Source organism: Novosphingobium sp. Sphag1I, assembly GCF_056279125.1.
The window spans coordinates 115,344-172,493 of sequence record NZ_JBWBQS010000011.1; the positions used below are offsets into that span (position 1 = coordinate 115,344).

Consider the following 57,150-nt stretch of genomic DNA (forward strand, 5'->3'; position numbering starts at 1 on the left):
GGTCGGTGGCCATCACTTCGGCCCCGGTCAGCTTGGGCACGCCATGAACAATGGCCACGCGGCCCTTGGTTTCGATCCGCGCGCCCATGCGGGTCAGTTCCGGCACGTGCATATAACGGTTTTCAAAGATCGTTTCGGTCAACACGCTGGTGCCCTCGGCGCGGGTCAGCATGGCCATCAACTGGGCCTGCATATCCGTGGCAAAGCCGGGATAGGGTGCAGTTTCAACCGTAACGGGCCGAATTGGACCATTGGCCGCAACGAAAATGCTGTCCTTGCGCGGTTCGACAAACACGCCCGCTTCACGCAAAGCCGCAAGAGTCGCGTCCATTTCGTCCGCGCGCGCCCCCAGCAATTCGACCTCGCCACCCGTGATCGCGGCGGCGCAGGCATAGGAACCGGCCTCGATACGATCGGGCATGACCTGATAGGTCGCGCCATGCAGACGCTTGACCCCGTGGATGGTCAATTCCGATGTGCCAATGCCCTCGATCTGGGCGCCCATGGCCACCAGCAGGTTGCACAGATCGACGATTTCCGGTTCGCGCGCGGCATTGTGCAAACGGCACGTGCCATTGGCCATACTGGCCGCCATCAGCGCGTTTTCGGTGGCCCCGACCGACACCACCGGGAAAGCATAGCGCCCACCGGGCAGGCCGCCATCGGGCGCAACCGCGCGGACATAACCGGACGTCAATTCAATCGTCGCGCCGAATGCTTCAAGCGCCTTGAGATGGAGGTCGATGGGACGGTTGCCGATGGCACAGCCGCCTGGCAGCGAGACGGTCGCTTCGCCCGCGCGCGCCAGCAACGGCCCCAGCACCAGAATCGAGGCGCGCATCTTGCGCACCAGTTCATACGGCGCCGTCGTGCTGGTCAGGCGCGTGGCCTGAAGGGTCATAACTCGACCAAAATCCTCTGGCCTTGTCCCGGCGATGGACGTAGAAACGCCGAATTGATTGAGCAAATGTTGAAATCCATCCACGTCGGCCAGACGCGGAAGGTTGCGCAACGTAAGGGGTTCCTCGGTCAGCAGCGCGCAGGGCAGCAAGGTGAGGGCCGAATTTTTGGCTCCCGACACCGGAATGCTTCCGGAAAGTCGCTTGCCACCGCGAATGATGATCTTGTCCATCGCTTCCGTTTAGGGGGCATTTTCGCGCTCGGCAATGGGCGGATTATGAAAGGCTGGCCGAGAAATATTAACCAAGTTGTAGAACTTGCAATTTAGGTAGATTTACGTCTAGCTCTTGTGAGCAGTCGGGAATGGAAGCGAGGTATGATGACTAATTCGCAAGAAATTAAGCCCGTCCGCAAGGCGGTATTTCCCGTAGCAGGCCTTGGCACGCGCTTTCTGCCTGCGACAAAGGCTATGCCCAAAGAAATGCTGACCATTGTTGACCGCCCGCTTATTCAATATGCCGTTGATGAAGCGCGCGAGGCCGGCATCGAGCAGCTTATTTTCATTACCGGCCGCGGCAAGACGGCAATCGTTGAACATTTCGACACGGCCTATGAACTCGAAGCGACGATGACCGCGCGCGGCAAATCGCTCGACGTGCTGGACGACACACGGATCAAGCCGGGCAATCTGGTCACCGTGCGCCAACAGGTGCCGATGGGCCTTGGCCATGCGGTGTGGTGCGCGCGCGAAATCGTGGGCGATGAACCTTTCGCCATCATCCTTCCCGACGAACTGATGGTCGGTAAAAAGGGCTGTCTCAAGCAGATGGTCGAAGCCTATAACCAGACCGGCGGCAATCTGATCTCGGTGCTCGAAGTGCCGCGTGAGGAAGTGTCGTCCTATGGCGTGATCGCGCCGGGCAAGGCCGAGGGTAATCTGACCGAAGTGACGGGCCTGGTGGAAAAGCCCAAGGTCGAGGCAGCGCCGTCGAACCTGATCATTTCGGGCCGCTACATCCTTCAGCCCGAAGTGATGAAGGTTCTGGAAACGCAGGACAAGGGCGCGGGCGGTGAAATTCAGTTGACCGACGCCATGGCCCAGATGATCGGCCAGCAGCCGTTCCACGCCGTGACCTTCGAAGGCAAGCGCTATGACTGCGGCTCGAAGGTCGGCTTCGTCGAGGCGACGCTGGCCCTGTCGCTGGCGCGCGAAGATATGGGCGCCGAAGTGCGCGAAATGGCGCGCAAGCTGCTGGGCGAACCGGTTCTGGCCTGATCGACCCGATTTCATAACAACGGCGCGTGGGGAGCGATCCTCACGCGCCTTTTGTTTTGCCCGCCCATATTCAAGACAAAGAGAAAGGCGCGAAGAGCCGGGCCCTTCGCGCCTTTTCCCTGCGTTAAAGCGGTATCAGGCCGCTTCTTTATCCACCCACTCGGGATAGAAGGCCGGTTCACGCGTGGACCAGCCCGGCGCGGTGGCCGCGGCCTCGCTGATCGATTGCAGCAACTTCTTGCGACGCTCGGGCCGGATCTGGGGCAGAGCCGCCGCCGCACAGAAGGCCGAAGGCAACCAGGGCCGCACATCCGCGCCCAACAGGCGTTCGTAAAGGAAACGGTACGAGGAAAAGCCCGTCAACTTTTCCTGCGCCAGATCGAAAGCGGTCAGGCGCACCAGCTTGCCCAGAAAGCTTTCCAGCGCGTCAAGGCAATCCTCGCTGGGCTTTTCCCCGCGCAGAGCCTTTAACTCCTGATAGATGACATATTGGCTGCGGATGCTGGCATTTTCCGCCGCATCACGCGCCCACAGCTTGAAAGCGTCCTGACGCCCCAACCCAACATCGAGGCTGCGCTTGATATAACGCTGTTCGCAAGACGTAAAACCGGCGAATTCGCGCAGTTCGGCGATTGCAAGCGTGGCAGTTCCTGTCTGTGCCATCTTCGTGATCCCTCGGCCCGGATGATTCCCGGCCTCGGTCACAAATTGCCTTCAAGGTCTTGAAAACCCGTTAACCATCTTAAAGAAAGTCATAGGGGACGCCCTTTAGCGTCCCCGTCCGATTTGTTTAGATGATGCCAAATCCGATCAGATCATCCCGGCCAGCGGGCTGGACGGATCGGCATATTTGCGCGTGGCCATACGGCCCGAAAGATAGGCATCGCGCCCCGCCTGAACCGCCAGTTTCATCGCGCGGGCCATGCGGATCGGGTCCTTGGCTTCGGCAATGGCGGTGTTCATCAATACACCGTCCACGCCCAGTTCCATGGCCACCGCCGCATCCGAGGCCGTACCCACGCCCGCATCGACCAGAACCGGCACCTTGGCGCCTTCCACGATCAGGCGGATCGTCACCTTGTTCTGAATGCCAAGGCCCGAACCGATCGGCGCGCCCAGCGGCATCACGGCCACGGCGCCCGCTTCTTCCAACTGCTTGGCCGCAATCGGATCATCGACGCAATAAACCATCGGCAGGAAGCCTTCCTTGGCCAGCACCTCGGTCGCGCGCAGGGTTTCGCGCATGTCGGGATAAAGCGTGCGCGCCTCGCCCAGCACTTCGAGCTTGACCAGATCCCAACCGCCCGCCTCACGCGCAAGGCGCAACGTGCGGATCGCGTCCTCGGCGGTAAAGCAGCCGGCGGTGTTGGGCAGATAGGTGATCTTTTTCGGATCAATGAAATCGGTCAGCATCGGCGCCTTGGGGTCCGACACATTGACGCGGCGCACGGCCACCGTCACGATTTCCGCGCCCGACGCCTCCAGCGCGGCGGCATTTTGGGCGAAATCCTTATACTTGCCGGTGCCGACGATCAGGCGCGAACGGAAAGTGCGACCCGCAACGGTCCATGTGTCATCTGCGTTCACGTCACCACCCCCTACAAAATGCACGATCTCCAGCACATCGCCATCGGCCAATGCCACATCGGCCAGCGTGCTGCGCGGCACGATGATCGCATTGCGCTCCACCGCGACTTTCGCCGGATTAAGGCCGATGTCGGCCACAAGGTCGGCCACGCTGGCGCCATGGGCAATCCGGCGCGGTTCGCCATTCACAGTCAGGGAGATCGTTTCGCTCATGCTTGGCGCTATTGGCGCGTCATGCAGCGTGGCGCAAGTTCCGGATGTGGGCAATCGCGAGAAGAATGACGCCCGGGACCGTCAGCGCGATCTCTGGCAAGCCATGCGGGACCACAAGCCCCGCCGCCATCAGCACCAGCCCGGCGCAGCCCAGCACCAAAGGTTCACGCCGCCCATGCCGCGCCAGACCAAAGCCCAGCCCCAGCGCGCCAATGGCAATGGCCGCCATCAGCCCGATTTCATGCACATGCGGATCCAGCAGCACGCCGCCGCCCACGCCCATCAATCCCACCAGCACCACGCCCGACACGCAATGCACAAGGCAAAGCGCCGAAAGCGCAACGCCGAGTCGATCGAGTTTGGCGCGAATCAAGGCAAGTGCGGGGGTGAACATAAGCGCTCCGATATGTGATAATGTATCATGTGGCAAGAGGTTACATTTTTTCAACCCCGATCCCGGCCCTTCCGTGGAATTAAACTTGCGATATGATTGCATTCATTGGATCAAGGCGATGTCGGATCTCTCCCCTTAAGAGGCTGGACCAAGAACACAGGACATGAAGATGGGTTTCTCTTCCAGCGCCCGCCCGTTGCAGATCGCACGTTGGCTGTGGGTTGTGGCCGCCATGGTGGTGGGCATTGTCGTGGTGGGGGGCATCACGCGCCTGACCGAATCGGGCGTGTCGATCACCGAATGGAAACCCGTCAGCGGCGCCCTGCCCCCCCTGACCCAGGCCGCGTGGGAGGCCGAATTCGCCAAATATCGCGCCACGCCGCAATATATTCTGATTAACGGCCCCGCAGGCATGACCTTGGCCACATACAAGGCCATCTTTTTCTGGGAATGGGTCCACCGCTTGCTGGCCCGCACGATCGGACTGGTCTTTGCGTTGCCGTTCATCATCTTTTGGGTCCGGCGACAGATTCCGGCTGGCTATCACCTGCGCCTGTTCGCGCTGCTGGCGCTGGGCGCTTTGCAGGGGGCCGTGGGATGGTGGATGGTCAAATCGGGCATCGCCCATGATGTAAAGGTCAGCCATCTGCGGCTGGCCACGCATCTGGGGGTGGCGCTCTTTACGCTGGCAGGTCTGGCATGGACCGCGCTGGATCTTCAAGCCCTGGCGCGGGGGCAGAAGCGCAGTCGCATGACACCGCTGGGCCTGATGGCCGGGGGTGTGCTGGCGCTGCAATTGATCTGGGGCGCGTTCACGGCGGGGTTGCGCGCGGGGCATGTCACCGATGAATGGCCTTTGATGAACGGCCATATCTGGCCCGGCCCGACCCAAATGGGGCAAAGTTTTATTCAGACCGTCACCGGCGATCCGGCCATTGTCCATTTCATCCACCGCTGGTGGGCATGGGTGGTGGTGGGCGTGCTGATCGTGCTGGCCCGCGCGCTTAAACAGCGGGGGCTGCGTGAACCCTCGATCGCCATTCATTCGGCCTTTGGCACGCAAATCCTGCTGGGCATCGCCACGGTGATGAGCGGGGTGTCGATCCCGCTGGCCGTGGCGCATCAATTGGTGGGGGCGCTGCTGCTGCTGGCCACGGTCTGGGGCATGCATGCTTTGGGCAGCGAACGCTGGTCATGAACGATCTGCCCGCGCCCATGTTGATCTGGTGCCCGTTTCCCGATGTGGAAAGCGCGCAAAAGGCGGCAAGAGTGCTGGTCGAGGAATCTCTGGCGGCTTGCGCCAATATTATGCCCGTGATGCAATCCATCTATTCGTGGCAAGATGAAATTCATGAGGCACAAGAAGTCGGCGTTTTGTTCAAGAGCAATGTTCAAGCTCATTCCAGATGTATGACGCGCCTCCTTGCGCTGCATCCTTATAGTGAACCGGCAATTTTGGCGTGGGAATGTCCCGCCTCTTTGCCGCAAACCATTGGGTGGCTCGCCAAACTGGTGGGATAAAAAATGGGTAAGAAGATCGAATACGATGCGCTGCTCCACGCATTGAAGGGGCCTGCGCTGATGACGGGGGCAATCGCGGTATCTTTCAGCCCCGCCGCCTCGGCCCAAAGCTCGTGCAAAGGCGAATTTCATGCGCCCGCCGACCCGATGGTCCTGTCGCGCCAGGTCCACCGTTCGCTGGCCGACGGCAAGGAATTGGTGGTCACGCGCCATTATCGCGTCAATTTCAGGCCCAATACAAAAGGCTATCTGATCGAAGGGGAATGGCTGTCGACCGATGTTGATGCCCCGCCACGTCTTGCCAATCTGGCCGCTTTAGAAAAAGCCAGGGCGACTACCAGTATTTTTCCGATCCAACTGGATCATGCCGGCATGATCATGTCTCGCGAAAATCACCGATCGCCCGCGCTGAACGAAAGTGAAGCCCAAGCCGCCAGACAGTTGATCGACGGAGCCGCCTTAAAACCGGACGCCCAACACCAGGCCATCGAATTTCTGGACCAAGTGGCCAAACAAACCGGCCCGGTAATCAGCCATTGGCCCGCCTCGCTATTCCGACCGGGGCCTTTCAATTCCGAGATTCAGCGTGAACTCCCGCCAACGAACAGCGAAAGCGGAATGGCCATCATCAGCATTTCCGCCCAATCCACCAAGCCGTGCAGCCTGATGAAGAAGTTGGAGCGCAAGGTTAAGACCGTGATCGGCGGCCAGATGCGCGAAACACGCGAAATCTGGACGCTGGACCCGGCGAAAGACTGACTACGCAACGTCACGGTATTATTTTACCGCCCCAGAAAGCCGCAGAATGCTTGACTCTTGGGGCCGTTTGCAACATTAGGCCCGCCACACCCCCCGCCGCGACCGCGTGGCGGGGTCGTCATTTATACGGGAACCAAAGCCATGAAGGCTCTCACCAAGGTCACCCGGTCGGTCAAGCCGGCTGAGGTGGAAAAGAAGTGGCATCTGATCGATGCCGAAGGTCTGGTGGTCGGCCGTCTTGCCGTCATCATCGCCAACATCCTGCGCGGCAAGCACAAGCCCACCTTCACGCCCCACGTTGACACCGGCGACCATGTCGTCGTCATCAACGCCGACAAGGTGCGTCTGACCGGCAACAAGCTGAAGAACAAGGTGTACTACAAGCACACCGGTTACGCCGGCGGCATCAAGGCCGTGACGGCGGCCAAGGTTCTGGAAGGTCGTTTTCCGGAACGCGTGATCGAAAAGGCTGTGGAACGCATGATTCCGCGCGGCCCGCTCGGCCGTCAGCAGTTGCGCGCCCTGCACCTCTATGCTGGTGCTGAGCACCCGCATGCCGGCACCCAGCCTCAGCCGCTGGACGTCGCCGCCCTCAACCGCAAGAACAAGGTTGGTGCGTAATGTCTGAAGAATTCTCCGCTCTGGCCGAAATCGGCACCGCCGCTCCGGCTGCTGCTGCCCCCGCCGCCCCGCTGCGCGCTCGCGAAGTCGACGCACAGGGCCGTTCGTATGCCACCGGCCGTCGTAAGGACGCCGTGGCCCGCGTGTGGATCAAGCCCGGCACCGGCAAGATCACCGTCAACGGTCGCGATCAGGAAACCTACTTCGCTCGCCCGACCCTGCGCCTCGTGATCAACCAGCCCTTCGGCGTGGCTGATCGTTCGGGTCAGTATGACGTTGTCTGCACCGTCAAGGGTGGTGGCCTTTCGGGTCAGGCCGGCGCTGTAAAGCACGGTATCGCCCAGGCTCTGGCCAAGTTCGAGCCCGCCCTGCGCGGCGCCGTCAAGGCCGCTGGCTTCCTGACCCGCGACCCGCGCGTCGTTGAACGTAAGAAGTACGGTCGCGCCAAGGCTCGTCGTAGCTTCCAGTTCTCGAAGCGTTAATCGCTTTCAGGCTGTTGGCCCTTTGGGGCCGAACAAAGGGGCGGTCCGGCGACGGGCCGCCTTTTTTGTGGCCGCCAAGATTACGCCAGGCGCGCGGCCCGTTCGGCCAGACGCGCGATCAGATCGGCATGGATGGCGGGCGCCGAAACGGCCACGCCAAAGACGCGGGGATCGGGCTTGTTGTAATTGAGCTTGCCGCCCAAGGCGTCGCTGATTGCCGCCCCCGCCTCACGCGCGATCAGGGCCGCGGCGGCCAGATCCCATTCGTAGCCCCAGCGCAAAGTCGCCACCAGATCGGCCTGATCGGCCGCCACCATGGCAATGCGCAGGGCGATGGAATTGGGCTGCTCCACCATCTCCATATCCGCATCTTCGGCGGGCAGGGCGCGGGTCGGCACGCGGGCACCGGCCAGAACATCCCGGCGCGATGCAACCAATTTCTCTCCGTTGCGAAAGGCGCCATGGCCGGCCTCGGCCTGCCAATATTCGTCCCGCGCGGGCGCGTGCAGCACCGATATCAAGGGGCGATGGTTGCTGACCAAGGCCACGGAAATGGCCCAACCCGTGCGTCCGCGAATGAAATCGCGCGTCCCATCAATGGGATCAACCAGCCAGACAAGTTCTCCGGCCCGCTGATTCGGCGCATCTATCGTTTCCTCAGACAGCCATCCGGCGCAAGGCAGGAGACGGGTTAACTCGCCGCGAAGAAAGGCATCGACCGCCAAATCGGCCGCCGATACCGGCGTTCCGTCCATTTTCCCAAAAACTTCCAACGCTTTATTATCGACCGGCCATTGCGACATGGCGATCTCTCCGGCGCGGCGAATGATGGCCTCAAGGCGGGCACGGTCGAGCATGGTCAACGCGCCCTTTGGGAAAATTTGCAATTAAGAATGATTAGCACATCTTTCCCTTCCCATCGCCCGAAACCTGTGCTTAGCCCGCCGCCAACCAAAGGGCCATTAGGCTTGCAATAGCGAGAAGCACCGATGAACGTCCATGAGTATCAGGCCAAGGAACTGCTGGCCAAGTTCGGCGTCGCCATTCCTGCGGGCTATGCGGCCCTGACCGTTGAAGAAGCCGTCGCCGGCGCCAAGCAGCTCCCCGGGCCGCTCTATGTCGTCAAGTCGCAGATCCACGCCGGTGGCCGCGGCAAAGGCAAGTTCAAGGAACTGCCCGCTGATGCCAAGGGCGGTGTGCGTCTGGCCTTCAACCTTGACGAAGTCGAATCGCACGCCAAGGAAATGCTGGGCAACACGCTGGTGACCGTGCAGACCGGCGAAGCGGGCAAGCAGGTCAACCGCCTGTATGTCACCGACGGCGTCGACATCGCCAAGGAATACTACCTCTCGCTGCTGGTTGACCGCGCTACCGGCCGCGTCGCCTTCATCGTGTCGACCGAAGGCGGCATGGACATCGAAGCCGTTGCCCATGACACCCCGGAAAAAATCACCACGGTCACCGTCGACCCGGCCACCGGTTTCCAGCCGCACCACGGCCGCACCATCGCTTTCGCGCTCAAGCTCAAGGGCGACACCAACAAGCAGGCTCAGGTTCTGGCCAAGCAGTTGTATGACGCATTCCTCGCGCTCGACTGCTCGATGCTCGAAATCAACCCGCTGGTCGAAGACGTGAACGGCAACCTGCTGGTTCTCGACACCAAGATGAGCTTCGATTCGAACGCGCTGTTCCGTCACCCCGACGTGTTCGCCCTGCGCGACGAAACCGAAGAAGATCCGGCCGAAATCGAAGCTTCGAAGTATGACCTGGCCTACATCAAGCTCGATGGCAACATCGGCTGCATGGTGAACGGCGCTGGCCTGGCCATGGCCACCATGGACATCATCAAGCTGAACGGCGCGTTCCCCGCCAACTTCCTCGACGTGGGCGGCGGCGCCACCACCGAAAAGGTGACGGCGGCGTTCAAGATCATTCTGTCGGACCCGGCTGTCGAAGGCATTCTGGTCAACATCTTTGGCGGCATCATGAAGTGCGACGTCATTGCCGCCGGCATCATTGCGGCTGCCAAGGACGTGAACCTGTCGGTTCCGCTGGTGGTTCGCCTCGAAGGCACCAACGTTGAACTGGGCAAGGACCTGCTCAACAATTCGGGCCTGCCCATCGTGGCGGCCAACGATCTGGGCGACGCTGCCAAGAAGATCGTGGCGGAAGTCAACAAGGCCAAATAAGCCTTGGGCGAAAGCCTTTGAGCAAAGACCCCGTGGCGCCCCGCGCGCCACGGGGTCTTTCTCGTTTTGGGGGCCGAACGCAAGGGTGTTGCCGCAAAGAAAGCTTTGGCGCAGCGATGCTTTGTTAAACATTGCATGGCAGCGTGCCACCATGAATGCCCGAGTCCGCGCCCTGGTTTCCATGCATTTGAGGCAGAGCCTGCTGCTTTGTCTGCTCTATTTCGCCACGGCGCTGGTCGCTCTCCAGATGACGCGCTTCAACGGCGGGGTGGCCATTGTTTGGCCCGCGGGCGCCGTCCTGTTTGCCGCGTTGGCCATCATGCCGCGCCGGCGATGGAAAGTGGCGTTGCTCTTCTGCTTTCCAGCGGGCGCTTTGGCGATTGCGCTGCGCGGGTTTGGCGGAATTTACACAATACCCCTGACGCTGGCGGGCCTGTTCGAAGCATGGCTGGCGGCCAGCCTGATGCGCCGGTTTGCGCCGCGTTTTACCCGTTTCGAATCGATCCGCGATGTGGGGATCTTCCTTCTGGTTGCGGGGATTATCGCACCTGCGGCCTCGGCGTTTATCGGGGCGTGGTCGGGCCACGCGGCCACCGGCATTGATTTTGGCCGGGCATGGGGCAATTGGTTCGGCGCCCATGCGCTCAGCCTCGTTACCTTTGCACCGCCGATCTTTCTCATCCTGCGCAGGCGCTGGCTCGACACGTCCAAGTTCAGCCGTCAACGTCTGCTCGAATGGCTCGGCCTGCTGGGCGCGGTCGCATTGGCCACGCTGATCACTTTTGGGCAAAGCAAGGTGCCTTTGGTCATCGTGCCATTGGTGCCGATGGTGGCGGCCACTTTCCGGCTGGGACGGCTGGGGGCGGTTGCCTCGCTGTTGATCCTGATTTGCGGCGGAATGGGCGGGACCATGGCGGGCTATGGGCCGACCGTGCTGTTGCCGGTGGACATGGCCACCAAATTGCTGGTGCTGCAAATCTATTTCGCCTGCGTCGTGCTGATCCTCCTGCCCGTGGCGGCCGAACTTGAGGCGCGGCGGCGGTTGTTGCAGACCCTGCGCGATGCCGAGGCGCTGCACCGGCTGGTGGTGGAACGCACCGGCGACATCATCATGCGGGTCAATATTGACGGCACATTGCGCTCTATTTCCGATTCCGCCGTTCGGCTTTGGGGTTATCAACCGCATGAGATCATTGGCCGCTCGGTCTATGATCTGTTGCATCCCGATGACGAACAGGCCGTGTTCGACGCGCGATTTCAGGCCCTGTCCGATCCGCAATCCAATGTCGCGGTCGAATGTCGGCTGATGTCAAAGGAGGGATTGCCGGTCTGGGTTGAAAGCCATCTTTGCGCGACACTGGACAGACAGGGCGTGCCCAATGGCACTGTTTCCTTTATCCGCGACAATTCGGTGCGCCACCGGATGATGGAAAATCTGGCGCGTGAAGCCAATACCGATCCTTTGACCGGGCTTGGCAATCGGCGCGCCTTTGACAAAGCCCTGGCTCGCGATGCGACGGGGGGCGGGAAAAGCTGTCTGGCGCTGTTCGATCTGGATCATTTCAAACGGATCAACGATGTGCACGGTCATGCCACGGGCGACCGCATCCTGACGCTGTTTGCCGCGGTGCTGCGCGGCACGGTGCGCGCGGGCGATGTGGTGGCGCGCCTTGGCGGCGAGGAATTTGCCGTTCTGCTGCGCGATGTGGACATCGATCAGGCCGAGGTGATTTGCGAACGCGTACGCCAAAGATTGGCCGACAGCGAGGGGCGGTCAACCGTGGGCGAAATCGTGCGCGCCACGGTCAGCGTCGGCCTGACGCCCTTGACCGAAGGGTTGCCGATTGATGAGGCTTTTCGTTTGGCCGATGCCGCGCTCTACCGGGCCAAGCATAATGGCCGCAATCAGCTCTCCATCGCCGCCTGATTGCCCATGCGCCGGTCATAGGCCTGCTGTGCCTGTGCCACGGCGCCCATCCGCGTTTCGGCCCAATCGATCAGCATTTGCAGCGCCGACAGCAATTCCCGCCCCAAGGGCGCAATCGCATAGGTCACGCTGACCGGCACGGTGGGTTCGACATGGCGCGTGACCAATCCGTCGCGTTCCAGATTGCGCAAGGTCTGGGCAAGCATCTTTTGCGAAATGCCATCGACACGCCTTTTCAGCGCGCTGAACCGCAATTCCCCCTCGCCCAGCATGCCGAGCAGGAGGATGCTCCATTTGTCACCCACCCGGTCGAGCAACTGGCGCGTCGGACAATTACGGGCAAACACATCGCCCCGCCGCGGATCGCCATCCCGCAAATCATCCAGGGTGGTTACGTCGGGGTAAGCAGGTGAAAGAAAAGTGCTCTCTTGCATGATGCGTTTCCATAGCACACTTGGTTACCAACAGAAACCCATCAAGCAGGAGCGTTGAAATGAAAGTTGCAGTGTTGGGCGCCAGCGGCCGCGCCGGATCGGAAATCACCAAGGAATTGAGCGCTCGCGGCCATCAGGTTGTGGCCGTGGCCCGCAAGCCCGAAGCCATTCCCGCCGCCGATGGCGTGACCGCGGTTGCGGGCGATGCGTCGAACCCCGCCGCGCTGGCCGACGTGATCAAGGGCGTGGATGCGGTGATCAGCGCGCTGCATTTCGACGTGTCGGCTGACACTTTGCTTTCCGCGCTGCGCCAGGCGGGCGTGGGGCGTTTGCTGGTGACGGGCGGCGCGGCCAGCCTCAAGCTGCCCACCGGCGAGCGTTTGATCGACGGGCCGGATTTCCCCGAAGCGTGGAAGGGCGCGGCCATGGGCGGCATCACCTTCCTTGAAGACCTGCGCGCCGTGACCGACATTGACTGGACCTTCTTCTCGCCCGCCGCCTTTATTTTCGAAGGGCCGCGCCTTGGCACCTATCGCGGCGGCAAGGATGATCTGGTCGTGGATGATACGGGCGAGAGCAAGATCAGCTTTGCCGACTATGCCATCGCCATGGTCGATGAGCTGGAGGCCCATAAGTACCCGCGTGCGCGTTTTACCGCCGCCTATTAATCCAAAATGCGATAGGGGATGAAGCCGCGCTGGTTGGTGGTGATGTCGATGGCTTTGTCATTGGGCGGATAGGCGCGTTGATGACAATCGTGGCGCGAACAAATGCGGCAGGAAATGCCGATCCGCGCCACCGCCTCCTCGCATTCCAGATTGAGCGTATCGGCATAGATGAACTCGCTGGCCAGCGTGACTTCACACCCCAGCACCACCGCATAGCGGCGCGGCGGGCGGAAATAGGCGTCCGAGGGTTTGACCAGCCCCTTGGCAAGAAAGACAAAGCGCCGCCCCTCGGGCATCTCGGCCACTTGCAGATGGATGCGGTCGGGGATGGCGACCGCCTCATGGGCGATCCACAGCGGACAGGCCCCGCCGAAGCGGGCGAATTGCAACCCGTTGGCCGCGTGGCGCTTGGTGATATTGCCCGCCATGTCGATGCGGCAAAAGGCGATCGGCACGCCGCGCTGGTGCGGGCGTTGCAGGTTGGACAGGCGGTGGCAGGTCTGTTCGAAACTGGTGCCGAAGATCTGGCGCAAACCGTCGATGTCATGGCGCAGCCGCCGCGCCGCATCGCGAAACGGGCGATAGGGCATCAGCAAAGCCCCCGCCGCATAGTTAGTAAGGCCCACCGAGAGCAGATTCTGCGCGGTCTGGGTACGCATCCCCGCTTTTGCCACCGTCTCGGCAATTTCATGCGCCAGAGCGATGGCGCATAGCTGATAGGCCAGTTGAAAGCGCAGGCTTTCATGGGGTTGGCCGACATCCAGCGTCAGTTCGCGGCGCGCCTCGTCATAATGGCGGATCGGCGCGCCGGGCAGGTGGCGCAGGGTTATCCCCTGACGATCAAACCATGCGGTCAATTGGGCAGTGTCGGGCGTGGGCAAATGGCGCGAGAGGGCGCCCGCCATGGCCTCGGCGCTGGAATCGATCAAATGGACGTAATTGTCGGCCAGATGGAACCAGTCGCGCACCTCCTCCCACGGCAGGCGACCGCCCGAAACGCTGTCGGCGCCCAGCGCCTCGTCCATCGCGGCCAGACGCGCGGAATCGCGTTTGTGCAGACGGTAAAGGTGGGCGAATTGTTCGGCAAATTGCGGGAATTGATCGGCCACGCGCTCAATCTGATCGGCGGGCAGGTCACGCAGCAAGGGATCGGCGGAGGCCTCCAGCAATTCGGTGACGACCGGCTCGACCGGGGTTTCGGCCATATCGGCCCAATCCACCGGGAACAATTCACGCACCCTTTCGGCCAGCGCCAAAGTCATGGGCCGCGTGTCATTTTCCAATTGCGAGAGATAGGGCGTGCTGATCCCCAGCCTCTGCGCCAGCGCGCCCTGTTTCAGCCCGTGATCCTCACGCAGGGCCTTGAGGAAACGCCCCGCATAGAGCCGCCTTTTCATGCCGTCCTCTCGCTAATTTTTGCAAATTCTATCTTTGCAAATTTGCAACATTACTGTGGACGGGTCAAGCGCAATGCCCCATCGCGAACCCAAGTGGTTTTGTGAGAGGTTAACCGATGAGCGCGAATGTGGCGGAGATGGAGCGGCGGCGGGCGGCGGCCCGGATGGGCGGCGGCCAAAAGCGGATCGATGCCCAGCATGCCAAGGGCAAGCTGACCGCGCGCGAACGGCTCAAGGTTCTGCTCGACGAAGGCAGCTTTGAAGAAGTCGACATGTATGTCGAACATAATTGCGTCGATTTCGGCATGCCCGACAACACCATCCCCGGCGATGGCGTGGTCACGGGGTCCGGCACGATCAATGGCCGCCTTGTTTTCGTGTTTTCACAGGATTTCACCGTGTTTGGCGGGGCTGTTTCCGAACGCCACGCAATGAAGATCTGCAAGATCATGGACATGGCCATGAAGGTCGGCGCCCCGGTCATCGGTTTGAACGACAGCGGCGGCGCGCGTATTCAGGAAGGCGTGGCCAGCCTTGGCGGCTATGCCGAGATTTTCCAGCGCAATGTGCTGGCCAGCGGGGTGGTGCCTCAGCTCAGCCTCATCATGGGGCCTTGCGCGGGCGGCGCGGTGTATAGCCCCGCCATGACCGACTTCATCTTCATGGTGAAGGACAGTTCGTACATGTTCGTCACCGGCCCCGATGTGGTCAAGACTGTGACGAATGAGGTCGTCACGCAGGAAGAACTGGGCGGCGCGATCACGCATAGCACCAAGACCAGCGTGGCCGATCTGGCGCTGGAAAATGACATCGAAGCGCTGTTGACGGCGCGCGAATTCTTCGACTTCCTGCCGCTGTCGAACAAGGAAGAAGCGCCCGAACGCCCCAATTCGGACCCGTGGGACCGCATCGAGGACAGCCTGGACACGGTAATCCCGGCCAGCGCGACCCAGCCTTATGATATGAAGGAAGTGATCCGCAAGACGCTGGACGAGGGCGATTTCTTTGAAATCCAGCCGGGCCATGCGGGCAATATCCTGTGCGGCTTTGGCCGGATCGAGGGCAAGACCGTCGGCGTCGTCGCCAATCAGCCTCTGGTGCTGGCGGGCGTGCTGGACATCAATTCGTCGAAGAAGGCGGCGCGTTTCGTGCGTTTTTGCGATGCCTTTAATATCCCGATCCTGACCTTTGTCGACGTTCCCGGCTTCCTGCCCGGCACGAGCCAAGAGCATAACGGCATCATCAAGCATGGCGCCAAGCTGCTGTTTGCCTATGCCGAGGCGACCGTGCCCAAGATCACCATCATCACCCGCAAGGCCTATGGCGGCGCCTATGACGTGATGGCCTCCAAGCATTTGCGCGGCGATTTGAACTATGCCTGGCCCACGGCGGAAATCGCGGTGATGGGGGCCAAGGGCGCGGTGGAAATCATCTTCCGTGGCTTGCCCGCCGAGGCGCAGGCCGAAAAGGTCAAGGAATATGAAGACCGCTTTGCCAACCCGTTTGTCGCGGCGTCCAAGGGTTTCATCGACGAGGTGATCCACCCGCATTCGACCCGCCGCCGGATCGCGCTGGGCCTGCGCAAATTGCGCAACAAGGCGTTGGAGAACCCGTGGAAGAAGCACGACAACATTCCGCTCTAAGCGGGGAGGATGCCATGAAACTCGGACGTCTCAATCACGTCGGCGTGGCCGTGCCTTCGATGGCCGATGCCATTGCCTATTACCGCGATGTGATGGGGGCCAGCCTCATCACCGCGCCTTTCGACATGCCCGAACAGGGCGTGAAGGTGGCCTTTGTCAACACGCCCGGCGAGAGCGGCACGGCGGGCACGCAGATCGAGTTGATCGAACCGCTTGGCCCCGAAAGCCCCATCGCCGGTTTCATCGCCAAGAACCCCGCAGGCGGCCAGCACCACCTCTGCTATGAGGTCGAGGATATCGAGGCTGCCCGCGAATGGTTCACTGCATTGGGCAAGCGCATCCTTGGCCCCACGCGGATCGGCGCGCATGGCACGCCCATCTTCTTCCTGCACCCCAAGGATATGCTGGGGCAGCTCACCGAAATCATGGAGACGCCCCGTGGCCAACATTGATAACTGGCAGGCGCTGGCCGCCAAAGAGGTCAAGGGCAAGGACCTGAACTGGCAGACGCCCGAGGGGATCACGGTCAAGCCGCTCTATACGGCGGAAGACGTGAGCGTTGATCCCGGCCTGCCCGGCTTTGCGCCCTTTACGCGCGGCGTGCGCGCGTCGATGTATGCGGGGCGGCCCTGGACCATCCGCCAATATGCGGGCTTTTCCACCGCCGAGGAATCGAACGCCTTCTATCGCCGCAATCTGGCGGCGGGGCAAAAGGGCCTCTCGGTCGCTTTCGACCTTGCCACCCATCGCGGCTATGACAGCGATCACCCCCGCGTGGTGGGCGATGTCGGCAAGGCGGGCGTGGCCATCGACAGCGTCGAGGACATGAAAATCCTGTTCGACGGCATCCCCTTGGGCGAAATGTCGGTGTCGATGACGATGAACGGGGCGGTGATCCCGATCCTGGCCTTCTTCATCGTCGCGGGCGAGGAACAGGGCGTTCCCACCGAAAAGCTGGACGGGACCATTCAGAATGACATTCTGAAGGAGTTCATGGTCCGCAACACCTATATCTATCCGCCCGAACCCAGCATGCGGATCATTTCGGACATCTTTGGCTATACATCCGCCAATATGCCGAAATTCAACAGCATTTCGATCTCCGGCTATCACATGCAGGAGGCCGGGGCGACGCAGGTGCAGGAACTGGCCTTCACCATCGCGGACGGGATCGAATATGTGAAATATGGCGTGGCCAGCGGCCTCGACATCGACAAATTCGCCGGGCGCCTGTCGTTCTTTTTCGCCATCGGCATGAATTTCTTCATGGAAGTGGCCAAGCTGCGCGCCGCGCGCGTCTTGTGGCACCGGGCGATGACGAAACTGGGCGCGAAGGACGAACGCAGCAAGATGCTGCGCACCCATTGCCAGACCAGCGGTGTGTCCTTGCAGGAGCAAGACCCCTATAACAACGTCATCCGCACCACGATCGAGGCGATGGCCGCGATGCTGGGCGGCACGCAATCGCTCCACACCAATGCGCTTGACGAAGCCATCGCCCTGCCCACCGATTTTTCCGCCCGCATCGCGCGCAACACGCAGATCGTGATTCAGGAAGAAACGGGCATGTGCAATGTGGTCGATCCGCTGGGCGGGTCGTATTACATTGAATCGCTGACCCAGCAGTTGGTCGACGCCGCGCAGGCGATCATTGATCGCGTGGAAGGCGAGGGCGGCATGGCCAAGGCGGTTTCCGCCGGTTGGCCCAAGGCGATGATCGAGGAAGCCGCCGCCGCCCGTCAGGCCCGTGTTGACCGGGGCGAGGATGTCATCGTCGGCGTCAACAAATATCGCCTCGCCACCGAGGATCGGATCGAAACGCTCGACATTGACAACCATGTCGTGCGCGAGGCCCAGATCGCCCGGATCAAGGCGGTGAAGGCCGCCCGCGACGAGGCCGCCTGTCAGGCCGCCCTGCGCGCCATTACGCAGGGCGCGCGCGAAGGCGGCAACCTGCTGGCGCTGGCCGTCGAGGCCGCCCGCCACCGCGCCACGCTGGGCGAAATCAGCAGCGCGATGGAGGAGGTCTTTGGCCGCCACGGCACTGTGCCCACCCCGGTCAAGGGCGTCTATGGCGCGGCCTATGCGGGCGATGACCGCTATCAACAGATCCTCGATGGCGTCGAGGCCGTTTCCCGCCGTCTGGAGCGCAAGCCCCGCATGCTGGTGGCCAAGATGGGGCAGGATGGGCACGATCGCGGGGCCAATGTCATCGCCAGCGCCTTTACCGACATGGGCTTTGACGTGACCAGCGGCCCGCTGTTTCAGACGCCGGAGGAAGCCTGCGCGCTGGCGCTGGAAAAGGGCGTCGATGCGGTGGGGGCCTCCAGCCTTGCTGCGGGCCACAAGACGCTGATCCCGCAACTCATCAACCTGCTGCGCGAGGCGGGTCGGCCCGACATCAAGGTCGTGGCGGGCGGCGTCATCCCGCCGCAGGACTATGAATTCCTGCGTGAGGCGGGGGTGCAGGGCATCTATGGCCCGGGGTCCAACGTGCTCGATTGCGCGGCCGATATGCTGCGCCTGCTGGGTCATAATATGCCGCCGCTGGGCAGCGAACTGGAAGAGGCAAAGTAAAGCCGATGTTCAAGAAAATCCTCATCGCCAATCGTGGCGAAATCGCTTGCCGCGTCATCAAGACCGCGCGCCGGATGGGCATTGCCACGGTCGCCGTCTATTCCGACGCCGATGCGCGCGCGCCCTTTGTCCAGATGGCCGACGAGGCGGTGCATATCGGCCCCTCGCCCGCCGCGCAGTCTTATCTGATCGCGGAAAAGATCATCGAGGCCGCCAAGCAGACCGGCGCCGAAGCGGTCCATCCCGGCTATGGCTTCCTTTCCGAACGCACCTCTTTCGCCGAGGCTTTGGCGCGCGAAAACATCGCCTTCATCGGCCCGCCCGTCGGCGCGATCGCCGCGATGGGCGACAAGATCGAATCGAAGAAACTGGCCAAGGCGGCGGGCGTCAATGTCGTCCCCGGTTTCGTAGGCGAGATTGAGGACACCAACCATGCCGTGCGGATTTCGGAGGAAATCGGCTATCCGGTGATGATGAAAGCCAGCGCGGGCGGCGGCGGCAAGGGCATGCGTCTGGCCTATAACGAACAGGACGTGCGCGAGGGTTTCCCGGCGGTCAAGCGCGAGGGGCTGAACTCCTTTGGCGATGACCGCGTTTTCATCGAAAAGTTCATCCTGAATCCGCGCCATATCGAAATCCAGATTCTGGGCGATCAGCACGGCAATATTCTTTACCTGAATGAGCGCGAATGCTCGATCCAGCGCCGCCATCAGAAGGTGGTCGAGGAAGCCCCCTCGCCCTTCGTGTCGCCCGCCATGCGCAAGGCGATGGGCGAGCAATGCGTCGCTCTGGCCCGCGCGGTGGGTTATTACAGCGCGGGCACGGTCGAACTGATCGTATCGGGCGCGGACAAGAGTGGCGAGAGCTTCTACTTCCTCGAAATGAACACCCGCCTGCAGGTCGAACATCCCGTTACCGAGGCGATCACCGGCATCGATCTGGTCGAACAGATGATCCGCGTGGCCTATGGCGAGAAATTGGCCATGACGCAGGATGATGTGAAGATCGACGGCTGGGCCATCGAAAACCGCGTCTATGCCGAAGACCCCTATCGCGGATTTTTGCCCAGCACCGGGCGCCTCTCGCGCTATCGCCCGCCTGTTGAGGGCTGGACCGACGATGGCGCGGAAAATGGCCGCCGGGGCGTGGATGGCATCCGCGTCGACGATGGCGTCTATGAAGGCGGCGAAGTCTCGATGTTCTATGATCCCATGATCGCCAAGCTGATCACCTGGGGTGAAACCCGCGACGAGGCCGCCGACAAGCAGATCGCCGCGCTCGACCAGTTCGAGATTGAGGGGCTGGGCCACAATATCGACTTCGTGTCGGCCATCATGCAGCACCCCCGTTTCCGCAGCGGCGAACTGACCACTGGCTTCATCGCCGAGGAATATCCTGAAGGGTTCCACGGCGCGGCCACCGATGCGCAAACACTGGTCCATATTGCCGCGGTCTCCGGCTTTATCGCCACGGCGCGCGCCGATCGTGCGCGTCAGGTCGATGGGCAACTGGCCGCCAATCTGGCTCCGCCGTCCGAATGGGTGGTGACATTGGCCGGTGAAAAATTCGCCGTCAGCATCAAGACCAACAGCATCACCGTCAATGGTGCCGATGTCGATCTGGACATGGAATATACGCCGGGCGACCATCTGATCGTGGCCGAAATCGGTGATGAAGTGCTGGGCCTGAAGATCGAGCCGACGCGCACCGGGTTGAAAGTGACGACGCGCGGTGCGATCCACAAGGTCGACATCCTGCCCGCGCATATTGCGTCTCTGGCCGATCACATGATCGAAAAGGTGGCGCCGGATATGTCGAAGTACCTGATCTGTCCGATGCCGGGCCTGCTGGTGTCTCTCAACGTCAAGGAAGGCGACAAGGTCGAAGCGGGGCAACCGTTGGCCGTGGTCGAGGCGATGAAGATGGAAAACATCCTGCGCGCCGAAAAATCGGCCACCATCGGCAAAATCAACGCCAAGCCGGGTGAAAGCCTGCCGGTGGATTACATCATTCTGGAAATGGAATAGGATTAAGGCGAGGCGGCGGAGAGTCCTTTACCGGGCTTTCCGCCGTTTATTTTGCGGCCAGTTCGGCGTCCAGTTCGATCAGGCGGCGACAGGCCGCCAGCGCGCCGGGCGCATCGCCCGCGGCCAGATGCGTCGCATAGGCCGCGCACTCGCGCTGTCCCTCACGCGTCTTCTGAAATCCGGCCACCATGGCCAATGGGCGCAGCAATTCAATCCGCGCGCCCCAATCTTCATCCTCACGACTAAGAAGATCGAGCGTTTTTGAATAAAGACATTGAACAGCATCGGCGCGTTTACACGATCCCATACAATCACAGTTGATTGCATGGGCTGTCGCCTGAACATCTGTTAAGTCTATATTAATCATGTTGTCTATATTCCCGCCGATACGCGCGCGACTGACAACGCTGCAAACGCAATTAGGTTCCTACAATATCTTTTCTATAGCGTGAAGCAGCAAACCAACAATTCCCCCTACCAATGTCCCATTGATACGGATGAATTGCAGATCGCGCCCGACCGCGCCTTCGATCCGTTCCGAAACGGTACGCGCATCCCACCGGCGCACGGTGTCGGACACCAGTTTCACGATCCCCGCCCCATGCCGCACCGCCAATCCGGCCAGCGAGCGGCGCGCGAATCGGTTAACCTGATGGCGCAACCGCGCGTCGGTCTGCAAAGCCGCGCCAAATCCGGCCAGCCCCGCCCCCATGCGCCCTTCGAGCAAACCGCCCGGATGGCTGAGCGCATCGATCGCGGCGGCGCGGGCGCGTTCCCACAGGCCATCGATCCACGCGCCCATCGCCTGATTGGCCAGAATCTCGGCCTTCATCCGCGCGACCTTTTCCTGCGTCACCGGATCATGGCGCAGATCATGGGCCAATCCGGCCAGCAGATCCTCAAGTTTCGTCCGCAACGGATGCTGGGGATCGACGATGCATTCAGCGAGCAGCTTGTACAGCCCATCCAGAATCGTGTTGGCCAGCGTTTCATCCAGCCCCGTCCAGCGCAACAGCGCATGGGCGCGTTCATGGATCATCTTGCGCAGGATATCCTCATTGGCCTCCAGCGTGATCCCGGTCCAGCGCAGCATCGCCTCGATCACGCCGCGATGACGCCCGTCCGCCATCGCCCCTTCCAGCAATTGCCCCAGCAAGGGCGCCAGTTCGAGCCGTTCCAATTGCCCGCGCACCGTGGATTTGAGCATCGTGCCCAATTGTTCACCCGGCAGGGATTGCAGCATGTCGCCCAACAGCCCCGCCGCGCCTTTGCGCAGACGCGGCTCTCCGCCTTCACGCGGATCGGCCAGAAACCCGCCCAGCGCGCCCGCCACATCCAGCCCCGCCAGACGACGCGCCACGACCTGCGGCGTCAGGAAATTGGCGCGCAGAAAGCCCGCCATGCTGTCGGCAATCTGGTCCTTCTTTTCCGGGATGATCGCGGTGTGCGGAATGGGCAGGCCCATCGGGTGACGGAACAGCGCCGTCACCGCGAACCAGTCGGCCAGCGCGCCCACCATCGCCGCTTCGGAAAAGGCAAGCGCCCATTCCCAGCCCGCCTGTACCGGCGCGAAATGGCGGGACAGCAGATAGAGCGCCGCCATCCCCACCAGCAATCCATGCGCCAGCCAGCGGACGCGGGCGGCCTGCCTGCTGCGCAGGTCGCTCTCGACGCCCAGCCAGCGCCACAGGCTTCTTTCTTGTCTCACTCGGCAGGGGTTACTCCAGCGCGGCCCTCAGGTCCATGGCCAGATTGCCGGGCATGTTCCGGTTCATAGGTCAAAAGCCCACGCCGCAATTTCGGGCCGATGCGTTTTTCAAACCCGTCGGCAAGGCTGAAGGCGGCCGGTACGATGAGCAGCGTCAGCACCGTCGAAAGCGTCAACCCCCCGATCACCACCACGCCCATCGGCGCACGAAACGCCGCATCACCCGACAGCGACATGGCCGCCGGGATCATCCCCGCCGTCATCGCCACCGTGGTCATCACGATGGGCTGGGCGCGCTTGTGGCCCGCCTCGATGATTGCGTCGAATTTATTGGCGCCGCGCTGCATTTCCTCGATGGCAAAGTCGATCAGCAGGATCGAGTTTTTCGCCACAATGCCAAACAGCATCAGGATGCCGATATAGACCGGCATGGAAATCGGCATGTTCAGCATGGCCAGCAGCAACAGCCCGCCCAAAGGCGCGAGGAACAGCGAGGCCATATTCACCAGCGGCGACACCACCCGGTGATAGAGCAGCACCAGCACCGCAAAGACCAACCCAATCCCCGCCGGCACGGCCAGCGCCAGATTGAACACCATCTCCTGCTGCCACTTGGCCTCGCCATAGGCGGTGTTCGACACGCCTGCGGGCAGGTTCTTCATAATGGGCAGGGCTTTGACCTTCTTTTCCGCTTCTCCCTTGACGATGCCGGGCGCCAGATCCGCGCCGATGAAGATGCGGCGTTCCTGATTATAGCGCTGGATCGTCGATGGGCCGGAGCCAAAGGTGATATCGGCCACGCGGCTCAAAGGCACCGATCCGCCCGCCGAAGTCGGCACCGGCAGATTGGCGATATTCGAAAGATCGCGCCGCGCTTCTTCGGGCAGGCGCACGCGGATCGGCACCTGACGGTCGGAAAGCGAGAATTTGGCGGCGTTCTGGTCGATCTCGCCAATCGTGGCGATGCGGATCGCCTGGCTGAGCGAGGAGGTCGAGATGCCAAGGCTGGCGGCCAAATCCATATGCGGCACGATCACCACTTCGGGACGGCGCATGTCGCCGCTGATCCGCGGGGCCACCAGTTCGGGCATATGTTTCATCTGCTCGACCAGTTCAGCCGCCGTCCTGTCCAGCAGTTCCGGGTCCGAGCTGGACAACATGATTTCCAGCCCGCGCCCGGTGGACGAACCGCCATTGTTGCTGGCCTGAAATGTGATGCGCGCGTCGGCAATACCCTGCACGGTGGGGGTGACTTCGCGTTCGAACTGCTTGGTGTGGATCTTGCGATCCTTTTTCAGCATGATCATCACGCGGGCCGTGCCCTCGTTCACGCGTTCCAGAACCTGATCGACTTCAGGCCGCTGGCGCACGATACCGGCCACCTGATCGGCCACCGCCTCGGTCTGGGCCAGCGTCGTGCCGGGGACCATTTCGATGCGGATCTGGGTGAAATCGCTGTTCTCATCGGGGAACATCACGGTCGGCATCGCCATGAACAGCACGATGGTCAGCGCAAAGCAACCCAGCGCCACGCCGATCATCCAGATGCGATGATCGCGCATGCGGGCGCGCAGATGATCGCGCCAAGACAAATGCCCTTTTTCGGCCAGCAAACGCGCCCGCAGCGCCCGCGCGCCCGACACGTCCAACGACCAGTGCAGCACGCGCAGATAGAAGTCCATCATCCGCCCGCCGCCATGTTCGGCGGTCCCATGACTTTTCAGGAAATAGGCCGCCACCATTGGCGTAATCATCCGCGCCACGGCCAGCGACATCAGCACCGAGACAACGACCGTCAGGCCGAAATTCTTGAAAAACGCCCCCGACACGCCCGGCATCAACCCGACCGGCAAGAACACCGCCGCAATCGAGCAGGTCGTGGCCACCACCGCCAGACCGATTTCATCGGCGGCATCAATCGCGGCCTGATAGGCGGTTTTGCCCATGCGCATATGCCGGACGATATTCTCGATCTCCACAATCGCGTCGTCGACCAGCACGCCCGCAACCAAGCCCAGCGCCAGCAGGCTCATCGTGTTGAGCGTGAAGCCGAACCAGACCTTCATGAACCAGAAGGTGGGAATGGCCGACAGCGGAATGGCGATGGCCGAAACCACCGTCGCGCGCCAGTCGCGCAGGAAGAAGAACACCACGATCACCGCCAGAACGGCGCCTTCGACCATGGATTCCATCGAGGATTCGTACTGTTTCTTGGTATAGGAAACCTGATTGAACAATTCGGTGAAATGGACGCCGGGACGCTCCTTGGCGATCTTGGCCAGCTCGACCATCGATTTGTCATAGACCGACACGTCCGAGGCACCGCGCGCGCGGGCGATGGAGAAGGTCACGACCTGCTTGCCATTGACCTTGCCCAAGGATGTGATTTCACCCCATGCGTCGCGCACCGTGGCAATATCGGCAAGTTTCACCACGCGCCCGGCCACCGGAATATCGGCCTGGCTCAGCGCAAAGGCGTCCTGCGCATTGCCCAGTACGCGCACCGATTGGCGGGTGCCGCCGATCTCGGCCTTGCCCCCCGCCGCATTCAGGTTCAGCACGCGCAGGGCCGCATTGACCTGCGGCGCGGTGACGCCAAAAGCCTGCATCCGCGCCGGGTCGAGCGTCACGAGAATCTCGCGGTTGACGCCCCCGTTGCGCTTGATTTCGGCCACGCCCTCCACGCCCAGCAGGCGCCGCGCCACCGTGTCGTCAATGAACCATGAAAGCTGCTCGATGGTCATGTCATCGGCGGCCACCGCGAAATAGGCGATGGGGTTGGTCGAGGTGTTCACCTTGAACACCTGCGGCTCCAGAATACCGTCGGGCAGATTGCCGCGCGCCTGATCGACCGCGTTCTTTACCTCGGCAACGGCGGCGTTAATGTCCTCGCCCAGTTGAAATTCCACCATCGTCTGGCTGGAACCTTCCGATGCGGTCGAACTGATCGAGGAAACGCCCGAAATCGTGCGCACCGCGCCTTCGATGCGCTGGGTGATCTGGGTTTCGATTTCGGTGGGTGCCGCGCCCGGTTGGGTGATGGCCACCACCACGATGGGGAATTCGATGTCGGGCTGGTCCTGAATCTCCATCCGGGCAAAGCTGATGACGCCCATCAGCATCATCGCCACAAAGATCACGATGGGCACCACCGGATGCCGGATCGACCATGCTGAAAGATTACGGAAGTTCATGGAACTCGTCCCTTTCAGGGTTGCTTGGTCTGGGGTTGGCTGCGCGGATTGACCGTTTCGCCCTCGGTCAGGAAAGCGCCGGCGCGCAGCACGACCCGTTCGGCCCCCGACAGGCCCGAGGCAATCGCCACGCCCTTTTCGGTTACCATCGCCACCTTGACCCGGCGGCGCACGGCCTTGTTATCGCCGCCCACGACATAGACATAGCTGCCCTGTGCGTCGGCCTGAAGCGAGGATTCGGGCAGGAGCGGCGCGGAAATCGAACCGCTGCGGATTTCCGCGCTGGCAAAACCGCCGGGGCGAATGTCGCGGTCATAGGGCAGCGCGATACGCGCAATGCCCTGACGCGTGGCGGGGTCGATGACGGGCGACACCTGCCAGACGTGGCCGACGAATTCACGCTCCGAACCCACCGGGCGCACCTTGACCTCTTGCCCCAGCGCCAGATGCGCCAGATCGGTTTCGGACAGGCGGGCGCGCATTTCCATCTCACCCTTGTCGGCGATGCGGAACAGGATGCCGTTGCCGGGGCTGACCACCTGTCCAACCTCCAACGCGCGGTCGAGGACGAGGCCGTCGGCGGGGGCCACGATGTTCAACCGGCGGATCTTGGCCTGCACTTCGCCCAATTGCGCCTGTGCCACGCGGACGCGCGCATTGGCCGCGTCACGCACCGCCGTCAGTTTATCGATATCGGCGTTGGAAATGAAACCATTGGCCACCAGTTTCAGCCCGCGGTCCAGATTGGCCTGCGCAATGCGCGCATCGGCCTGGGCGACGGCGATATTGGCGCCGCTGCTGGCCTGCTGCTGGGTCTGCACCTGACGATCGATCACGGCCAGAAGCTGGCCCTTTTTCACCCAGACGCCCGGTTCGACCAGCACCTGCACCACGGTGCCGCCTTCGCCCACGACGCCGACGGGCATGTCATGGCGCGCGGCCAGAACGCCGCTGGCATTGATCAGGCCCGCCACGGTGGTTAGGCCGGGCGTGGCCACCGAAACCAAAGGCGCCTGGTTGGCGCGCGCGCCGTCCCCGGCCGCGTCGCGATGGGTATAGGCATAGATGCCGCCAATGGCCAAAACCACCGCGCCTGCGGCCAACAATACCTTGTTGCGCGGGAAAGGCTGGATTTCCTCCGCCTCAAACGGCTCTGCCAATTGGACAGACTGAACCTTGGCCTCGACGTTCATCTCGCTCACCACCCCATTATCCCTTGGCCCTGACCGTGGCCCGCCCTTGCGGCCACCGGCTGATATCCGCCCCATGCACGCCAAAGAGATGGCCGCGCGAATTGGGGGGATTTCGGGCCGCTGCACGCACCGTATTACCTGTGTATATCACCTCAATCAAGCGGCCTTTTTGGGCAATGGGCCAGATAATGCGCGGCAAAGCGTGATCAGAACGCAAAAGGGCGCAAGGAGCCAAATGCTCCTGCGCCCTTTCAATCCCTATTCAGGGACAAAAGATAGGTATTTCAGCCGATCAATATTTCAACTGACGCTCATACAGATCGCGATAATGCTGGATTCGCGTGACGCGCAGACCCTGCATCCCGGAACGGTCCACCGCGCGTTGCCACGAGGCGAATTCTTCCAGGGTGAGGCTGTAACGCTCGCACACTTCATCAATGGTCAAAAGACCACCATTGACGGCTGCGACCACCTCGGCCTTGCGACGGACAACCCACCGCGTGGTGTTGGGCGGCGGCAGCGATTCCAGCGTAAGCGGTTCGCCAAGCGGGCCAATGACCATGGCAGGACGGATTTTCTGGTTCTCGATCATTTCATTCCTCGATCGCCGGGATGACGGGGACCGGCAACACCGGAATCTATGCCTGACATGGTTTTTCGAACCCCTCTAAAAACAGGGTTAACATCTTGGAAAGTCCCGTTGCACAAAGCACTAGGTCTGTCCCAAACCGGAGCATAATGTTCCAGAAGCTGGGCGACATGGGGGTCAAAGCTGCCCCCTGCCAACATGGCCGGGGCATCGCTGCACCCGCGCTGAAACGCATGCGCCGCCGCCAGACGCGAGGACAGAGCATGCCAGTCAAGCCGCAACCGATCCCCTGCCGAAGCGGGGCTAAAGGACTGGGCCAGCCAGTCTTCATGATCAAATCGCAGTTCCATGAAACATGGTATAAGCGCAACATGGTCAAGAGCGGGTAAAGGCCGGATTTACTCCTTGGTGACCATGTTTAATTCCGGCAATCCGGCAAACTACCGCCGCCGGGCGGGCGCCAAAGCGGCAAAAATCTGCCGATTTGGCGCTTACGTCGGGTCAGTGTATGGGGCGCTTTATGGCCTATGATTCCCCCTCATTGTTAACCCCTGACGCGCTTCTGGATCTGTTTGATCTTAAAGGAGAGGCAAAAACGCGACGAATCGTTGTCGCGATGTCGGGCGGCGTAGACTCGTCGGTCGTGGCCGCCCTTGCCGCGCATAGCGGGGCCGAGGTGATCGGCATCACGCTGCAACTTTACGACCATGGCGAAGCGGTGAAACGCAAGGGCGCATGCTGTGCGGGCGATGACATTCGCGATGCGCGCGAAGTGGCCGACCGTTTGGGCATTGCCCATTATGTTTACGATCACGAAACGGCCTTTCGTGAAAGCGTGGTCGATCGCTTTGCCGATGATTATCTGAACGGGCGCACGCCGATCCCCTGCATCCGTTGCAATATGGGGCCGAAATTCACCGACCTTTTGACGATGGCGCGCGATCTGGGGGCCGATTGTCTGGCCACGGGGCATTATGTGCGGCGCGTGATGGGGGCCGATGGCGCGCAATTGCATCGCGCGCTCGATCCCGCGCGCGATCAATCCTATTTCCTTTACGCCACGACACAGGCGCAAATGGACTATCTGCGCTTTCCCCTTGGCGGATTGCCCAAGACACAGGTGCGCGAACTGGCCGATCATTTCGGCCTGAAGGTCGCGGCCAAGCCTGATTCACAGGATATCTGTTTCGTGCCCGAAGGCGATTATGCCAGCGTCGTGCGCAAGATCCGCCCCGAAGGCGAACGCCCCGGCGACATCGTCCATGCGCAAACCGGCGCGGTTCTGGGCCACCACAAGGGCGTGATCCATTATACCGTGGGCCAAAGGCGCGGGCTGGAAATCGGCGGCTTGGCCGAACCAGTCTATGTCGTGGGCATTGATGCGCCCGGCGCGCGGGTTCTGGTCGGGCCGCGGGCGATGCTGGCGGTATCGGCGGCGCGGATCATCGAAACCAACCGCATCGGCGCGATCCCCGATGGCGCCGAACTGACCGCCAAGGTGCGCTCACTGGCCAAACCCGTGCCGATCACGCTCGAAGGGCCGCTGGGCGATGGGGCGGATGTGACGATCCGTTTCGCCACGCCCGAATATGGCGTCGCCCCCGGTCAGGCCGCCGTGATCTATGCCGGAGATCGCGTCATCGGCGGCGGCTGGATCGAGGAAACTTTCGCAGCCTGATACCTACTGTTCCCATTTTTCCAGAACGCAGCCTTCGCCCGTGCGAAAGGTTGCGGTCTGGGCGGAAATCAGCGGTACGCGCGCGGTAACGGTCCGCGCCGTTTCATCGGCAGAGAGCATGACCATGCTCATGCCCGGTTCGAAATCGCTCTTGCACTGATCAAGCGGACGCCCTTCGACAAAGTGGCAGGAACAGGCGATCCGCGCGCCAAAAGAGGCCCCCGTCAACGCATCCTTGGCCAGCGCCGGCCCTTTCCACACGCCCATCACCGCCATGGCCAGCAGCACAAGGCCCAACACGCCCAGCACAATTTTCAAACGAAAACCGACCGCTATCGCGCCGCCTTCGCGTTGCCATTTGAGCTTGAAACTTGCCATTGGTGAAGACCTTGCGCATGGAGGCATCGTGATGGTCACGCGCCGCCCCCCCCTTATCGCGCCCAAGCGCCGCTTGCCAACCCTTGGCATGGGGACTCGCTGCGCGCTGGCCGCGCTCTCGCTGGGCCTGCTTTCGGCCTGCGGTGGCGGACAACCGGCGGAAAAACCGCTTTCACCCCAAGCCATGGCCGCGATCAATCCGCGTCCCGGCGCCCCGCGAGAAGCGCTGGCGCGGGCGGTGGACGAATTGTTCACCGATTCGGCTTTGGGTGAAACCCGCGCTCTGGTGGTCATGCACAAAGGGCGGATCGTCGCGGAGCGTTATGCGCCCGGTTATGGACCGAATACCAAGCTGATCGGTTGGTCCATGTCCAAGACGATCACCGGCGTGCTGATCGGCCTGCTGATTTCCGATGGGCGGCTGACGCTGGACGAATCGGCGCCCGTGCCCACATGGCAACGCCCCGGCGACCCGCGCGGCGAAATCACCTTGCGCCAATTGTTGCAGATGCGATCGGGCCTGCAACATGTCGAATCGACGAAACCGGCAGGCGATGCCGATACGGTGCGCATGCTGGTGCTGGACGGGCGCGACGACACCGCCGCCTATGCCGAGGCCCAGCCCCTGATCGCCGAACCGGGCAGCAAATGGGAATATTCCACCGCCACCAGCGTCATCCTGTCCGACATTGCCGCACGTGCGCTGACCGACAGCCGCGACCCCGCCGTGCGCCGTCAGGTGATGAGCGACTATTTGCGCAGCCGCCTGTTCATCCCCGCCGGAATGCCCAGCGCCACGCCAGAATTCGACGCCGCCGGCACCATGGAAGGCGGCAGCATGATCCACGCCACCGCGCGCGATTGGGCCAAATTCGGTGAATTCCTGCGCAACAACGGCATGGTCAATGGCGCGCGCATCGTGCCCTCGGACTGGGTCGGGTTCATGCGGTCGCCCGCTCCCCACAACCCCGGCTATGGCGCGCAACTCTGGCTCAACCGCCCGCAACCCAGCGGGCACGAGGAACTGTTTCCCGGCCGGGGCAAGTCCAATATCTTTGCCGCCATCGGCCACCTTGGCCAATATGTCATCGTCTCGCCCGATCAGGAACTGACCGTGGTGCGTCTGGGCAAAACCGACGGGCCGATGCGGGCGGCGCTGGTGCGCAAGCTGGCCGATATTGTGCAGTTGTATAATCAGGATTGATTGCGGCGCGGGGTTGTTTGGGCGCCTCCGGCGGGCAAAGGGTCTTGACCCTTTGCAATCCCATTACTGTCGATGTTGTGGCGGTGACGAAGCCCTGCGCCAGAGACGAAACTTCTGATTTTTAAAGCCTGCGGCGCCAAGCGGCGCCAGTTCGCCGCGCCGCAGGCTTTATACAACCATCGCGCCAAACGAAACCCCGGCACCCCGCCACCACCCATTAACGGGATTGCAAAGGGCCCCCGCCCTTTGCCCGCCGGAGGCAAACTCACCTTACCCCTTAAACATCCTGCAAAATATCCCGCCCCGCCACGCCGCGCTCGTCGACATGGCCTTCGGGATCGGGATGAATCAAAATCTCCACATCGGGGAATTCGGCATGCAGCTTGTCCTCGATCTCATCCATCACGCGATGGGCTTCGGTCACGGTCATGCGGCCATCGACCCAGACGTGGAATTGCACGAAATCGCGGTTGCCGCTGGTGCGGGTGCGCAGGTCGTGGACGCCGCGCAATTCGGGGTGGCGGCCAAGGACTTCGACAAAGCGGGCCTTTTTGTCTTCGGGCCATTCGCGGTCCATCAATTGCTCGATGGCTTCTTCCGATGCGTGCCATGCGCCCCATGCCAGCCACAGCGCAATGCCAAGGCCGAACAACGGGTCGGCCCGCGTCCACCCGGCATATTGGTCGAGCAGCAGCGCGACGATCACCGCCAGATTGAGCAGCAGATCGGATTTGTAATGCAGATGGTCGGTCGAAATCGCCACCGACCGGGTTTGCCGGATCACATATTGCTGCCAGCCGAGCAGCGCCAGCGTGCCGACAATCGCGATGGCCGAAACAAGGATGCCGTCGCCCGCCGCGCCGGTGCGTTCACCCGACGCCAATTGCTGAACCGAATGCACCGCCAGAGCGACCGACGAAGCGGCGATCAGCATGACCTGAAACATGGCCGACAGCGCCTCGGCCTTGCCATGGCCAAAGCGGTGGTTGTCATCGGCGGGCATCCCCGCCACCCATACCCCCGCCAGCGTGGCAATACTGGCCACCAGATCCAGCCCGGTGTCGGCCAGGCTGCCCAGCATGGCGGTCGAACCGGTGCTCCACGCAGCCCAGCCTTTCAGCCCCACCAGCAGCAGGGCCATGGAAATGCTGGCATAGGCCGCGCTGCGGTTGAGCGCGGAATGGTCGCGGGCGGAATGATCGTGTTGGGCCATGATTGCGCCTTTTACGGGTAAAGCAGCGTGCTGGTCCAGCCACCAGCCTCACGCGTGAAACGGCGGCGTTCATGCAGGCGGAACGTACGGTCCATCCAGAACTCCATGGCCGTGGGCACAAGGCAAAAGCCCGTCCAGTGCGGCGGGCGCGGCACCGGGCCGATCAGATGGCGCGCGGTCACGCGGGCAATATCGGCGATGAAAGTGCCGCGTGATGCCAGCGGCGCGGACTGGTTGCTGGCATGGGCGCCCAATTGCGAATCGCGGCTGCGGCTGGCGAAATAGGCGTCGGCCATTTCATCGGGCACCTGATGGATCGCGCCTTCGATGCGGATCTGGCGGCGCAGGCTTTTCCAATGGAACAGCATCGCGGCGCGCGGATTGGCCAGCAATTCGCCGCCCTTGCGGCTGTGGCTGTTGGTATAGAACACAAAGCCGCCGTCCGGGCCGAGCAGGTCGGGTCCGTGGTCCTTCATCAACACCATGCGCACCGAAGGGAAACCATCGGGCGTCGATGTCGCCAGCGCCACGGCTTCGGGATCATTGGGTTCGGACGCCTTGGCATCGGCAAACCATGCGTCGAAAAGAGCGAAAGGATCACCGCCGACAATCGCGTCAGATTCCGAACTCATAACCATTGTTTCCCATCAGGTTTGCGCCGTTCCGCGCCGATAGGACAGTTTGCCCGATCAAGAAAGCGGCGAAAAGGGCAACAAGCATTTGATCTGATACCTTGCAGGGCGGCCTTTGCCATCCTAGCTAGGCGGGCATGGCACAAGATCCTTATGCAATTCTGGGTGTATCGCGCGGCGCTAGCGAAAAGGACATCAAGTCCGCCTATCGCAAGCTGGCCAAGGAATTGCACCCCGACCACAACAAGGACAACCCCAAGGCCGCCGAGCGTTTCAGCGAGGTGACGCGGGCCTATGACCTTTTGTCCGATAAAGACAAGCGCGCCCAGTTCGACCGCGGCGAGATCGATGGCGAAGGCAATCCGGCCGGATTTGGCGGCGGTTTCGGCGCCGGCGGTTTCGGGGGCGGCTTTGGCGGCGGCGGTCAACGTGGTTTTGGCGGCAATGGCCCCGAGGGCATGGATTTTGGCGATATTTTTGAAGGAATCTTTGGCGGTCGCACCGGCGGCGGCGGCGGGTTCGGTGGCGGCGGCTTTGGCCGTCACGCCCCGCCCAAGGGACAGAACCGCGCCTATCGCCTTGCGGTAACCCTGCCCGATGCGGCGATTTGCGCCAATCAGCGCATCACTCTGGCCGATGGCAAGACGGTGGATGTCAAATTGCCCAAAGGCGTCGAGGACGGGATGCAGATCCGTCTGTCGGGCAAGGGCGATCCGGGGCCGGGCGGGCCGGGCGATGCGATGATCACCATCGCCGTCATGCCCCATGCCTATTTCCGGCGCGATGGCGATGACATCCGCGTCGATGTCCCTGTCACGCTGGACGAGGCGCTGTTTGGCGGCAAGGTCAAGGTGCCCACCGTCGATGGCGCGGTCATGCTGACCGTTGCGCCGGGCAGTTCGAGCGGCAAGACATTGCGCATCAAGGGCCGCGGCTTCACCCGCAAGGACGGGACGCGCGGCGACCAATATGTGACGCTGGAAATCGCATTGCCCGAAGGCGACGCGGATCTGGCCCAGCGGCTCGAAGGGTGGCGCGACAGCCGCGATCTTCGCGCCAGGTTTGGATAAGCCCTTGCCGGGCCGGGGCAAGAGCGGGGGGAAGCCCGGTGCTTCCCCGCTGTTGCCCAACGGTTTTGTGCTTAACACCCATCTGCATGATCTGACGCCGGAGGCGCGGCGCAAGCGAATCGCGCGGCTGGATGGCGACATGACCGAAAAATTGCGCGCCCATCTGGGCTATCGCAGCTTTACCGTGATCCAGCGCGTGGTGACGGGCGTGTGGCGCGACGGGTTCATCCATGCGGGCAATCTGGCCTATATGGCCATTCTGGCGATCTTTCCCTTTTTCATTGTGGCGGGGGGCCTGTTCTCGCTGGTGGGGGAAACCAGCGAGCGGGTCTATCTGGTCCATGCGTTTTTGCGGGTGATGCCGCGAATCGTATCCGGCGTTCTGGAACCGGTGGCGCGTGATGTGGTGGAAATGCGCCATGGCTGGTTGCTGTGGGTGGGCATGGCGGCGGGATTGTGGACGGTGTCCAGCCTGATCGAGACGGTGCGTGACATTTTGCGCCGCGCCTATGGTACGCCGGTGGCGCGTAAAACCTTTTGGCGGCGGCGGTTGATCGGGACGGGGCTGGTGATGGTGGCGGTGATCCTGCTGCTCGTCTCGCTTTACATGCAGGTGGCGATCAGCACGACCTTGCAACTGATTCCCATCGGCACGATTCGCCAACAGGCCATGGCCGCCAATCTCAGCCTGTCGCGTCTGGTGCCGATGGGCGTGTTGTTTGGCGCGCTTTATCTTTTATTTTTCATCCTGACGCCAAGCGTTTATCGGGGCCGGATCTATCCCAAATGGCCCGGCGCGCTGCTGGTTACGCTGTGGTGGGCGGTGGTGTCGCTGGTGCTGCCATGGTTGCTGCGCTGGCTTTTTATGTATGATTTGACCTATGGCAGCCTTGCTGGCGCCATGATTGCGTTGTTCTTTTTCTGGCTTGTCGGGCTTGGACTGGTTACAGGCGCGGAATTGAATGCGGCTCTGGCGGTGACGCCCGAAGAACGCGACTGGTTGGGGCAGGCGGATGACCGCGCCTCGCAGAACATGAGGGAAGATTACGAATGACCGGACTGATGCAGGGCAAGCGTGGCCTGATCATGGGGCTGGCAAACGACAAGTCGCTGGCATGGGGCATTGCCCAGAAGTTGCATGAACAGGGTGCGGAACTGGCCTTTTCCTATCAGGGCGAAGCGCTGAAAAAGCGTGTCGGGCCGCTGGCGGAAAGCCTTGGCAGCGATTTCCTGATCGATTGCGATGTGTCGGATATGGACGCGCTGGACGCGGCCTTTGACGCGTTGAAAGAGCGTTGGGAAACGATCGACTTTGTCGTCCATGCCATCGGCTATTCGGACAAGACGCAGCTGCGTGGCCGTTTTTACGACACCACGCTCGACAATTTCCTGATGACGATGAACATCTCGGCCTACAGCCTTGTCGCCGTGACCAAGCGCGCGCAGGCGATGATGCCCAATGGCGGCTCGATCCTGACACTTTCCTATTATGGTGCGGAAAAGGTCGTGCCCCATTACAACGTGATGGGCGTGGCCAAGGCCGCTCTGGAAACCAGCGTCAAATATCTGGCCAATGACTGCGGCCCGGCGGGCATTCGCGTCAACGCCATTTCGGCCGGCCCGATCAAGACGCTGGCCGCCAGCGGGATTGGCGATTTCCGCTATATCCTCAAGTGGAACGAGCTGAATTCGCCGCTGCGCCGCAATGTCACGATTGACGATGTGGGCGGAGCGGGCCTCTATCTCCTGTCCGATCTGGCCAGCGGCGTGACGGGCGAGATTCACCATGTGGACGCCGGTTACAATGTCGTGGGCATGAAGCAGGAAGACGCGCCCGATATCGCGTTGAGCTAAATGGAAATGCGGGCGCGAGGATGGATTTTGCCCCTCGCGCCGCCTTTCTTCGGGCGGGCAAAGGCGGCATAAGGCGCGCTCATGTCCGACCCTACCATCCTTTCCGCCCTGATTTCGGCCTTGGCCATGACGGCCATCGTGTCCTTGCGCTATCTGCTGTCCAGCGGCGGTTTCGCATGGGCGACGCGGGTTAAGCAACCGGGCCTTTACGCGCCCCTCTCGCGCCAGATTCGCGGCGAAATCTTCTGGTCGCTGATCTCCTGCGCCATTTTCGGCATTCCGGCTGGGTTGGTCGCTTGGGGGTGGAAAGCGCATGGCTGGACGCGAATTTATGAAGACATCCACGCCATGCCCTTGTGGTATTGGCCGCTCTCGATCCTGATTTACCTGTTTGCCCATGACACGTGGTTTTATTGGACCCACCGCTGGATGCATGAACCGCGGGTGTTCCGGGTGTTTCACGCGGTCCACCATGCTTCGCGCCCGCCCACGGCATGGGCCGCGATGGCCTTTCACCCGACCGAGGCGTTGACGCAGGCCTTTGTGATCCCCTTGCTGGTCTTTGTGGTGCCGATCCACGTTGGCGCTCTGGGCGTTGTGTTGACGGTGATGACGGTGATGGGCGTGACAAACCATATGGGCTGGGAAATTTTTCCCCGCGCCATGGTCCATGGCCGAGTCGGCCAATGGATCATCACCGCCAGCCATCATCAGCGCCACCACGAGATTTATAAGGCCAATTACGGACTCTATTTCCGATTCTGGGACCGGATTTGCGGCACGGACAAGGGAATCGGCGAGTTCAAAGCGGGAACAGGGCACTAAATTCGCCGCCGAATGGCGCAACTTAACGGCCCGTTTACCTAGTTGCGCAAGGATCCCCCTGACAGATTCAGACGGGAGAAAAAGGATGGACGGGTCACGCGGCTATTTTGAACGCAATGCGGAAATCAGCCCGTTTGCCGAGGTCAATCCCGCCATGGACGAGGATGATGACGACATTCTCGACATGCCGCCCATGGTGGTGGCCGAGGGCGAGCGCCGCCTGCAAATTCTGGCCTATGATCATTGGACCCAATTGCTGGGCCCCAGAACTTTGCCGCTGATCGCCGATCTGAAGCTGGACCAATTGCCCGATATCGCGCCCAATGCGGTGCTGATCGATTTTGCGCAAAGCATCGAGGATCCGCGTATCGCCTTTGTCGGCGAAAAGCTGGCGCAGGAATGCGGCGTGGCGCGTGACATCACCCATCTGGATCAGGTGCCCGACCAATCCATGCTGGCCCGTTTGACCGGCCAGTATATGCAGATCATCGCCAATCAGGCGCCCATCGGTTTCGAAGAAGAATTCATGAATCCGCGCGGCGCGACCATCGCCTATCGCGGCATGCTCCTGCCCTTTGCCGAGGAATTGAACGGGCCGATCCGCTATGTCCTTGGCGTCGTCAATTGGAAGGAAGCCGCCGATGCGTCGCTGAGCGAGCAATTGGCGCGCGAATTCAACGCCTCCTTTCACGAGGATGGCGAACCGCCCCGCCTGACCCCGGAACAGACCGTGGCGCAATGGGCCGCATGGGCCGATGGGCCGCAGGCCGAAGCCGATGCACGCGCAGCGTCGCTGGCCGACTGGCTGATGGAGGCGCGAGCCTTGGCCCAGACCGCCGGGACCAACCCGGAACGCCCGCGTCAGGCGCTCTATGCCGCGATTGGGCGGGCCTATGACTTCGCGCTGGCCGCACGGGACAAGCCGGTCGAATTGAAAGAATTGATGGCGCAGGCCGGGCTTGTGGGCCAGCCGCGCGCGCCATTGGTGCCGATTGTCAAACTGGTGTTTGGCGCCGATCACGACAAGACGCGCCTGACCGAATATGCCACCGCGCTGTCGCATGGGATGCGGCTGGGCCTGCCGCAGGGCACTTTGGCCGACCATCTGGCGCAGGCCAGCGGCGGCCTGAAGGGCGTTGTGGCACAGGAACGCCGCCTGCGCCGCGATGAAAGCGCCAATGAGGCCGAGAATGGCAATCCCCTTGACCGGTTAACGCCGCGCGCGATGGACACGCTGGGCGCCCGGGGGCCGGAATATTCGGTCGTGCTGGTCCGCCGGATGGAGGATGGCACCATCGCGCTGCTGGGTGATCTGGGCGATGATCCGGCGCTGATCACGCGGGCCACGCGTTTGCTGACGCCGGAATAAACGGCGCGTCATTCTTCAGGCGCGGTTCACGGGAAAACATGTTAGGTGATCCCCAGCATGTCCCTACGTTCCGCGCTCGCTTCTGCTTTACGATCTATGACGACGGTGGCCGCATGCCTGTTGGCCACGACGCCGGCGGCGGCGCAATCGGTGCTGCGCGATGCCGAAACCGAGGCGTTGCTGCGCGATATGTCCGCGCCATTGGTGCGCGCGGCGGGGCTGGACCCGAAAAATGTCGATATCGTGCTGGTCAATGATTCCTCGGTTAACGCTTTCGTGGCCGGGGGGCAGGCGGTCTATATCCATTCGGGCCTGATCAACGAGGCGTCTTCGGCTCTTGAGGTTCAGGGCGTGATTGCCCACGAATTGGGCCACGTCGTGGGCGGCCATGCGATTGATGATCGCGGGGCCAAGATGGCGGGCAATATCTCGATCCTCTCGCTGTTGCTGGGTGCGGCGGCCGCGGCGGCGGGCGGCGGCGCGGCGGCGATGGGCGTGTTCATGGCCGGGCAACAGGCCGCGATGGGCAAATTCCTGGCCTATACGCGCGGCGAGGAAGAAGCCGCCGATGCGGCGGGCGCTTCGTTCCTGTCCAAGGCGGGCATGTCGGGGCGCGGCTCGCTCGAATTTTTTCACAAGCTGTTGGTGATGGAAAACCGCGCGGGCTTTACCCGCAGCGACGAGGCCGCCTTTTATTCCACCCACCCGATGACCGATGAACGCATCTCCTATCTGGAGGATGTGTACAAAAAGGACCCGGCGTGGAACGCCCCCAGCAATCCGGCGCTGGAGGAAAGATTCCAGCGGGTGAAGGCCAAGCTTTACGGCTATCTGGCCGAGCCGCCCAACACGTTCAAAGCCTTTCCGGAATATATGAACAATATTCCCGCGCTTTACGCCCGTGCCTATGCCTATCACAAGGAAGGCTTTCTGGATAAGGCGACGAGCGAGACGGACAAGCTGCTGGCCATGGGGCCAAGCGATCCCTATTTCCTTGAACTCAAAGGGCAGATCCTGCTGGAGGCGGGCAAACCGGCCGAAGCGATCACCCCCCTGCGTCAGGCAACAGCCCTGACCGGCAATCAGCCCTTGATCGCCACCACCTTTGGCCATGCGCTGATTGCCGAGGATGATCTGGTCAATTCCAGAGAACATCTGGACGAGGCACAAAAAGTGTTGAAAGCCGCCGTGGCGCGCGACCGCGAAAATCCCTTTGCATGGTACGTGCTGGGCATCATCTATGCCAAGAACGGCGACCTGCCCCGCGCCCGTCTGGCCAGTGCGGAACAGGCATCGCTGTCGGGCAATTGGGGCGGCGCGCTGGTCAATGCCGAAGCGGCCAAGAACGGGCTGCCGGTCGGATCGGCGGACGCCATCCGCGCCGAAGACATTGCGATGGAAGCGCGAAGCTATCTCGCCAAATCCAAAAAACGATCATAACGGGGCGGCAAAGCGCCCGATAAAGGAAATTCCATGTCTCAGTTCCGCACCTATGCTTTGGCCACGCTGTTTGGTTTGGCGGGCGGTCTTGTGGGCGCTTCGCTCGCCCCCTTGCTGCCGTTCAACCATGGGGCACAGGTGGGCGCTGTGCGCGAGGCCTTGCTCGAACGCCCGGAAATCCTGAGCGAGGCGGCCGAAAAGCTGAAATCATCGGACGCGGAAAAGCAATTGGCGCAGGTCGCCCCGCAGGCGCTCAAGCCCTTTCCCGGCGCGGTGATCGGTAACCCCAATGGCAAGCATGTGCTGGTCGAATTCATGGACTATGCCTGCGGCTATTGCCGGGCCAGCGAGGAAGACGTGGCCAAACTGGTGGCCAATGATCCGCAGGCGCAGGTGGTCTTGCGCCAATTGCCTATCCTGACACCGGAAAGCACGGATGCAGCGAAAATGGCGCTGGCCGCCGCGAAACAGGGCAAATTTGCCGCTTTCCACAAGGCGATGTATGCCGCAGGCCGCCCCAACACCCAAACCATCGCCAGCGCCGCCCAAGCCGCCGGTATCGACATGGCCGCCGCGCAAAAGGTCATTGCCGACCCCGCCACACAGGCCGAAATCGAAACCAATCTGGCGCTGGCCCGCCACCTTGGCCTTGGCGGCACGCCCAGTTGGATCGCGAACGGCAAGATCCTTGGCGGGGCGGTCGGCTATGACACTCTGGCCGCAGCGGTCAAAGAACAGGGCTAAAGGCTGATTTTGCTGGCCTCTTCCCCTGCGCGCGCGCATCTGCGATAAACGCGCATCATGGCCGTGCTTCCTTTTCGCCCCTCACCCTTCTTTGCCAACAAGAACAAGGCGTTCTGGCGACTGCAAGTGCTGGGCTGGTCAGGCGCGATGTTGCTTCGCGCGATGTCCAGTCTGGCCAACAATCAACCGGCCAGCTTTCTGGTCATGGTGTTGATCGCCACGATCACGGGTTTTTCGATCTCGCTGCTGCTGGCGGTGGTCTATCACCAACTGATCGGTCAACGACCCTTGCTGACATGGGGCGTGACGATGGTGGTGCTGCCTTTTGCAGTGTCGCTCTATGCCTTTATGGATGGCTGGGTGATCGCGCTTTACCGGCCCGACAGCATCACCAGTTTCGCGCAATTGTTCATCGGCGTGTTCTATCTGGACGCGACGCTGTTGGGGGCATGGTCGGCGCTTTATTACGCGATCAACTTTTTCCTGCGGATCGAGGAGCAGAATGACCAGTTGATGCGGCTGGAAAATCAGGCGACCAGCGCGCAACTGGCCATGCTGCGCTATCAACTTAACCCGCATTTCCTGTTCAATACGTTGAATTCGATCTCGACGCTGGTCCTGCTCAAACAGACCGATCAGGCGAACGCGATGCTCACGCGCCTGTCCTCTTTCCTGCGCTATACGCTGATCAATCCGCCCACGGGCCGCGTGACCGTGGCGCAGGAGGTGGAGACGCTCAAACTCTATCTGGGCATCGAATTGATGCGGTTTGAGGAACGTTTGCGCACCACATTCCGCATTGATGAAGCGTGCAAGGATGGGCTGCTGCCCTCGCTATTGCTGCAACCTCTGGTCGAAAACGCGATCAAATATGCGGTGTCACCTCAGGAATCAGGCGCCGAAATCACCATTGCGGCCGGGTTGATCGGGCAAAACCTGCGCATCACCGTGTCCGACACCGGGCCGGGCATGAACGCGCAAAATGCCGAAAACCGCTCCAGCGGCATATCCTATGACGGGCGTGAACAGGTGTCGACCGGCGTTGGCCTTGCCAATATCCGTGACCGTCTGGTTCAGGCCTATGGAACAAATCACCGGTTTGACATGTATGAACCACCCGAAGGGGGTTTTGCCGTCACCATCGAAATACCGTTTGAAAAGCGCCAACCGTCGCCTGCACCTTCACCGGTCACGCCACGTTCAGCCTTGGCCGTGTGAATGGAACGCCGTTATAACGATTCAAGGTCCGCGAAACGCGGCAATTAGCAGGATCCAATTGCATGACCATCCGCACCATTCTCGTCGATGACGAAAAGCTGGCCATTCAGGGCCTGCAATTGCGGCTTCAGAAATTTCCCGATGTGGAAATTATCGACACGTGCAACAATGGCCGTGAAGCGATCCGCAAGATCAAGACCGAAAAGCCCGACCTCGTTTTCCTGGACATTCAAATGCCCGGCTTTGACGGCTTTGCCGTGGTCAAGGGCGTGATGGAAATCGAACCGCCGCTTTTCGTCTTTGTCACCGCCTATCAGGAACACGCTGTGCGCGCCTTTGAGGCCAATGCCGTGAACTATCTGATGAAGCCGGTGGACGAGGACCGCCTGGCCGACACGCTCGACCGCGTGCGCCAACGCCTTGCCGACAAGCGGGCATCGGAAGAAGCCGAAAAGCTGAAGAACGTGCTGGCCGAAGTGGCGCCCGATGCGATGGACGCGATGGAGGACGAACCCGTCGATACGGGCGCGGACCGCTATGAAAAGCTGCTCAACATCAAGGATCGCGGGCAAATCTTCCGCGTCGATGTCGACACCATCGAACGGATCGAGGCCGCGGGCGACTATATGGTCATCTATACCGCCGACAATTCGATGATCCTGCGCGAAACGATGAAGGATCTGGAACGCCGCCTCGATCCGCGCGTATTCCAGCGGGTGCATCGCTCGTGGATCGTCAACCTGAACCTCGTGCGTCAGGTCAAGCCACACACCAATGGCGAATGTTTCCTCGTTCTGGAATCAGGCGCGGATGTGAAAGTGTCACGGTCGTACCGAGATGTGGTGGCGCGGTTTGTGCATTGATTTTTAAAGGTGCCTTCGGCGGGCAAAGGGCCTTTGAGCATCGCGCCAAAAAGTGGGAACCGGTTTTTGGCATCAGCGATGCGACCACAAAGACTTCCCTTTGCAATCCCATTAATGGGGTGGCGCTTGGTTGGCGACGATGCGCGATTGGTTGTGAAAGCCTGCGGCGCGGATAGCGATACGTTTGCCGCGCCGCAGGCTTTATCCTGAAACGGCGCGTCTGGCACATAACGCCGCCCTCCACCCGCAACAAAGACAGTAAAGGGAGCGCGAGGGTCTAGACCCTCGCATCCTCCTTCTTCTATAGCCGCCTTATGACCTTCACGCTCCAAGGCTTTGACCTGCCCACCTTCATCCACTCCACCCTTGCCGAGGATCTTGGCGAAGGCTGGCCCGGCGGCGGGCGCGATGTGACCAGCGAAAGCGTGATCCCTGCCGAGGCACGATTTATCGGCGTGATGGACAGCCGCGATGCGATCACCGTGGCGGGCCTGCCCATTGCGGCGGCGTTTTTCCGCCATCTTGATCCCGATGCCGAAATCGAACTGCTGGTGGCCGACGGCGACCGCGTGGCCCCCGGCACCCATCTGATGCGCATCACCGGCATGGGCCGCGCGCTACTCACCGCAGAGCGCAGCGCCCTGAACACGGTCCAGCACCTTTCGGGCATTGCCACCATGACCCGCGAATATGTCGATGCGATGGGGGTGACCAAGGCTGTCCTGCTCGACACGCGCAAGACGATCCCCGGCCTGCGTGTGCTGGAAAAATACGCGACGCGCATGGGGGGGGCCACCAATCATCGCATGGGCCTGTGGGACGCGGCGATGATCAAGGACAACCATGTCGCCATCGCGGGCGGGGTGGGTCCGGCTGTCGCCCGCGCCAAGGCGGCGGGCATCGCCAGCATCATTTGCGAAGTCGACCACCTCGACCAGATCGAACCCGCGCTGGAGGCGGGCGCAACCCATCTCCTGCTCGACAATATGGGGCCGGACATGCTGGCCCGCGCCGTGGCGCAGGTTGCGGGCCGCGTCCCTTGCGAGGCCAGCGGCGGGGTACGGCTCGACACGATTGCCGCGATTGCGTCATCGGGCGTGGACTATGTCTCGGTCGGGCGCCTGACGCAAAGCGCGCCGGCCGCCGACATCGGCCTTGATTTTGAGGAGCTTTGAATTGCGCCTGATCCTGACCGCTCTTGCCGTCGCGCTGATCCCGGCATCGGCCATGGCCGAGGAATGCCGGTTCGCCCAATTGACCGCGATGCCGAAAATCTCGCGCCCGGCCAATGAAAAGGTGCAGCCGGTCGCCAAATTTCCGATCAAGGTTTACAGCTATGTGCTGAGCTGGTCGCCCGCCTATTGCGGGTCGATCAAGGGGCCGCTCAAGGATCCGGGCGACAAGTTGCAATGCGAACAGGAACGCCCCGCATTCGGCTTTGCGGTCCACGGCCTGTGGGGCGAAACCGACGACAGCAAGTGGCCGCAATGGTGCACGACCAAGGCCCCCGCCCCCACTCTGGCGCAAATGAAAAAGAATCTGTGCCTGATGCCTTCTGCCGACACGCAGATGCATGAGTGGAAAAAGCATGGCGCCTGTGGCCCCTGGACCAGCGGCAAGGCCTATTGGGATTCGGCCGCCGCCCTGCACAAGGCGCTCAAGATTCCCGACCTCTATCAATTGGCCAAGGATGGCCGGATGGTGTCGGCCGCCGTGGTTCACGAATTCGTGAAGGGCAATCCAATGCTCAAAGGCCACGAAGACGCCATTCAGGTCCAGACGATGCCCGCCCCCGGCAAAACCGGCACGTTCTGGCTGAAACAGGTCCACATCTGTTTCGAACCCAAGGGCATCGAAAAAGGCAGCTTTGTCCCCAAGGCCTGCCCCACCCCGTCGAGCAGCGACCTGTTCATCATCCCGACCAGCCGCAGGCCGCTCTAACGGCGGGCAGCGAAAAATTCGCGCAGCATTTGCGCGGCCTCGTCCTCGCCCATGCCGGAATAGACCTCCGGGCGGTGCAGACAGGTCGGCTGGTCAAAGATCCGCCCGCCATGGGCCACCGCGCCGCCCTTGGGGTCGCTGGCCGCGTAATAGACGCGGGCGATGCGGGCGTGGACGATCGCGCCCGCACACATGGCGCAGGGCTCAAGGCTGACCCACAGATCGCAGCCGTCGAGTCGTTCGTTGCCCAAAACCTGCGCCGCGGCGCGAATCGCCAGCATTTCGGCATGGGCCGTAGGGTCACATTGCGTCCGGGGCAGATTATGGGCGGACGAAATAATCACCCCATCCTTGACCACAACCGCGCCAATCGGCACTTCTCCGGCGCGCGCAGCGGCTCTCGCCTCGGCAAAAGCACGGCTCATCGGGGCGGGAAGTGGCCAGCGCGTCATAAAGGCAAGGGCTAGCTCAGCAAAAGGACAAGCGCAACTTGACCTTTTCCACACGAATCGTTATGCGCGCCCACTCACCCGCCCAACTGAATGGCTGGATATGCGGGGTAACAGATTCATTTTGAGCGAGTAACACCCATGTCCCGTATTTGCGAACTGACTGGCAAGGGCCGCCAGATCGGCCACAACGTCAGCCACGCCAACAACAAGACCAAGCGCGTGTTCCTGCCCAACCTGCAGAACGTCACGCTGCTGTCGGAAGGTCTTGATCGTAGCTTCAAGTTCCGCGTTTCCACGCACGGCCTGCGCTCGGTGGAACACGTGGGCGGTCTCGATAACTGGCTGCTGAAGACCAACGACACCAAGCTCAGCCCCCGCGCTGTGAAGGTGAAGCGCGAGCTGGCCAAGAAGGCCGCTGTCGCCGCCTAATCAACCCTTGGGGTTGAACGGAAAAAGCCCGGTGGGGGATTCTCCGCCGGGCTTTTTCGTGTCTGGAATTTGGAAGGGGGTAGAGAAGGATGCAAGGGTCTAGACCCTCGCGCTCCCTTTACTGTCTGCGTAGCGCCTGTGGTTCGGCGCAGCGCTTCAGACGCAACGTTGAAATTTTAAAGCCTGCGGCGCGACCACGCGTAACCTCACCGCGCCGCAGGCTTTTAAAATCAGTCACTAAGCCGCCATCCACCACCCCATAACGGGATTGCAAAGGGACAAGTCCCTTTGCCCGCCGGAGGCAAACTTACTTCCCCGCCTTCAAACTCGCATCACGAATCCCACGAAACTCGTCGGTCTTGTGCCAATTGGGCCATGCCGACCCATCGGCCAGAATCCGCCCCAGCTTGTAGAAGACCTTCACGTCCTGGGTGATGCCGGACCAGTCCCACTTGTCCGAATATTCGTCCGAGGGCTGGTGATAGCGATGCTCGACATAATCCTCGGTGGCCGCAGCACCAGCCTTTTCGCCGCCCACGAACAGATCCTGTCCGCGTGCGATGTCGAACATGGGCACACCGCGCTTGGCCAGGCTAAAGTGGTCGGAGCGATAGTAGTGGCCGCGCTCGGTATGGTCTTCGGGGCTTTCATAAAGGCCCTCCTGCCCCAGAACGCCCCGGAAGATCGCGGTCAGTTCGGACTTGTCGCCCCCGGTCATCGCATAATTGCGCGCCCGTCCGATCGGGGCCAGCGCGTCCATATTCACCCCGCCCACGGTTTTGGACAAGGGATAGAGCGGGTTCTGCCCATAGAATTCGCTGCCCAGCAGGCCCGATTCTTCCAGCGTCAGCGCCACGAACACCTGACTGCGGCGCGCGGGGCCCGCCTTCACATTCGCCTCGGCCAGAGCCATCAGCGCGCCAACGCCCGTCGCATTGTCCACCGCGCCGTTGCAAATGCCGTCGCCGGTTGAATCCTTCTGACAATGGCCAAGGTGATCCCAATGGGCGGAATAGAGCACGACCTCATCGGGTTTGATCCGCCCCTTTTGAATCCCCACAACATTGTGCGATTCGGACCGGCGGATCGTGCTGTCAAACGACAGGCTGGCCTTCAGCCCCAGAGGGACCGCCTTGAACCCCTTGACCTTGGCGGCCTCGGACAGGGCGGCAAAATCCTTGCCCGCTGCGGCAAAGATCTTTTTCGCCACGCCCATCTGGATCCAGCCATTGGCCTCGGTCTGATCCATCGCATTGTCGGGGCGGGCGACATAATATTCCGACCCGGACCAACTTGATTGCACCACGTTCCAGCCATAGGCGGCGGGGAACGTGTCATGCACGATCAAGGCCCCGCGCGCGCCCTGCCTTGCGGCCTCTTCGTACTTATAGGTCCAGCGACCGTAATAGGTCATGCGGCGGCCTTTGAAGAGGCCCGCCTCGTCCTTGGCGGCATAGTCTGGGTCGTTGATCAGGATAACCGCGACCTTGCCGTGCATGTCCACGCCCGCATAATCATTCCACCCCAATTCGGGCGCGTTGATGCCATAGCCGACAAAGACCAGATCGCTGTCCTTGATCTCGGTATGAGGCACATGGCGGAAACTGGTGGCGACAAAATCGCTGCCCCGCACGAAACCAACGCCGCCTATGGTCAGCGGACTGCTCTGCGTCACGGTCATTTCCACGGTGGGCACGGTTTGCAACCACCCGCCCTTTTCACCGCCCGGCTTCAATCCCGCCGCCTTGAACCGCGCAATGATCGCATTCAACACCTTGGGCTCAACCACGGTGGATGGGCCGCGCCCCTCCATATCGTCGGCGGCCAGCGTTTTGACCGTATCCTTCATCAGCGCCACGTTGATGGGGGGCACTTTCACCACCGGCAAGGCAGGCGCCGCCGCCATGACCGGGGCAGACACCGCAGCCAAAAGCAGCGCGGCCAGCGTGGGCGAATATGTCATGTCTCAAACCTTCTGATGGGGGGAGGTAAGTTTCAGTCGATCAGGCCCTTGGCCCGCAGCATCGGCGTGACCGAAGGATCGCGCCCGGTGAACGCCTTGTACATATCCGCATAATCCAGCGACGACCCGCGCGAGAGGACCATGGCGCGGAACCGATCACCATTGGCCCGCGTCAACCCTCCATGATGGACGAACCAGTCATAGGCATCATGGTCCAGCATCTGGGTCCACAGATAGGCGTAATAGGCGCTGGCATAGCCATTGGCCCAGATATGGCGGAAATAGCTGCTGCGATAGCGCGGCGGGACATGCGCGGTGTCGAGGCCCGATGCAGCCAAGGCCTTGGCCTCAAACGCATCGACATCCTGACGCGGCGCATCGGCGGGCAAAGCGTGCCAATCCATATCCAGCATGGCGGCCGCCACCACTTCGCCCAGATCATAGCCCTGATCCACCCGGCGCAGGTCTTTCAGCTTTTCCGCCATGGCCGCGGGCATGGGCGCATGGGTTTGATAATGCACCGCATAATGGGCCAGAACCTTGGGGTCGGTGGCCCAATTCTCATTAAACTGGCTGGGGAATTCGACGAAATCGCGGGCGGTGTTGGTGCCCGACAGGCCCGGATAATACTGGTCCGAGAAAATGCCGTGCAGCGCGTGGCCAAATTCGTGGAACATGGTGATCACATCGTCAAAACTGACCAGCAGCGGCTGTCCGGCGGCGGGTTTGGCGAAATTTTCGACGTTATAGATGACCGGTTTCGTGCCCATCATCTTGGACTGGCCGACGAAATTGCTCATCCATGCGCCGCCCTGCTTGTTGTCCCGCTTCCACGGGTCCCAGTAAAACAGGGCCAATTCCTTGCCGTCCTTGTCATAGACGGTGTAGGTGCGCACATCCTCCTGATAGACCGGCAGATCGGTGCGGCGCTTAAAGGTGATGCCGTAAAGCTGGGTGGCGGCATAAAACACGCCGTCCTCCATCACCTTGTTGATCTCGAAATAGGGTTTGGCCGAGGCGGGATCGAAGGACAATTTGGCCTTCAGGCTTTGGGCCGCATATTTCTGCCAATCCCACGGTTTGACGCTGGTGTCGCCGCCATCCTTGGCGATCAGGGCGGACAGTTCCTTGACCTGCCGCGCCTGCGCCGCGGTCAGCGCCGGGGCCAGTTTGGCCATGAAGGCGCGGGCATTGGCGCCGTTTTTGGCCATCTGATTATAGAGTTGATAGTCGGAAAAGTTCTTATAGCCCAGCAGTTTGGCCTTTTCGGCGCGCAATTGGGCCAATTCGGCCACGATCGCGCGCGTGTCATAGGCATCGCCCCGCTCGCTGCGGTTCCAGCTTGCCTCGAACAGAGCCTTGCGCGTGGCCGGATCACTCAGGCTTTCCAATTGCGGCTGCTGGGTCGTGTTCTGCAAGGGCAGGGCATAGGTTCCGGCAGGCAATTTCTTGCCCTCGGCCACTTTGGCGGCGGCGGCGATGTCGCCCTCCGACAGGCCGGCCAGCGCCGCCTTATCCTTGACCACCAACGCCGCCTCACGCGTGCCCGCCGTCAGCTTTTGCGAAAACTCGGTCGACAGGCTGGCAATCCGCTGGTTGATCGCCTTAAGCCGCACCTTGCCCGCATCGTCCAGCAAGGCGCCGTCATGGGTAAATTCGACATAGGTGCGGTCCAGCAAGCGGCGCTGATCGGGCGACAGTTTCAGGCTGGCGGCCTTGTCATGCAGTTTTTTCACCCGCGCAAAAAGCCGCGCATCAAACGCGACCTCATCATTCAACGCCGTCAGCTTGGGCGCGGTCACGCGGTCCACCTCATCCAGCGTGTCATTGGTGTTGGCGCTGGTCAGCGCGGAAAACACCTGCAAAACCCGGTCCAGCATCTGGCCCGAACGCTCCAACGCCTCGATCGTGTTGGCAAAGGTCGGGGCGGCGGGGTTATTGGCGATCTTGGCAATTTCGGCGCGGCGCAGGGCGATGCCGGCCTCGATGGCGGGCTGAAAATCACCATCCTTGATCCGGGTGAAATCGGGCGCGTGGAACGGCAGGGGCGATGGCGCATCAAACACCGTCTGCGCCCCCGATGCGGCCGGGATCATCGCCAGACCCGCCGCCGCCATCAACCAGTGCTGTTTCATGCCATAACTCCTGTTTAACCCAATGACCCGGCGGCACTTTCCTCGGCCACGATGGCGCGCACCACGTCGCGCTCGGCCGGGGTCAGATCCGGGTGCCAGATGTCGAAAATCATCACCACGCGCAGATGAGGCGATGGGTTCATCGCCTCATGTTCGATCGTGTCGTCGAATATAAACGGCTCGCCTTCGCGCCACATGCGCGTTTCCGCCCCCACCCGGAACCAGCACCCATCGGGCACCACCAGAGGCACATGGCATAGTAGCCGCGCATTGCTGACCCCGACATGGGGCGGAATGGCGGTGTTGGGTGCCAGCAGCGAAAAGAGCGCATTGGCCGACGCGCCCGGAATATCGGGTTGCGGCATACGGGATAACAGGTCCATCGTCGCCGGACATTGCGCAGCATTGGCCGCCACCACTTCGCCCCGGCGGATCAGGTGAATCGCGGTCCAATCGGGATTGTGGTTGAGCGGTTGCCACTGACGCAGGGCCTGATGCGCGGCATATTGGATATAGGGGGCCAATTCGGCGCGATCCGATTGCATGACGGCCAGCATTTCGGCCCGAATGGCATCGGTGGCCGCCGCCACTTCATCCAGCCATGGGAAACGCTGCGCCGGATGAAATTCGCGTTCGGACAGGCCGGGGTAATGGAAATGGGTTGGTTCGCAATGATAGGCGCGTGTCTGGCGCAAGGTGTTGCTGCGGAAACGGGCCATGCGCCACGCCTCATCGCCCTGCGCCTCGGCCTCGATACTTTGCGTGATGGCGGACAGGCTGGCGGCCCGCTCCGCCCGCCATTGATCGCGGAGGATTTCACCCTGTTTCAACGCGGCCAACAACGGCGGCGGCAAATCACCCTCCGGCCTTTGCGCCAAGGCTTCGTCCCATGCGCGCCCAGCGGTGGGGTCGCCCATGTTTTCCAGCAACCCCGCCCGCATGACCAAACCCATGAAATCCAGCGGCGCCAGCACCAGTCCCGCCTCCACCGCTTTCAACGCCCGGCGCGGTTGGCGCAAGGCGCGGCGCAGTCCGGCCAGTTTGAGATATTGTGTCAGATCCGGCTCTGCTCCGGCCAGATCGGCCTCCAGCCTGTCCGCCGCCCCGGCCAGATCGCCAGCGCGAACAAGGGCGTCGACCGCTGCATTCACGCTTGGGCGTCCTGTGCGGGGGCATATCCGAAACGCTCGATCCATGGGGCCAAACGCGCCGCCACCGGGGCCAGATGCGCCTCATACCGCCGCCAACGCCCCGCTGCGCGTTTGTAAATCGGTTCGGTCACCTGTGCATAGCTGGCCGTGATGACAGTGCCCCGCGCGCGGGCGGCCTGACGGTGATCGACGCCATCTTCGGGCCAAATCAGCCCCAGCCAGTCGAAGATCGGCCGCAATTGCGCATCCTTATCCTCGACAAGGCGTTCATAGACCACCTCGCCCACCGACAGGTTGAACAGGGCGCGGGCGGTTTCCCATTGATCGAACGCCGCGTCATACAATTCGGCGGCATCGTCCAGATCAAGGAAGCTGGCCATCGCATTGTTCAGCCGGAAATTGGTGAGCCAGCAGGACAAGACCACATCGCACGGATGGCGCAGCGCGAGAATGAAGCGGCTTTCCGGGAACAGGCGGTGGATCGTGGGGGCGTGGCGCAAATGCATCGGGTGCTTGTCCAGCACAATGCTGTCATCCGACAATTCGGCCAATCGGCCCGCCCGCTCGAAATAGCGCGCACGCGCCGCCTCTATCTGATTCGCGCTCAACCCCGACAGGGCCGCCACCCCGCCCAATTCCGCCTCTATATCAGCGATGATCGAGGCTTCCTCCAGCACGCGGACACGCGGTTCGGCCATCAACATTGTGTCGAGCAGCGTCGTGCCCGAACGCGGAAAGCCCAGCAGAAAAATCGGCGCGGGGCGGGTGGATTTGACCTCCACCTGCGTCCAACCGTCCCGCCACGCGGGGGTCAGCAATGCGGTGCCCTGCGCGATTTCGGCGCGATACATCGCGCCCCGCCCGCGCGGGTCGGAGATGTCACCGGCAAATTCCGCATTCATCGCGGAAAAACTGGCAAAGGCTTCGTCATGGCGGCCCAGACGGTCGAGCAAGACCCCGCGCAAATGGTGTCGCTGGCTGGCCGTCACCGTGTCATCGCCCGATGCGTCCAGTGCCCTCAGGGCATCGTCATAACGATGCGCCCGCTTGTGCCGCAACGCATCGATAAAGGACAAAGACGCAGCATCGACATGGGGCGCGGCCGCATCGCGCAGCGCGTCAATCTCATCCTCGCGATTCAATCTTTCCAGCAGGCTGGCAAGGCCCACCCATGCCTGCGCAATCGACGGGTCGATGGACAAGGCGCGGCGCAGAGGAGCCTCCACCGCATCGAACAGGCCCATCATCGCACCATGTTGGCCCAGATCGGCCTGAATCTGCGCATCATCGGGGGCCAGAGCCGCCGCCCGTGCAATCGCCGCCTGCGCCCCATCGGCGTCACCGCGCCCGCGCAGGACATCGAACATGGCATAATGGGGCGCGGCCTCCTGCGGAAAATCGCGCAGCAGGGCGCGCAACATCGCCTCGCCTTCTTCCCACAATCCGCCCTCGATCAACGTTTTGGCCAGATTGAGGCGCACCGGCGCGGAATCGGGCACCAGCGCCGCCGCCCGGCGCAAGGCATCAATCGCGGCGGGCCAATCCTCCATCGCGCCCAGCGCATTGCCCAGATTGTTCCACCCCGTCCAGTCGCGCTCATCCCCCGACAGGGCAATACGATAGAGCGCGGCGGCCAGCGCGAAATCCCCCGCCTCCTGCGCCAGATGTCCGCCGATCCGCGCCAGACGCAGGGTGCGATCCGCCTTGGCCGCGCCTTCATCGCATAACGCCAGAGCATCGCCCCCGCGCCCCACGCGATAAAGCGCCTCGACCAGATTGCCGCGCACGGTCATGTCTTGCGGTTGTGCGCGATGGGCGGCCTGCAAATGGGAGATGGCATCGGCAAATTGCCCGCGATGAAACTCCACCGCCCCGGCCAGCGCCGCAAACACCGGCCCGCCTGCGCCCTGTGATGCGGCCCGCCGCACAGCGATGGCCGCTTCTTGCATGCGCCCGCCACGCGCAAGGCCCAAAATCTGCCGGATGGCCTGATCTTCATCAGCCTGTGTCATTCCGCCAGCATCAAGCGCCAAGACATTTCCCCTTCTATCTAAAGCAAACGGCGGCCTTCCCGGATGGGAAAGCCGCCGCAAACTTGTCACGTCAAACGCAAAGAATCAGAAATTGACCGTCGCGCCAACGAACAGATAGCGACCAAGCGAATCATACACGCCCGGATAGGTATTGCCATTGCAATAGACCGAGGCGCAGGCGCTCGACACGCCCGTCCCGCCCGAGGAAACCAGCGGCGGATCCTTGTCGAACAGGTTGTTGACGCCTGCACGCACCGACACGCTCTTGGTCACCTTGCCCGACAGGAACAGGTCAAAATAGCTCATGCCCGGCAGCTTGGCGTTATACAGGCTGTAATCCGAGGACGAGAGCGTGGCCGAGGGGTTCATGTAATCGACCTTGACCGAACCGACATAGCGCCAGGTCAGCGACACATCGATATTCTTGGGCGTCGACCAGGTCAGGCGGGCCTTGTGGCGCCAATTGGGCGCAGGCACGCCGCAGGTGGTGCCATAATAGCCGGCGCAGTCATAGGCAGGCGACAGACCGTTATAGGTCGACTTTTCGCTGAGCGCCGTACCCGTCAGGCTGGCATTGACGCGGCCCCATGCGCCAAGGTTCTTGGCATAGCTGGCGTTGACTTCGAAACCAGCCGTCTTGACCCAACCCACGTTGTTATCAAGATCGATGACATAGCCGTCCGAGGACAGCCACAGCGAACCGGCCGCATTACGCTTGACCAGACCGCAGGCCAGCGTGCTGCCCGAATTACAGGCACCCAGAATGGCATCGGCGCCATAGGCCTGAATGGCCTGATTGATCTTGATGTCGAAATAATCGACGCTCAACGACAGGCCGGGGATCTGATGCGGGGTAATGACCACACCAACCGTCTTGGTCATCGCCTTTTCAGGACGCAGATTGGCATTGCCGCCCAGATAGCCGTTATACTGTGCCGCCGGGTTGGGCGTCACAAACTGACCAACGCGCAGGCCCTGTGCCAAACAGCCCGTATCAGCCGCCGTGATCGTCTTGCCCGAGCAAGGATCGGCCGAACCGTCGAGGCCGACATAGTTGGCGCGGAACAGTTCCTGAATGTTGGGCGCGCGAACGGCGCGGTTAAGGCTGGCGCGAATGCGAATGTCTTCGATCGGCGTAAAGTCCAGTTCCAGCTTATACGTGCCGGTCTTGTAACCCTTGCCATTGTTGACCGCATAATCCGAATAACGGAAACCGCCGTTAAAGGTAAGCATGCGGTCGACGATCGGCACCGCCACTTCGCCCAGGAATTCGGTGACGTGATAGCCGCCGTTGATGGGCAGGGTGGGCGCGCCTTGCCCGGTCAGGTCGCCGGTCTGGAACGCGGTGTCGGTGTTCAGCACCAGCTTTTCGGTGCGGCGTTCGATGCCCAGCGCAATGTTCACGCCGTCGCTGGCCAGCGGCGACTTGATGCCATAGGTGCCAAGGTCGCCGGTCAACGAGCCCGAGATCACAGTCTGGCTGGTATAGCCGTTCTGGAAGCCGGTCGCGCTCAGGTAAGAGAGCGAGGCGGCCGAAGGCGTACCCGACCAGATGTTATAGGGAACGCAGCCCGACGAAGGATAGGTGAGCGAAATACGGCAAACCGGCGTGCCCGAAGGACCGGTTACAACGTCCAGCGCATAGGACAGGCGTTGAGCCGAAAATTCGTTCGAATAGATCTGGTTATAGTTGGTGCGGCCATACTGGAAATAGGCGTCATAGGCCCACCCATGACCCAGTTCACCCTTTGAACCGACCACCGTGCGGAACGCGGTGTGCTGAAGGTCGCTGACGCGGGCGCCGCCTTCAACGTTACGGCGCAGCAGCTGGAAATAGGCCGTATTGGTGTTGGACGCCGGCGTCACCTGCGACTGGGTGGTCGGATTGAACGTGGCGTAAATGGCCGGAACAACCGGATAATTGCCCAGATAACCCATGACCATATTGGCGCTGTTGCAGATTTCCGACTTCTGCGACGCGCTCATCAGCGGGTTGTCGCAATTGATCGTCTGCGTGTTGCCAAAGTCGCCCGAAGGCGCGATCTGGGCAACCGTGCGGTCGTCCATGAACATGAATTCGAGATAGGGGTGCAGCGCCGAATTCACTTCATAATCGGCGAACAGACCGGCGGTGTAACGCTGATCGGGACGCTGGAAGTAATTGAGCGGTGCAAAGTTATAGCGGGTCAGCGCGCCATTGGTGAACGTGCCATTGCCCAGCGTACCCACGGTCGAGGACGAACCGCTGGCCGGGGTGAAGTAGAACGCGTTACCATTGGCCGAAGTGGCCGAACCGCCGCACTGCAGACCCGAACGGTTGTTGGTGCGGTTCTGGATCGTGCACTTCGAAAAATCGCGCGAGGACTGGAGCAACGCATTGGCCTTGCGATAGCCGAAATAGGCCATCAGGTGGCCCGCGCCATCAGCAAACTTGGTGCCAAAGGAAATGGTGCCGTCAAAGCTGGCGCCGCCGCTGGTGTTGCCGGTGGGATAGTCATAGCCCGAAATGCCAGCCGCCGTGCGCGCGTTCAGCAGGCCCTGCACCATGGTCGAGCCATTGTTGTGCTGATACATGCCACCGTTGAGATCAAAGCGCAGCCCGTTGAGGTCTTTGTCCATGACAAAGTTGACCACGCCCGCCACCGCGTCCGCGCCATAGGTGGCCGATGCGCCGCCCGTCAGCACGTCGACGCGCTTGATCAGCGAGGCGGGAATGAAGTTAAGGTCAGCAGCCGAGCTGCTGGTCGGGCTGGGATCGCCCGCCATCAGACGGCGACCGTTGATCAGCACCAGCGTACGCTTGGGCCCCAGACCGCGAAGGTCGACTTCGGCCGTACCGCTCGCGCCATTGGCCAGCGTCGAGGACTGTGCCGCAAAAACCTGCGGTAGCTGGTTGAGGATGTCTTCGGTGCGGCTGGTGCCGGCGGCCTTGAGGTCAAGCGCCGAGATCGTGGTGATCGGAGCGGCCGATTTCAGGTTCGGATTGGCGATGCGCGTACCGGTCACGACGATCGTGGCCGACGTATCCACCGCGGCGGCAGGAGCGGGCGGCGGGCCGTCCACGATGCTGGCGGTCTGGGCATAGGCCGGTCCGGCCAGCAAGGCGATGCCAAGCACCACCGGTGCCGCACCATGCCGAAGTGCGTTTGCAAGGTTCGTTTTCATGTTCACCCCTTTTTTCGCGCGAAGAACGCGAGGCCGACCCAAAGGCCAGCCCGAAGAAAACTTCTTCCGCCGGATCATGCGACCGCAGACAAATTTCCTGTTGCCCCGGAAATTTGCGCGACGCGCCGACGCGACGGCGAAGCAATGAAGGCTACTTGCAACCGTGTCAGTGTGCGGTAAAGAAGCTGACACGCATGTAAGCCAAATATTGCGCGCATGTTGCAATTCCGACACATATGTGACTTCTCAGCCTGCCGGGTGGCGTAATAATATTCCAATATTTGGACATGTATCTAAATTTTTTTGGTGAAAATGGTCCAAATTGAACTTTGTCGTCACGGTTTTCGTTCAATTCTTGCAATTTGGCCAATTTGAACGCCCCATCGCCCCCGATCGTCTTGGCCGACCACCCAAGCCGTTCATATTTCTGCACCGTAACAATCGGGCATTGCCATCACCCCAAAAGGGTGGAGTTTTGTTATGTTACATCAATGGTTTTTGCGCAGAAATGGCGTTGCGATAGCGCGATGCGCAGACATCCTGTTCGATCAAACACTGACCGATTCCTCGCATGGCCGGGCATGGTCCTGCGCGATGTGGCAACAGCGGGCTTTAAAACGAAAGGGCGGGAATTGATCCCGCCCTTGTCATCTACGCATTCAAATCCGCATAATGGCTTGGCGGCTGGATCACTTCCATCCGTTCGGCCAGAAGGGGGCGAAAGCTGGGGCGGCTTTTGAACACCGAATACCATGTGCGCGCCTGTTCATGCCCGCTCCAATCCAACCCGCCCAGATAGTCGCAGACCGAAATCTGCGCCGCCGCCGCCAGATCGGCAAGGCTGAGCGTCGCCCCGCCCAGCCATGGCCGCGTATCGACCAGATAGTCGATGTAATAGAGGTGATCATGCGCCAGCCGCATCGCCTCTCGCAACACACGGGAATCCGGCGATTGACGCAGCACCAGTCGCTTCACCATCCGTTCGTGCAGCAAGGGGCCGGTGACATCGGCAAAGAATTTTTCATCAAACCACGCGACCAGACGGCGGATTTCCGCCCGCGCCGCCGCCGTGCCGATGATCAACGGGCTGCGCTCGACCGTTTCTTCCAGATATTCACAGATCGCCCGGCTGTCCGACAGGACCAGCCCTTTTTCCGATTCCTGCAACACCGGGGTCCGCCCCGCCGGGTTCAGGTTCAGGAATTCATCGCGCATGTCCCACGGATTTTCCCGCCACAATTCATAGGCGATCCCCTTCTCGCCCATGACGAGACGGACCTTGCGGGAAAATGGACAAAGCGGAAATTGATAAAGGCGCCACATGGTCTATCCCCTTGCCCCATGCGATAGGGCCACGGCAAGGGACGATGGGCGTTTTGAGCCGGATAAACCTGCAAACTGGCGCGAAACCGGTCCGACTGCATCGAATCGGTCGCGCCAGATTTTTGTCATCCGCGATTTCCGAGCCACCGGATGCATCCATCCGGTTCGAAATCGCTCTAACGCGAAGTGACGCAAATCACACTGTCATGACGCGCCAGAACCCAGAGCGACAACCCCGCCGCCCGCGCCCGCGCCACCGCCATCGACGTGGGCAAAGAAATCGTCACCAGCGTCGTCACGCCCGCCTTCACCGCCTTTTCCACGATTTCATACGAACAGCGCGCGGTGGAAAACAGGAACCCCTGCGCCATGGATGCCCCGGCACGCGCCATCGCGCCGACCAGTTTATCTACCGCATTGTGCCGCCCCACATCCTCGCGACATGCCATAATGCCGCCATCGGGCGCGCAAAATGCCGCCGCATGGGCCGCCGAGGTCGCTCGGCCCAGCACCTGATGGTCGCGCAATTCCTCGCCCGCTTCAAAAATCGCGGCCGGGGTGATGGCATCATGCGGCGCCACCTGCGGCAAGGGTTTGGCCAGAACCTCAAGATTCTCCATCCCGCATAGTCCGCAAGAGCTTTCCGCTACCCGCGCCCGTACCCGCTCGGACAATTTTTCCGCGTCCAGCCCGTCGATCTGCGCCCGCAAAATCCAGCCGATGTCCAGATGCGCCACGCCAATCTCGCCCATTTGCGCGGCATGGGTGATC

Annotated in this window: 51 protein-coding genes (2 of these 51 running past the window's edge); 28 read left to right on the plus strand and 23 right to left on the minus strand. The window is 61.7% G+C overall.

Translation table 11 applies throughout. The annotated features are described in order from the left end of the window. On the minus strand, positions 1-1,132 hold the 5' portion of the coding sequence (gene murA, locus ACZ9HU_RS14175) for a UDP-N-acetylglucosamine 1-carboxyvinyltransferase (protein WP_476105876.1). The gene continues 152 nt to the left of window position 1, outside the view; 1,132 of the gene's 1,284 nt are visible here — the first part of the coding sequence; the start codon lies at positions 1,130-1,132; its stop codon lies off the left edge, out of view. 147 nt (positions 1,133-1,279) lie between these two features. Between murA and galU the strand changes: the two genes are divergently transcribed. Continuing rightward, on the plus strand, positions 1,280-2,176 hold the full coding sequence (galU, locus tag ACZ9HU_RS14180) for a UTP--glucose-1-phosphate uridylyltransferase GalU (protein ID WP_476105955.1): 897 nt from the start codon (positions 1,280-1,282) through the stop codon (positions 2,174-2,176). A gap of 135 nt (positions 2,177-2,311) precedes the next feature. Here galU and ACZ9HU_RS14185 read toward each other — a convergent pair whose 3' ends face one another. The 3 genes from ACZ9HU_RS14185 to ACZ9HU_RS14195 all read right to left on the minus strand — a co-directional run bounded on the left by ACZ9HU_RS14185 (position 2,312) and on the right by ACZ9HU_RS14195 (position 4,370). After that, a complete protein-coding gene (locus ACZ9HU_RS14185) occupies positions 2,312-2,839 on the minus strand; it encodes a hypothetical protein (RefSeq protein ID WP_476105877.1) in 528 nt (175 codons plus the stop codon). Positions 2,840-2,986: 147 nt separating this feature from the next. Further along, positions 2,987-3,976, minus strand: a complete 990-nt coding sequence (gene thiS / locus ACZ9HU_RS14190; RefSeq protein WP_476105878.1) for a sulfur carrier protein ThiS — start codon at positions 3,974-3,976, stop codon at positions 2,987-2,989. A gap of 19 nt (positions 3,977-3,995) precedes the next feature. Further along, positions 3,996-4,370 (minus strand): MerC domain-containing protein, encoded by a 375-nt coding sequence (locus tag ACZ9HU_RS14195; protein WP_476105879.1) that lies wholly within the window; start codon positions 4,368-4,370, stop codon positions 3,996-3,998. A gap of 169 nt (positions 4,371-4,539) precedes the next feature. Between ACZ9HU_RS14195 and ACZ9HU_RS14200 the strand changes: the two genes are divergently transcribed. The 5 genes from ACZ9HU_RS14200 (at position 4,540) to rpsI (ending at position 7,753) form a co-directional block, all read left to right on the plus strand. Beyond that, a complete protein-coding gene (locus tag ACZ9HU_RS14200; protein ID WP_476105880.1) occupies positions 4,540-5,568 on the plus strand; it encodes a COX15/CtaA family protein in 1,029 nt (342 codons plus the stop codon). Continuing rightward, on the plus strand, positions 5,565-5,891 hold the full coding sequence (gene cutA, locus ACZ9HU_RS14205) for a divalent-cation tolerance protein CutA (protein WP_476105881.1): 327 nt from the start codon (positions 5,565-5,567) through the stop codon (positions 5,889-5,891). The genes ACZ9HU_RS14200 and cutA overlap by 4 nt, the downstream gene beginning before the upstream one ends. A 147-nt stretch (positions 5,892-6,038) precedes the next feature. Next, positions 6,039-6,650, plus strand: coding sequence for a hypothetical protein (locus ACZ9HU_RS14210; RefSeq protein ID WP_476105882.1), 612 nt, complete (start codon positions 6,039-6,041; stop codon positions 6,648-6,650). Positions 6,651-6,791: 141 nt separating this feature from the next. Next, complete coding sequence (rplM, locus tag ACZ9HU_RS14215) at positions 6,792-7,271, plus strand: 50S ribosomal protein L13 (RefSeq protein WP_476105883.1); 480 nt, start codon at positions 6,792-6,794, stop codon at positions 7,269-7,271. After that, complete coding sequence (rpsI, locus tag ACZ9HU_RS14220; protein WP_476105884.1) at positions 7,271-7,753, plus strand: 30S ribosomal protein S9; 483 nt, start codon at positions 7,271-7,273, stop codon at positions 7,751-7,753. The genes rplM and rpsI overlap by 1 nt, the downstream gene beginning before the upstream one ends. Positions 7,754-7,833: 80 nt before the next feature. Here rpsI and ACZ9HU_RS14225 read toward each other — a convergent pair whose 3' ends face one another. Further along, the gene (locus ACZ9HU_RS14225; RefSeq protein WP_476105885.1) at positions 7,834-8,610 is read right to left on the minus strand and encodes a 3'(2'),5'-bisphosphate nucleotidase CysQ; all 777 of its coding nucleotides are present in this window, start codon (positions 8,608-8,610) and stop codon (positions 7,834-7,836) included. A gap of 132 nt (positions 8,611-8,742) precedes the next feature. Here ACZ9HU_RS14225 and sucC point away from each other — a divergent pair, with 132 nt between their 5' ends. Both sucC and ACZ9HU_RS14235 read left to right on the plus strand, forming a co-directional pair. Continuing rightward, on the plus strand, positions 8,743-9,942 hold the full coding sequence (sucC, locus tag ACZ9HU_RS14230; RefSeq protein ID WP_476105886.1) for an ADP-forming succinate--CoA ligase subunit beta: 1,200 nt from the start codon (positions 8,743-8,745) through the stop codon (positions 9,940-9,942). A gap of 151 nt (positions 9,943-10,093) precedes the next feature. Then, a complete protein-coding gene (locus ACZ9HU_RS14235) occupies positions 10,094-11,869 on the plus strand; it encodes a sensor domain-containing diguanylate cyclase (RefSeq protein ID WP_476105887.1) in 1,776 nt (591 codons plus the stop codon). On the opposite strand, the gene ACZ9HU_RS14240 is transcribed toward ACZ9HU_RS14235, so the two are convergent. Next, positions 11,848-12,303 (minus strand): winged helix-turn-helix transcriptional regulator, encoded by a 456-nt coding sequence (locus tag ACZ9HU_RS14240; protein WP_476105888.1) that lies wholly within the window; start codon positions 12,301-12,303, stop codon positions 11,848-11,850. The genes ACZ9HU_RS14235 and ACZ9HU_RS14240 overlap by 22 nt on opposite strands. 59 nt (positions 12,304-12,362) lie before the next feature. Here ACZ9HU_RS14240 and ACZ9HU_RS14245 point away from each other — a divergent pair, with 59 nt between their 5' ends. Continuing rightward, positions 12,363-12,971 (plus strand): NAD(P)-dependent oxidoreductase, encoded by a 609-nt coding sequence (locus ACZ9HU_RS14245; protein ID WP_476105889.1) that lies wholly within the window; start codon positions 12,363-12,365, stop codon positions 12,969-12,971. Here ACZ9HU_RS14245 and ACZ9HU_RS14250 read toward each other — a convergent pair. Continuing rightward, complete coding sequence (locus ACZ9HU_RS14250) at positions 12,968-14,368, minus strand: helix-turn-helix domain-containing protein (RefSeq protein WP_476105890.1); 1,401 nt, start codon at positions 14,366-14,368, stop codon at positions 12,968-12,970. The two genes, ACZ9HU_RS14245 and ACZ9HU_RS14250, sit on opposite strands and share 4 nt — an antisense overlap. Positions 14,369-14,484: 116 nt before the next feature. On the opposite strand from ACZ9HU_RS14250, the gene ACZ9HU_RS14255 reads away from it, so the two are divergent. From ACZ9HU_RS14255 to ACZ9HU_RS14270, 4 genes are read left to right on the plus strand one after another with little or no spacing between them, the layout of a single operon-like run. Beyond that, entirely contained in the window at positions 14,485-16,011 is a 1,527-nt protein-coding gene (locus ACZ9HU_RS14255; RefSeq protein ID WP_476105891.1) for an acyl-CoA carboxylase subunit beta, read from the plus strand. A 14-nt stretch (positions 16,012-16,025) separates the two neighbouring features. Next, positions 16,026-16,463, plus strand: coding sequence for a methylmalonyl-CoA epimerase (mce, locus tag ACZ9HU_RS14260; RefSeq protein ID WP_476105892.1), 438 nt, complete (start codon positions 16,026-16,028; stop codon positions 16,461-16,463). Then, complete coding sequence (gene scpA, locus ACZ9HU_RS14265) at positions 16,450-18,588, plus strand: methylmalonyl-CoA mutase (RefSeq protein ID WP_476105893.1); 2,139 nt, start codon at positions 16,450-16,452, stop codon at positions 18,586-18,588. The genes mce and scpA overlap by 14 nt, the downstream gene beginning before the upstream one ends. Positions 18,589-18,593: 5 nt before the next feature. Next, positions 18,594-20,615, plus strand: coding sequence for an ATP-binding protein (locus ACZ9HU_RS14270; RefSeq protein WP_476105894.1), 2,022 nt, complete (start codon positions 18,594-18,596; stop codon positions 20,613-20,615). A 46-nt stretch (positions 20,616-20,661) separates the two neighbouring features. Here ACZ9HU_RS14270 and ACZ9HU_RS14275 read toward each other — a convergent pair whose 3' ends face one another. The 5 genes from ACZ9HU_RS14275 to sciP all read right to left on the minus strand — a co-directional run bounded on the left by ACZ9HU_RS14275 (position 20,662) and on the right by sciP (position 27,302). Then, positions 20,662-20,922, minus strand: a complete 261-nt coding sequence (locus ACZ9HU_RS14275; protein WP_476105895.1) for a hypothetical protein — start codon at positions 20,920-20,922, stop codon at positions 20,662-20,664. A 120-nt stretch (positions 20,923-21,042) separates the two neighbouring features. Continuing rightward, positions 21,043-22,323 (minus strand): DUF445 domain-containing protein, encoded by a 1,281-nt coding sequence (locus ACZ9HU_RS14280; RefSeq protein WP_476105896.1) that lies wholly within the window; start codon positions 22,321-22,323, stop codon positions 21,043-21,045. Beyond that, positions 22,320-25,517: an efflux RND transporter permease subunit gene (locus ACZ9HU_RS14285; protein WP_476105897.1), complete on the minus strand. Its 3,198-nt coding sequence runs from the start codon at positions 25,515-25,517 to the stop codon at positions 22,320-22,322. The genes ACZ9HU_RS14280 and ACZ9HU_RS14285 overlap by 4 nt, the downstream gene beginning before the upstream one ends. Before the next feature lie 14 nt (positions 25,518-25,531). Continuing rightward, complete coding sequence (locus tag ACZ9HU_RS14290; protein ID WP_476105956.1) at positions 25,532-26,710, minus strand: efflux RND transporter periplasmic adaptor subunit; 1,179 nt, start codon at positions 26,708-26,710, stop codon at positions 25,532-25,534. 292 nt (positions 26,711-27,002) lie between these two features. Further along, a complete protein-coding gene (gene sciP, locus ACZ9HU_RS14295; RefSeq protein ID WP_168603328.1) occupies positions 27,003-27,302 on the minus strand; it encodes a CtrA inhibitor SciP in 300 nt (99 codons plus the stop codon). Between the two features lie 146 nt (positions 27,303-27,448). On the opposite strand from sciP, the gene ACZ9HU_RS14300 reads away from it, so the two are divergent. Then, complete coding sequence (locus ACZ9HU_RS14300; RefSeq protein ID WP_476105898.1) at positions 27,449-27,688, plus strand: hypothetical protein; 240 nt, start codon at positions 27,449-27,451, stop codon at positions 27,686-27,688. Positions 27,689-27,819: 131 nt separating this feature from the next. After that, on the plus strand, positions 27,820-28,977 hold the full coding sequence (gene mnmA / locus ACZ9HU_RS14305; RefSeq protein ID WP_476105899.1) for a tRNA 2-thiouridine(34) synthase MnmA: 1,158 nt from the start codon (positions 27,820-27,822) through the stop codon (positions 28,975-28,977). A 3-nt stretch (positions 28,978-28,980) separates the two neighbouring features. Here the strand turns inward: mnmA and ACZ9HU_RS14310 are convergent, their stop codons facing one another. Further along, positions 28,981-29,355: a hypothetical protein gene (locus tag ACZ9HU_RS14310; protein WP_476105900.1), complete on the minus strand. Its 375-nt coding sequence runs from the start codon at positions 29,353-29,355 to the stop codon at positions 28,981-28,983. An 88-nt stretch (positions 29,356-29,443) separates the two neighbouring features. Between ACZ9HU_RS14310 and ACZ9HU_RS14315 the strand changes: the two genes are divergently transcribed. Beyond that, positions 29,444-30,559, plus strand: a complete 1,116-nt coding sequence (locus ACZ9HU_RS14315) for a serine hydrolase domain-containing protein (RefSeq protein ID WP_476105901.1) — start codon at positions 29,444-29,446, stop codon at positions 30,557-30,559. 277 nt (positions 30,560-30,836) lie between these two features. Here the strand turns inward: ACZ9HU_RS14315 and ACZ9HU_RS14320 are convergent, their stop codons facing one another. Together ACZ9HU_RS14320 and pdxH are read right to left on the minus strand one after the other, a co-directional pair. Beyond that, positions 30,837-31,772 (minus strand): cation diffusion facilitator family transporter, encoded by a 936-nt coding sequence (locus tag ACZ9HU_RS14320; RefSeq protein WP_476105902.1) that lies wholly within the window; start codon positions 31,770-31,772, stop codon positions 30,837-30,839. 11 nt (positions 31,773-31,783) lie between these two features. Beyond that, entirely contained in the window at positions 31,784-32,404 is a 621-nt protein-coding gene (gene pdxH / locus ACZ9HU_RS14325; protein ID WP_476105903.1) for a pyridoxamine 5'-phosphate oxidase, read from the minus strand. Positions 32,405-32,541: 137 nt separating this feature from the next. Between pdxH and ACZ9HU_RS14330 the strand changes: the two genes are divergently transcribed. The 11 genes from ACZ9HU_RS14330 to ACZ9HU_RS14380 all read left to right on the plus strand — a co-directional run bounded on the left by ACZ9HU_RS14330 (position 32,542) and on the right by ACZ9HU_RS14380 (position 43,728). After that, positions 32,542-33,474: a DnaJ C-terminal domain-containing protein gene (locus tag ACZ9HU_RS14330; protein ID WP_476105904.1), complete on the plus strand. Its 933-nt coding sequence runs from the start codon at positions 32,542-32,544 to the stop codon at positions 33,472-33,474. Between the two features lie 67 nt (positions 33,475-33,541). Beyond that, positions 33,542-34,528, plus strand: a complete 987-nt coding sequence (locus tag ACZ9HU_RS14335) for a YihY/virulence factor BrkB family protein (protein ID WP_476105905.1) — start codon at positions 33,542-33,544, stop codon at positions 34,526-34,528. Beyond that, positions 34,525-35,328, plus strand: a complete 804-nt coding sequence (fabI, locus tag ACZ9HU_RS14340) for an enoyl-ACP reductase FabI (protein ID WP_476105906.1) — start codon at positions 34,525-34,527, stop codon at positions 35,326-35,328. The genes ACZ9HU_RS14335 and fabI overlap by 4 nt, the downstream gene beginning before the upstream one ends. Before the next feature lie 81 nt (positions 35,329-35,409). Then, the gene (locus ACZ9HU_RS14345) at positions 35,410-36,153 is read left to right on the plus strand and encodes a sterol desaturase family protein (protein ID WP_476105907.1); all 744 of its coding nucleotides are present in this window, start codon (positions 35,410-35,412) and stop codon (positions 36,151-36,153) included. A gap of 85 nt (positions 36,154-36,238) precedes the next feature. Continuing rightward, complete coding sequence (locus tag ACZ9HU_RS14350; protein ID WP_476105908.1) at positions 36,239-37,522, plus strand: PAS domain-containing protein; 1,284 nt, start codon at positions 36,239-36,241, stop codon at positions 37,520-37,522. A 96-nt stretch (positions 37,523-37,618) separates the two neighbouring features. Continuing rightward, positions 37,619-38,962 carry a M48 family metalloprotease gene (locus ACZ9HU_RS14355; RefSeq protein ID WP_476105909.1) on the plus strand — a complete coding sequence of 448 codons (1,344 nt, stop codon included), beginning with the start codon at positions 37,619-37,621 and terminating at the stop codon, positions 38,960-38,962. A gap of 33 nt (positions 38,963-38,995) precedes the next feature. Next, positions 38,996-39,706 (plus strand): DsbA family protein, encoded by a 711-nt coding sequence (locus ACZ9HU_RS14360; RefSeq protein WP_476105910.1) that lies wholly within the window; start codon positions 38,996-38,998, stop codon positions 39,704-39,706. A 57-nt stretch (positions 39,707-39,763) separates the two neighbouring features. Further along, positions 39,764-40,924 (plus strand): sensor histidine kinase, encoded by a 1,161-nt coding sequence (locus ACZ9HU_RS14365; protein WP_476105911.1) that lies wholly within the window; start codon positions 39,764-39,766, stop codon positions 40,922-40,924. A gap of 62 nt (positions 40,925-40,986) precedes the next feature. After that, positions 40,987-41,787, plus strand: a complete 801-nt coding sequence (locus ACZ9HU_RS14370; protein WP_168603315.1) for a LytR/AlgR family response regulator transcription factor — start codon at positions 40,987-40,989, stop codon at positions 41,785-41,787. Positions 41,788-42,101: 314 nt separating this feature from the next. Continuing rightward, entirely contained in the window at positions 42,102-42,962 is an 861-nt protein-coding gene (nadC, locus tag ACZ9HU_RS14375) for a carboxylating nicotinate-nucleotide diphosphorylase (protein ID WP_476105912.1), read from the plus strand. A 1-nt stretch (position 42,963) separates the two neighbouring features. Then, on the plus strand, positions 42,964-43,728 hold the full coding sequence (locus ACZ9HU_RS14380) for a ribonuclease T2 family protein (RefSeq protein WP_476105913.1): 765 nt from the start codon (positions 42,964-42,966) through the stop codon (positions 43,726-43,728). On the opposite strand, the gene ACZ9HU_RS14385 is transcribed toward ACZ9HU_RS14380, so the two are convergent. Next, positions 43,725-44,180, minus strand: coding sequence for a nucleoside deaminase (locus tag ACZ9HU_RS14385; RefSeq protein ID WP_476105914.1), 456 nt, complete (start codon positions 44,178-44,180; stop codon positions 43,725-43,727). The genes ACZ9HU_RS14380 and ACZ9HU_RS14385 overlap by 4 nt on opposite strands. Before the next feature lie 138 nt (positions 44,181-44,318). Between ACZ9HU_RS14385 and rpmB the strand changes: the two genes are divergently transcribed. Continuing rightward, the gene (gene rpmB, locus ACZ9HU_RS14390; protein ID WP_476105915.1) at positions 44,319-44,609 is read left to right on the plus strand and encodes a 50S ribosomal protein L28; all 291 of its coding nucleotides are present in this window, start codon (positions 44,319-44,321) and stop codon (positions 44,607-44,609) included. Positions 44,610-44,916: 307 nt separating this feature from the next. On the opposite strand, the gene ACZ9HU_RS14395 is transcribed toward rpmB, so the two are convergent. The 7 genes from ACZ9HU_RS14395 to fdhD all read right to left on the minus strand — a co-directional run. Further along, positions 44,917-46,572, minus strand: coding sequence for a M28 family metallopeptidase (locus tag ACZ9HU_RS14395; protein ID WP_476105916.1), 1,656 nt, complete (start codon positions 46,570-46,572; stop codon positions 44,917-44,919). Positions 46,573-46,604: 32 nt separating this feature from the next. Then, entirely contained in the window at positions 46,605-48,707 is a 2,103-nt protein-coding gene (locus ACZ9HU_RS14400) for a M3 family metallopeptidase (RefSeq protein WP_476105917.1), read from the minus strand. A 14-nt stretch (positions 48,708-48,721) separates the two neighbouring features. After that, positions 48,722-49,858, minus strand: coding sequence for an aspartyl/asparaginyl beta-hydroxylase domain-containing protein (locus ACZ9HU_RS14405; RefSeq protein ID WP_476105918.1), 1,137 nt, complete (start codon positions 49,856-49,858; stop codon positions 48,722-48,724). Beyond that, positions 49,855-51,870: a tetratricopeptide repeat-containing sulfotransferase family protein gene (locus ACZ9HU_RS14410; RefSeq protein WP_476105919.1), complete on the minus strand. Its 2,016-nt coding sequence runs from the start codon at positions 51,868-51,870 to the stop codon at positions 49,855-49,857. The genes ACZ9HU_RS14405 and ACZ9HU_RS14410 overlap by 4 nt, the downstream gene beginning before the upstream one ends. Positions 51,871-51,975: 105 nt before the next feature. Then, the gene (locus tag ACZ9HU_RS14415) at positions 51,976-55,056 is read right to left on the minus strand and encodes a TonB-dependent receptor domain-containing protein (RefSeq protein WP_476105920.1); all 3,081 of its coding nucleotides are present in this window, start codon (positions 55,054-55,056) and stop codon (positions 51,976-51,978) included. Between the two features lie 651 nt (positions 55,057-55,707). Next, complete coding sequence (locus ACZ9HU_RS14420; protein WP_476105921.1) at positions 55,708-56,379, minus strand: glutathione S-transferase family protein; 672 nt, start codon at positions 56,377-56,379, stop codon at positions 55,708-55,710. 176 nt (positions 56,380-56,555) lie between these two features. Then, positions 56,556-57,150: the 3' portion of a formate dehydrogenase accessory sulfurtransferase FdhD gene (gene fdhD, locus ACZ9HU_RS14425; RefSeq protein ID WP_476105922.1), read on the minus strand. The gene runs 209 nt beyond the window's last position; the window shows 595 of its 804 coding nt (coding positions 210-804); its start codon lies beyond the right edge, outside the window; it ends in the stop codon at positions 56,556-56,558.

Bases quoted from the DNA above. Each gene is read 5' to 3' on its own strand.
- ACZ9HU_RS14360 (WP_476105910.1), top strand. From the start codon at position 38,996: ATGTCTCAGTTCCGCACCTATGCTTTGGCCACGCTGTTTGGTTTGGCG.
- ACZ9HU_RS14355 (WP_476105909.1), top strand. From the start codon at position 37,619: ATGACGACGGTGGCCGCATGCCTGTTGGCCACGACGCCGGCGGCGGCG.
- mnmA (WP_476105899.1), top strand. From the start codon at position 27,820: ATGGCCTATGATTCCCCCTCATTGTTAACCCCTGACGCGCTTCTGGAT.
- sucC (WP_476105886.1), top strand. From the start codon at position 8,743: ATGAACGTCCATGAGTATCAGGCCAAGGAACTGCTGGCCAAGTTCGGC.
- galU (WP_476105955.1), top strand. From the start codon at position 1,280: ATGACTAATTCGCAAGAAATTAAGCCCGTCCGCAAGGCGGTATTTCCC.
- cutA (WP_476105881.1), top strand. From the start codon at position 5,565: ATGAACGATCTGCCCGCGCCCATGTTGATCTGGTGCCCGTTTCCCGAT.
- ACZ9HU_RS14300 (WP_476105898.1), top strand. From the start codon at position 27,449: ATGTTCCAGAAGCTGGGCGACATGGGGGTCAAAGCTGCCCCCTGCCAA.
- ACZ9HU_RS14225 (WP_476105885.1), bottom strand. From the start codon at position 8,610: ATGCTCGACCGTGCCCGCCTTGAGGCCATCATTCGCCGCGCCGGAGAG.
- nadC (WP_476105912.1), top strand. From the start codon at position 42,102: ATGACCTTCACGCTCCAAGGCTTTGACCTGCCCACCTTCATCCACTCC.
- ACZ9HU_RS14200 (WP_476105880.1), top strand. From the start codon at position 4,540: ATGGGTTTCTCTTCCAGCGCCCGCCCGTTGCAGATCGCACGTTGGCTG.
- ACZ9HU_RS14385 (WP_476105914.1), bottom strand. From the start codon at position 44,180: ATGACGCGCTGGCCACTTCCCGCCCCGATGAGCCGTGCTTTTGCCGAG.
- ACZ9HU_RS14250 (WP_476105890.1), bottom strand. From the start codon at position 14,368: ATGAAAAGGCGGCTCTATGCGGGGCGTTTCCTCAAGGCCCTGCGTGAG.
- ACZ9HU_RS14240 (WP_476105888.1), bottom strand. From the start codon at position 12,303: ATGCAAGAGAGCACTTTTCTTTCACCTGCTTACCCCGACGTAACCACC.
- ACZ9HU_RS14210 (WP_476105882.1), top strand. From the start codon at position 6,039: ATGGTCCTGTCGCGCCAGGTCCACCGTTCGCTGGCCGACGGCAAGGAA.
- ACZ9HU_RS14345 (WP_476105907.1), top strand. From the start codon at position 35,410: ATGTCCGACCCTACCATCCTTTCCGCCCTGATTTCGGCCTTGGCCATG.
- ACZ9HU_RS14400 (WP_476105917.1), bottom strand. From the start codon at position 48,707: ATGAAACAGCACTGGTTGATGGCGGCGGCGGGTCTGGCGATGATCCCG.
- mce (WP_476105892.1), top strand. From the start codon at position 16,026: ATGAAACTCGGACGTCTCAATCACGTCGGCGTGGCCGTGCCTTCGATG.
- ACZ9HU_RS14290 (WP_476105956.1), bottom strand. From the start codon at position 26,710: ATGAACGTCGAGGCCAAGGTTCAGTCTGTCCAATTGGCAGAGCCGTTT.
- sciP (WP_168603328.1), bottom strand. From the start codon at position 27,302: ATGATCGAGAACCAGAAAATCCGTCCTGCCATGGTCATTGGCCCGCTT.
- ACZ9HU_RS14365 (WP_476105911.1), top strand. From the start codon at position 39,764: ATGGCCGTGCTTCCTTTTCGCCCCTCACCCTTCTTTGCCAACAAGAAC.
- rpmB (WP_476105915.1), top strand. From the start codon at position 44,319: ATGTCCCGTATTTGCGAACTGACTGGCAAGGGCCGCCAGATCGGCCAC.
- rplM (WP_476105883.1), top strand. From the start codon at position 6,792: ATGAAGGCTCTCACCAAGGTCACCCGGTCGGTCAAGCCGGCTGAGGTG.
- ACZ9HU_RS14420 (WP_476105921.1), bottom strand. From the start codon at position 56,379: ATGTGGCGCCTTTATCAATTTCCGCTTTGTCCATTTTCCCGCAAGGTC.
- ACZ9HU_RS14370 (WP_168603315.1), top strand. From the start codon at position 40,987: ATGACCATCCGCACCATTCTCGTCGATGACGAAAAGCTGGCCATTCAG.
- thiS (WP_476105878.1), bottom strand. From the start codon at position 3,976: ATGAGCGAAACGATCTCCCTGACTGTGAATGGCGAACCGCGCCGGATT.
- ACZ9HU_RS14275 (WP_476105895.1), bottom strand. From the start codon at position 20,922: ATGGGATCGTGTAAACGCGCCGATGCTGTTCAATGTCTTTATTCAAAA.
- ACZ9HU_RS14255 (WP_476105891.1), top strand. From the start codon at position 14,485: ATGAGCGCGAATGTGGCGGAGATGGAGCGGCGGCGGGCGGCGGCCCGG.
- ACZ9HU_RS14270 (WP_476105894.1), top strand. From the start codon at position 18,594: ATGTTCAAGAAAATCCTCATCGCCAATCGTGGCGAAATCGCTTGCCGC.
- ACZ9HU_RS14410 (WP_476105919.1), bottom strand. From the start codon at position 51,870: ATGACACAGGCTGATGAAGATCAGGCCATCCGGCAGATTTTGGGCCTT.
- ACZ9HU_RS14285 (WP_476105897.1), bottom strand. From the start codon at position 25,517: ATGAACTTCCGTAATCTTTCAGCATGGTCGATCCGGCATCCGGTGGTG.
- ACZ9HU_RS14315 (WP_476105901.1), top strand. From the start codon at position 29,444: ATGGGGACTCGCTGCGCGCTGGCCGCGCTCTCGCTGGGCCTGCTTTCG.
- ACZ9HU_RS14350 (WP_476105908.1), top strand. From the start codon at position 36,239: ATGGACGGGTCACGCGGCTATTTTGAACGCAATGCGGAAATCAGCCCG.
- ACZ9HU_RS14235 (WP_476105887.1), top strand. From the start codon at position 10,094: ATGAATGCCCGAGTCCGCGCCCTGGTTTCCATGCATTTGAGGCAGAGC.
- ACZ9HU_RS14395 (WP_476105916.1), bottom strand. From the start codon at position 46,572: ATGACATATTCGCCCACGCTGGCCGCGCTGCTTTTGGCTGCGGTGTCT.
- ACZ9HU_RS14330 (WP_476105904.1), top strand. From the start codon at position 32,542: ATGGCACAAGATCCTTATGCAATTCTGGGTGTATCGCGCGGCGCTAGC.
- ACZ9HU_RS14195 (WP_476105879.1), bottom strand. From the start codon at position 4,370: ATGTTCACCCCCGCACTTGCCTTGATTCGCGCCAAACTCGATCGACTC.
- pdxH (WP_476105903.1), bottom strand. From the start codon at position 32,404: ATGAGTTCGGAATCTGACGCGATTGTCGGCGGTGATCCTTTCGCTCTT.
- ACZ9HU_RS14320 (WP_476105902.1), bottom strand. From the start codon at position 31,772: ATGGCCCAACACGATCATTCCGCCCGCGACCATTCCGCGCTCAACCGC.
- ACZ9HU_RS14245 (WP_476105889.1), top strand. From the start codon at position 12,363: ATGAAAGTTGCAGTGTTGGGCGCCAGCGGCCGCGCCGGATCGGAAATC.
- ACZ9HU_RS14310 (WP_476105900.1), bottom strand. From the start codon at position 29,355: ATGGCAAGTTTCAAGCTCAAATGGCAACGCGAAGGCGGCGCGATAGCG.
- fabI (WP_476105906.1), top strand. From the start codon at position 34,525: ATGACCGGACTGATGCAGGGCAAGCGTGGCCTGATCATGGGGCTGGCA.
- rpsI (WP_476105884.1), top strand. From the start codon at position 7,271: ATGTCTGAAGAATTCTCCGCTCTGGCCGAAATCGGCACCGCCGCTCCG.
- ACZ9HU_RS14185 (WP_476105877.1), bottom strand. From the start codon at position 2,839: ATGGCACAGACAGGAACTGCCACGCTTGCAATCGCCGAACTGCGCGAA.
- ACZ9HU_RS14415 (WP_476105920.1), bottom strand. From the start codon at position 55,056: ATGAAAACGAACCTTGCAAACGCACTTCGGCATGGTGCGGCACCGGTG.